Below are 55,506 nucleotides of genomic sequence, written 5' to 3' on the forward strand. Positions count from 1 at the left end.
GTGCGCCGGGCGGCGAGTTCTGCGTGCAGGCGACCGGCGCACAAGGTGTTTTCAGCGGTCACGATCTGCCGCTAAGCCTGCTCGAACCCTTCCTCGACGATCCGACGCTCAAGCCTTTCGGCACCGTCGCGCTCGACGGCCGCTTCGCTTACGCGGGTCGTTGGGGTGGCACGATGAGCCTGCGTTCGGCGCGCGGCGGGCTGCGCCTGGATCCGCAATCGCCGCGCGAGGTCGTCGGTTATTCCGATCTGACCCTCGACGCGCAGCTGCAGGGGGACCGCTATTCGCTGCAGCTCGACGCCGACCTGCCCGATAGCGGCACGATCTCTGGCCAATTGCAGGCGGGACTGAGCCAGGCGTCGGCGATCAGCGGCCGCCTGGATGTGGACATCCATCGTCTCGACTGGCTCGAACTGTTTTCGGTCGATCTGGCCAATCCGCGCGGACGCATCGACGGGCATCTGGCGATCGGCGGTCGCGTCGATGCGCCGGTGCTCACCGGGCAGGCGCGACTGAGCGCGTTCACCGCCGAATTGCCGGCACTCGGCGTCAAATTGCGCGAGGGCAGTCTCGTACTGCAGGGCGATGCCGGCGGCAGCACGCGCATCACCGGTCAGGTCGGTTCGGGTCAGGGCGTCTTGCACGCCGACGGCGTGCTCAACCTCGCCGACGAGGCGCAACCACTGCGCCTCACGCTCAAGGGCGACAACCTCACCGCCGCCGACACGCCAAACTTCGAAGCCGTGATCAGTCCCGATCTCGCCCTGTCGTACGGCAAGAACGTCCTGCAGCTGCGCGGCGCGATCGGCGTGCCGACGGCGCGCGTGGATCTCGAGCGTCTCGACAGCAGCCTGTCGGCGTCGCCCGACGTAGTCGTGCTCGATCCGCGCGATCCGCCGGAAGTCGGCAACTTCCTCGTCGACACCGACGTCGTCGTCCGCCTCGGGGCGCAGGTGCGCCTGAAAGGCTACGGTCTCGATGGTCGCCTCGGCGGCGATCTGCGCTTGCGCGATCAGCCCGGCCGCGCACCGATGGCCAATGGCACGCTGGAGGTGCGTGGCACGTACCGGGCCTACGGCCAGTCGCTGACGATCCGCCAGGGTCGACTCAGTTACGCCAATGCGGCCTACGACAATCCGGTGCTCGACATCCGCGCCGAGCGCGTGATCGAGGACATCACCGTCGGCGTGCGCGTGCGCGGCAGCGCGCTCGCGCCGGAGACGTCGGTGTATTCCAGTCCCGCGATGGAAACCAGCGAGGCCCTGTCCTGGCTGATGCTCGGTCGGCCGCTGAGCACGGCCTCGGGCGACGAGGCGCAGAGCCTGAGCGCGAGTGCGCTGGCGCTGGGCGCGGGCAGTAACCTGCTCGCGCAGCGCCTGGGTACGCGCTTGGGCCTGGATCAGGCCGGCATCACCGAATCACGCGCGCTCGGCGGCTCAGTGCTGTCGGTCGGCAAGCGCATCTCGCCGAAACTATTTCTGAGCTACGGTATTTCCCTGGTCGGCACCGGTCAGGTCATCACGCTCAAGTACCTGATCCGGCGCGGCTTTAACCTGTCGCTCGAATCGGGCACGGAATCGGCCGCGTCGCTGAACTGGCGCAAGGAAAAATAGCTCGCATTGTCTCCACGCGGTACGGGCGACAATGCACGGCGTCCCGGAGACCTAGCCATGCTGCGTCCAATTCTTTCCGCCGTATTGTTGTTCGCCGCGCTGCCTGCGCTCGCGCAAACGTCCTCGCCGACCCTGGCCTGTCGGCAGGGCGATGCCGATGCCACGCGCCCGCGCGTCGGTCTGGCCTTGGGCGGCGGCGGCGCGCGCGGCATCGCGCATGTCGCGGTGATCAAGGAGCTCGAACGCCGTCACGTGCCGATCGACTGCATCGCCGGCACCTCGATGGGCGCCCTGGTCGGCGGCCTGTACGCCTCGGGCATGCCGATCGACGAGATCGAGACCCTGGTGCTGACCCTGGACTGGGCCGCGACCTTCGACGATTCGCTGACGCGTCCCGAGCGTTCGTTCCGGCGCAAGCGCGACGACGATCTGAGTCTGATTTCCGCCAAGCCCGGTTTCGGTCGCCAGGGCATCAAGCTCGCGCCGGGCGTGCTCTCGGGCGAGAGCGTGCTGTTGCTGCTGCAGCGCCTGACCGCGCCGGTCGCGCGCGTGGGCAGCTTCGACCGCCTGCCGATTCCGTATCGCGCCGTCGCCACCGACATCAACACCGGCCAAGCAGTCGTGCTCGCCGATGGCAATCTCGCCGAGGCGATGCGCGCGAGCATGTCGATTCCCGGATTGTTCCGGCCGATGAAGATCGGCGAGGCGATACTCGTCGACGGCGGCATCGCCGATCAGGTGCCGGTCGATGTCGTGCGCGCGATGGGCGCGGACATCGTCATCGCGGTCGACGTCGGCACGCCGCTGAGCAAGCTCGACGAAAACGCGTCGGTGCTCACCTATGCCGACCAGCTGTCGAACTTCCTGACTTTCGGCAATACCAAGCGCTCGCTCGACAGCCTCGGCGCGCGCGATCTGCTGATCCAGCCGCCGCTCGGCGACCAGGTGCGCACTGCCGATTTCGACAAGGCCAAGGAGGCGCTCGCGATCGGCGAACAGGCGATGATCGATGCCGGCCCGCGCCTGGCGGCGCTGTCGCGCCCCAGCGCCGCCGTCGAAGGTGCGACGCTGACGGCGACACCGCAACGCAATCGCGACCTGCCCGTCATCGCCTTCCTCGAGATCGACAACCAGACCGGCTATGCCGATGCCGTGCTGCGCGCGCTGCTCGATGTGCGGACCGGCCAGAGGCTGGACCTCGACCGGCTCGAACGCGGCGTGCAGCGCGTGTACGGATTGAACACGCTCGACACGGTCACCTACGACATCGTCGACAAGGACGGTCGTACCGGCCTGATCGTGCATGTGCGCGCACACACCTACGGTCCGACGTACCTGGAAACCGGCCTGAGCCTGTATTCGGATTTCAGCGGCGATTTCCAGCTCAATCTGCGCGCGGGCCTGTTGCGCACGCCGATCAATCCGTTCGGCGGCGAAGTGCGCGTGCTTGCGCAGATCGGCAGCGAACCGGCCCTGGTCGGCGAGATCTACCAACCGCTCGACGTGCGCGGCCGCTATTTCACCGGACTCAAGGGCGGTTACGAGAATCCGCAGCTGAATCTGTTCGACGGCAATGGTCGCCGCCTGGCCGAGTACGCGCTGCCCTCGTTCGGTGCCGAAGCCTATGTCGGACGCGAGTTCGGCGACTACGGCGCGATCGCGCTCGCGCTGCGCCGCCGGCACGGCGAGGCCAACCTGTTGGTGGGCTCGCGTGAATTGCCCACGCCGGATTTCGACATCGGCGAAGCGGCGTGGACGCTGACCTTCGATCGCCTCGATAGCTTCCAGCTGCCGCGCGACGGCAGTTTCTTCGCGCTCGGCCAGGTCTATTCGCGCCGCAGTCTGGGCGCCGACGCGGATTTCGTGCAGTTCAATGCCGACCTCATCCATGCCCGCGCGATCGGCGTGCATTCGGGGTATTTCGGTTTGCGCTATCACGAGACCCTCTCGGGCCAGGCGCCATACCAGAGCCTGTACCGCCTCGGTGGCGTGACGCGTCTGCCCGGCTACCGGCCGAACGAAGTCGCGACGGAAAACTACGCGCTGCTGTTCGGCGGCTACACCTACGAACTGGGGCGCGTGCTCAACCGGCCGGCGATTCTCGGCGGCACGATCGAAGTCGCCGATCTGTGGAATGACAACCAAGGCGTCGACGCGCACCGGCGCGAAACGCACGGCAGCGTGTACTTCGGTTTCGATTCCTGGCTCGGCCGCCTGCTGTTCGGCTATGGCCTGCGCCAGGGCGGCGAAGGCACGTTCTTCCTGGAACTGGGCCGCTTGCGCTAAAAAAAGACGCCGCCCGAAGGCGGCGTCCGTGGTGCGTGATGCCGATGACTCAGAAGCTCATGCGCAGACCGAAGTTCAGCGAATTGCGATCCATGTTGTCGTCGTTGAAGTGACCGCGATAGCCGAACGAGGCCTGGGTCTTGTCGCTGATGTCGATCGTCAGGCCGAGGTCGGCTTCGATCCACGAATCCGACGGCTCGTAGCCGGAGATCGTGAAGTGGCCGTTCATCGTCTGCGAACCGGCCTGCACGTGCGCGGCGTCGTCCTGGGTTTCGACCGCGTAGGCGATGCGGCCGTAGGGGCGCCACTTGCTGTCGGAGGTCGTTTCGAACTGGTAGCCGAGGCGGCCGACCAGCGATTCGCGATTGAAGTCGCGGAACCACATCGCGGTGCTGTCAGCGCTTTCTTCCGAATAGCCCTTCACGTCGATCTTCTGCCAGGCGACGCTGGCGAACGGACCGTGGTGCATCGCACCGGAGCCGAAGTCGTAACCGCCGCCGATTTCCAGGCCCAGGTGGGTCGCGTGGGTGTTGCCCTCTTCGGTGCGCAGGCTCGGACCCATCGGAATCTGGCGCGAGATGTCGAGGTTGTTGCTACCGGCCGACAGGATCACGTCGAGGTAGCCCTTGCCCAGACCGACCACGCCGTAACCGGAGGCGAGGAATTCGGTGCCATCCACGCCGCCCAGGCCGGTATCGCCGTTGGACACGCCGAGGCTGACCGCGGCGCCGACGCGCAGGCTGTCGCTCTTGTTGTAGTCGACGCCGCCGGTGAGCGTGGCCAGATTGCTGTCCATGCCCGGGCTGAAGCGACCCATTTCGTAGCTCTGGTCACCGAACTGCAGGTTCGCGTAGCCGTTGACGTCGCCTTCCGGACGATCGCCGCCGCGCAGGCCGAAGATGCGGTTGTTGATCACGCCGACGTGGTCGTCGTAAACCTGCAGCGGCACTTCGCCCGCGAGCGAGACCTGGCCCGGCGCGGTGATCGTGGCGATCACGACATTGGCCAGCATCGCGTGCGCGGCGCCCGAGGGATGCACGCCGTCGGCGAACAGGTAGGTCTGGTTCGCGCCCGGTGCGACCATCGTGCCGGTCGTGCAGACCAGCGAGCTGGGCACGGCGCAGGCCGGGTTGGTGATATTGGTGAAGCCGTAGCGGCCCGGATTGGCCATGACTTCATTGATCAGGCCGAAGGTATTGATCGGGATGATGCCGTCGCCAAGCGAGGCGAGGCCGGCGTTGAGCGTGTCGTTGTAGAAATACGACAGCGCCGAGATGCTGGCCTGGCTGCCGGTGCCGCGGAACTGCGGCGTCAGGCCGATGTCGGGCAGGTTCATGACCACGATGTAGTGCGCACCGGCGGTCTGCAGCGAGCTGATCAGGGACACGGCGATGTTGGCCGAGGTGATCGTCGTCGCCTGCGCGGTCGCCGGATTGGCGGCGGCGTTGAAGATGTTGTTGGCACCGATCCACACGCCATACAGCGCATTCGGATCGGCACGGCCGCCGCGCGGCGTCAGATAATCGCTGAGCTGCTGCTGCAGATTGCGGCAGGGCAAGGACACCGGCACGCAGACGAACGGCGCGCTGGTCGGTGCACCGCCCCAGGCGTAGTTGCTGCCGCCCAGACGCGAGGGCGTGGAGGTGAAGCCGAAACGCGCGGAAACGATTTCCGCCCAGACCGGATCGGGATTGGTCGTGAAGCTGCCCTGCGCGCCCGGCACGAGGCCGGCGTACTGGCCGCCATCGGTGAGGCTGTCGCCAAAATTGATGACGCCAGTGAATTCCTGGGCTTGCGCGACGCTGGCGCCGGCGAGGGCGAGCGCGAGCGCGCCAGCCAAGTGGGTGATACGGGGCATGACAGACTCCTGAGGGCGGGTTGGGCGATCAGACCGCACGGCACAGGTGACTGACACGACGCAGGGCATGACTTCCCCCCGACGCCGCATCCCCTCCCCGGGACATTCGCGGCCCACTCCGTCGATACAAAGCCGACGGATGTAAAGAACACATTAATACAAAGCCCCGGGCCATACCACAGGGAATGGATGCATGGACTGCCGGCCCCGGGTCGGGCCGGTCGGCACGGCTCAGGCGACCCGGCGGCGTTTGCTCAGGTGCACCAGCAGCAGGGAGATCGCCGCCGGCGTCATGCCGGGGATGCGCTGGGCCTGGCCGATGGTCTCGGGCTGCACGTGGGTGAGCTTGCCTTGTAGTTCCGCCGACAGCCCGGGAATGCCCGCAAAGCTGAAACCGGCGGGGAAACGGGTGTCCTCGTGCCGGCGCTGGCGGTCGATTTCCTCGCGCTGGCGTTCCAGGTAGCCCGAATACTTCACGCCGATCTCGACCTGCTCGGCGACCTTCGCGTCGCTCACGCCCGGACCCAGGGCCGGTACCGCCATTAGTTTGGCGTAGTCGAGTTCGGGCCGGCGCATCAGGTCGAGCACCGTGGTTTCGCGGCTGAGCGCGACGCCGGTGTGCTGTTCGATCTCGCGGCCCAGGCCATTGTTCGGGGTCGCCCACAGCTCGCCCAGGCGGGTCTGCTCGCGGGCGACGGCATCGGTCTTGGCCGAAAACGCTGCCCAGCGTGTCTCGTCGACGAGGCCGAGCGCGTGGCCGGTCGGCGTGAGTCGCGCATCGGCATTGTCCTCGCGCAACTGCAGCCGGTATTCGGCGCGCGAGGTGAACATGCGGTAGGGCTCGGTGGTGCCGTGCGTGATCAGGTCGTCGATGAGCACGCCGATGTAGGCCTCGTCGCGGCGCGGCGACCACGCGTCTTTTTCCTGCACCGCGCGCGCGGCGTTGAGGCCGGCGATCAGGCCCTGCGCGGCGGCTTCTTCGTAGCCGGTCGTGCCATTGATCTGACCGGCGAAAAACAGGCCGGCCACGCCCTTGGTTTCCAGCGAGGCCTTGAGTCCGCGCGGATCGAAATAGTCGTATTCGATCGCATAGCCGGGGCGGGTGATATGCGCGTTCTCGAAGCCCTTGATCGACTGCACCAGCGCCTGCTGCACGTCGAACGGCAGCGAGGTGGAAATGCCGTTGGGATAGATCTCGTAGGTCTCCAGGCCCTCGGGCTCGATGAAGATCTGGTGCGAGTCCTTGTCGGCGAAGCGCACGACCTTGTCTTCGATCGAGGGGCAGTAGCGCGGGCCGATGCCTTCGATCACGCCCGAATACATCGGCGAGCGATCGAGCCCGGCGCGGATGATCTCGTGCGTGCGCTCGGAGGTGTGCGTGATCCAGCACGACACCTGGCGCGGATGTTCGCGGCCGGTGCCCATGAAGCTGAAGGTCGGGATCGGCGCGTCGCCCGGTTGTTCGGCCAGGCCGGTGAAATCGATCGTGCGCGCGTCGATGCGCGGCGGCGTGCCTGTCTTGAGGCGATCGACGACGAACGGACCCTCACGCAGGCGCTGGGCGAGCGTGGTCGACGGCGGATCGCCGGCACGCCCGCCGGCGTAGTTCGTCAGGCCGACATGGATCTTGCCGGCGAGGAAGGTGCCGGCCGTCAGCACGACCGCGCGCGCGTCGAAGCGCAGGCCCGACTGCGTGATCACGCCCTGCACGCGGCCGTTCTCGATGACGATGTCGTCGACGGCCTGCTGGAAAAGCGAGAGGTTCGGCTGCCGTTCGACGAGCTGGCGGATGGCGGCCTTGTACAGCACGCGGTCGGCCTGCGCGCGCGTCGCGCGCACGGCCGGTCCCTTGGAGGCATTGAGCGTGCGCCACTGGATGCCGGCGCGGTCCGCCGCCTGCGCCATGGCACCGCCGAGCGCGTCGATCTCCTTGACCAGGTGGCCTTTGCCGATGCCGCCGATCGCCGGATTGCAGCTCATCTGCCCGACGGTTTCGATGCTGTGCGTGAGCAACAGGGTGCGCGCACCGGCCCGTGCCGCGGCGAGCGCGGCTTCGGTGCCGGCGTGGCCGCCGCCGATCACGATGACATCGAAGGTTTGCATGAGTGGATCCTGGAGAGCGAAAGCGGACGGAGCGCCGAAGCGGTGGTTCCGGCGGCCCGTACGGCGCGCATTATCCTGCCGGGGTGGGGCGGCGACCAGGGCCGCGCTCGGCGGGTAGCGGAGACACTTGGCACGAATTCTGCTTTACACCCCCTGCACCCAACGCGGCCAACGCCGGGGGGCGTCGACTCGACTGAACAGGGGCGAGTCAGGCGCGCGGGGGGGATGCCAAGGTCGGAAGCTCCGGGGGGAGCTTCCGGCCTTTTTTTTGCGCGTGTTTTGCGCTTGAAAGCCTGGAAAACGCTTGCGGGGCAGAGGAGATGCCGGCGCCCGGAGGGGTTGTTGGAACAGGGGGGATCCAGGGAACCCCCACCGGGCGCCGAGCAAGCGGTGGACCCGCGTCAGAAATCGACGCTCTGGGTCAGATGTGGTTGCCAAGCATGCGACGACCGACCCGCGCCCGCAAGCCGCAGCGCGACATCAGCCACCCTGGTCAAGCGCCGGCTCCGGGGCTTCGCGCTCGGGCTCGGCGCGGTTGCGCGTCCGGGTCGGCTCGCGGCTGCGTTCGGGTGCCGGTGCCGGCGGCGGTCGCGAGGGCATCGGGGCGAAAGCGCGCGGCGGGGCCTCGTCGCGGGTTTCTTCGCGCCGCTCGATCGGCTGGATACGGCGTTCGACCGGACGGGCGGGCGGCAGGTCGTCGCGGCGCACTTCCCGGCGCGGCTCGATCGGCTGGATGCTGCGGTCCGGCTGCGGGGGTGCGATGCGTCGATCCGGTTGCCAGGGCCGCGTGACCACGGGCGTATTCCGGTCCGGCAACCCGCCCATACCCGGCGGCTGATCGGGAATGCGCGGCTGCTCCATCGGCGGCCCCTCGCCCGGCTCGGGTCGCGGCTGGCGCGGTCCCGGCGGACGCGGATAGCCCGCGCTTGGCGCGGGTGCCGGCGTTCCGGTTAGCGGCGGGCGGCCATAGCCGGGCGGCGCGACTCGCCGGCCGCGATCATCATGGCGGCGATCGCGCCGGTCGTAGTAACGATCCCGGCGATCGTAGCGGTCGTAGTAATCGCGGTCGGCCCAGGGATCGGCGTAGTAGGCCCAGGGACCGGGACGCACGAGGTAGAAAACAAACCCCCAATGCGTTGAATACCCCGGACCGTAGCTGCCGTACCAGGACGGACCGCAGTGGCGGAAGCGCGCAGAGCAGGAGCTGTCGTAACCCCACAGGCCGATCGGGCCGAGGAAGTAGCGATAGTCCGGATAGCCGTAGCCATAGCCGTAGTAGCTGTCGTCGTAATCCGGCGTCGGCGCGTAGTAGTAGTCGCCCTGGCCCTCGTTGGCCGGCGAGTAGTAGCTGCCGTCGCGATAGACGACCTCGCTCTCGCGATACGAGGACGTGCTCACGCAGCCGGCGAGCCCCCCGACCGTGGCGAGTGCGGCAAGAATGAAACGACACTGCATGGCCATGGCCAACCCCCGTTGCGAGATTGCAGTCTCGGCGCGCGGCGGTGAATTACCCCTTAATCCTTTCTGACGCGGTGCGCGTGAAAAAACCGCTGCGCTGCGCGCGGCTATCGGCATGCCGGGCCCGGTGCTAAGGTGCCGCGGGCGTTGCGGGAACCGATCATGACGATGCACCAGGCCTCGGGCCGTTGGCAGTTGGGCCTGATGTTGGCACTGGTCACCGCCGCCTGCTGGGCGACCTTGCCGGTGGCGTTGAAGATCGCGCTGGAATCGCTCGACCCGATCACCCTGACCTGGTTCCGCTTTCTCGTCGCTGCGCTGGTGATGAGTGCTTGGCTGGGCCTGCGCGGCGGCCTGACGCAATTCGCCGGACTCGGCCGGCGGCGCTGGGGCTGGCTGACGATCGCGGCCCTGATGCTCATCGGCAACTACGTGTTCTATCTGCTGGGCGTGCAATACACCACGCCGGCCAATGCGCAATTGCTCATCCAGCTCGCGCCCCTGCTCATGGCGATCGGCGGCATCGTCATCTTTCGCGAGTCGTACCGGCCCGGCCAATGGCTGGGTCTGGCGATCATCGCCGGCGGACTGGCGCTGTTCTTCCGCGATCAATGGACCGGCGCGGCGGCGACGCCGGTCGCCTCGTCGAGTTATGTGCTTGGCTCGGCCTTCGTGCTGATCGCGGCGATCGTGTGGGCGGCGTACGCCTTGCTGCAGAAGCAGCTGTTGCTGCGCCTGAGCTCGCCGGCGATCCTGCTGTTCATCTATGTCACGGCCGCTGTTGTGCTGTTGCCGTTCGCGCATCCGGCCCAACTGCTCACGCTCGACGGACGCCATGCCGCGATGCTGGCGTACTGCGCGCTCAATACGCTGGTGGCGTACGGCGCGTTCGCCGAAGCCTTGGCGCATTGGCAGGCCTCGCGCGTGTCGGCGATCCTGGCGACCACGCCCTTGCTGTGCCTGGCCACGGTCGCTGGCGTGCATGCGCTCGCGCCGTCGCTGGTCGCGCCCGAACACGTGACGCTGCTCGGCTATGCCGGCGCCGTACTCGTCGTGGTCGGTTCGGCGATGAGCAGTCTGTTGGGACAGCGCACATCCCGCTAAAATCGGCCGGCGCGTCACGCGCCGCGTTCGCGTCGCGATTTCCTTCCGCTTTCCTCGGGATCACCGTCATGCGTGTTCGGGTGTTTTACCGGTTCCTGCTGGCGCTGCTGCTGCTGGCCGGTCCGGCACTCGCCTGCGCGAGCGCGCCCGCCGCGATCCCGGTGCCGCTGGATCCCGAGGTGCGCCAGGGCATGCTCAACAACGGCCTGCGCTATTACCTGCGACGCAACGACGAACCGCGCGGCCGGGCCGAGCTGCGCCTGGTGGTACGCGTCGGTTCGGCGCTCGAAGACGATCATCAACGCGGACTGGCACATTTCCTCGAGCACATGGCGTTCAACGGGACGCAGCGGTTTCCGAAAAACGAGCTGGTGAACACCCTGCAATCGGCCGGCGTGAAGTTCGGTGGCGATCTCAATGCGTACACCGGCTTCGACAAGACCGTGTACCAACTGCAGGTGCCGACGCGCGCGAAGGCTTACGACAACGGTCTGGTCGTGCTGCGCGAATGGGCCGGCAACATGAGTCTCACCGATGCCGACATCGAGGCCGAACGCGGCGTGGTGCTGGCCGAGTTACGCAGTGCCAGTGGCCCGTCCGAACGTGTCCTGCGCGCCAGCCTGCCGCGCGTGTTCAACGGTAGCCGCTACGCCGACCGGCTGCCGATCGGCAATGAAGCCAGCCTGCGCGGATTTTCCGCCGCCGACCTGCGCCGGTTCCATCGCGACTGGTATCGGCCCGGACTGATGGCGGTGATCGTGGTCGGCGACATCGATCTGGATCTCACCGAACGGCGCATCCACGGTCTGTTCGGCGATCTCGAAGAACCGGTCGCCGCACCGACGCGGCCGGGCCGCTTCACGATTCCCGCGCGCAGCTGGGCCGAAACGATGGTGCTCAGCGAACCCGAGCTGCCGATGACCAGCGTGCGCGCCACGCTCTGGGTGCGGCCCAGCGGCGGCGTATCCACCGTCGACAGTTTCCGCCGCACGCTGCAGCAGCGGTTGATCAACCGCATGCTGTCCCTGCGCCTGCTGGAGCTGACCGATCGTCCCGAGCGGCCGTTCCTGACCGCGAGCGCCGGCAGTTCGCGCCTGGTCGCCGGCTATTCCCAGTTCGCGATCAGCGCGACGCTCGCCGGCGATTCGCCGCTGGTCGCGGCGCGGCAGATCCTGCTCGAAGTCGAACGCGCGCGGCGGTTCGGCTTTACCGCTGGCGAGCTCGAACGCGCGCGCCGGGAGATGCAGGAGAACTACGCGCGCGCTTATGCCGAACGCAAGAAAACGCGCTCGGCCGCGTTCGCCGACGAACTCGTCGATCTCGCCGCCTACGGCGACGCGGCGCCCGGCATCGACTGGGAATACCGGCAGGTGTCGACCTGGTTGCCGACGCTGACCCTGACCGAGATCAACGAGGCCCGCGGCCGTGGACTGCAGGGCGATGGCCAGGCGCCCTTCCTGCTCGTCGCCGGTCCGCCCGGCGAAGGCCGCGGCATGCTGCCGACCGACGCCCAACTCGCGACGATGATCGCCACGCTCGCCAACGAGAAAATCGTCGCTTACGAAGATCGCGGTAACGACGCGCCCTTGCTCGCGCAGCGACCCGTCGCCGGCAAGCGCCTGGCGACGCAACGCGACGCGGCGACCGGGCAATGGCATCTGCGTTACGGCAACGGCCTGCGCGTGACCTTGATTCCGACCGACTACCGCGACGACGAGATCCTGCTCTCGGGCCTGCGGCCGGGTGGCCATCTGCGCTATCCGGACGCCGACGCGCGCAGTGCGCAATATGCCGCACCGGTCGCGAGCTCGATGGGCTATGGCGTGTTCACACCCTTGCAGCTGCAGCGCAAGTTGCAGGGCAGCCAGGTCGACGTGCGCACGAGCATCGACGACTACGCCGAGCGCATCGAGGGCCGCGCGCGCCCCGCCGAGCTGCGCACCCTGCTCGAGCTCCTGACCCTGAAGATGACCCAGCCGCGTCGCGATCCGACCCGCTACGAACAATTCCGCCAGCAACTGGGCGGCGTGTTCGCCGGGTTCCGCAATTCGCCGCAGGCCCTGTTCGAGGATCGCCTGTATGCGCGCTATTACGACGCGCATCCGCGCGCGATGCGCTTGGGCCAACCCGAGGACGTCGCGCAGATCGATCTCGATCGTGCGCTGGCGATCTATCGCGAGCGCCTGGGCAATGCCGACGGCTTCGAATTCGTGCTCGTCGGCAAGTTCGATCCGAAAACCGTGCTGCCCCTGCTCGACACTTATCTCGGCGGCCTGCCCGGACAACGCGGCGGGGCCGGCTTCGTCGATCGCGGCGTGCGTCCGTATCGCGAAGGCGGCTCGGAAACCCAGCGTCTGGGCAACGACGCCAAAGCCAGCCTGATCGTCACCTATGCCGGTGACACCGCCGCCGGTGCCGACGCCGCGTTGCGCAAAACCGCCCTGGTCGACATCCTGCAGCAGCGTCTGCTCGAAGAAATCCGCGAGGACATGGGCAGTGCCTATGCGCCGCGCGTGAGCGGAAATGTCTGGACCGTGCCCAACGAGGGGTACGACATCCGCTTCGTGCTCGAGCTCGCGCCGACCGATGCCGCCGCCGTCGAGCAGCGCCTGCAAAAGCTCATTGACGATCTGGTCGCGCAGGGACCACGGCCAGGCGAACTCGCGCGCTTCCAGCAGGTCACGCGCACCCAGTATCCGGTACGCCGGCGCAGCAACGGCTTCTGGATCGGCGATTTCGCGCGGCGTGTGCTGACGCCGACGCTGGAGATCGCGCCCGATCGCTATCTCGCGCGCGTCGCCGCGCTCACCGACGCCCAGGTGCAGGCGACCGCGCGCGACTGGCTGCGCCCCGAGCGGCGCCTGCGACTGCTGCAGCTGCCGGCCGGCCCTGCCGGCGCGGCCGCCGACGCGGCCGGCACGCGCTGAGCCGCAGCCACCTCGCCGTGTTTGTTAGGCTGCACCCTCCGCTCACCACGACCGACGCATGACCCACTCCACGCCCGTCTTCGCCGACCTGCTCGCCGCCGCCGCGCGCATCGCACCGCATGCTCACGTCACCCCGGTGCTGCGCTCGCAGTCGCTCGATGCGCTCACTGGCGCGTCTTTGTATTTCAAGGCGGAGAATCTCCAGCGCGCGGGTGCGTTCAAGTTCCGCGGTGCCTGCAATGCGGTCTGGTCGCTCAGCGACGCCGAGGCAGCGCGCGGCGTGCTCACGCATTCCTCGGGCAATCACGGCGCCGCGCTGGCCTTGGCCGCGCGCACGCGTGGCATTCCCGCGCATGTCGTCGTACCCGAAGGCGCGGTCGCGACCAAGGTCGCGGCGATTCGTGCCTATGGCGCGACCGTGCACGTGTGCGCACCGACGCTGGCCGCGCGCGAAGCGATGACGGCGCAGTTGCAGGCGTCCACCGGCGCCGAACTCGTGCATCCGTTCACCGATGCGCGGGTGATCGCCGGCCAGGGCACGGCCGCGCTGGAATTGCTCAAACAGGCCGGCGATCTCGACGCGGTGTTCGCGCCGATCGGCGGCGGCGGTCTCATCGGGGGTACAGCGATCGCGGTCGCCGGCCTGACGACGGGTACGCGCGTGGTCGCGGCCGAGCCCGTCGGTGCGAGCGATGCCTACGACTCCTTGCAGCGTGGCGCGCGCGTCGCCGAGCTGGTACCCGACACGATCTGCGACGGCCTGCGCGCGCTGATCGGTGCGGTGAATTTCGAGTTGCTGCGCGCGCACCGGGTCGAGGTACTACTGGTCAGCGATGCGCAGACGCAGGCGGCCATGCGCCTGCTCTGGGAACGGCTGAAACTCGTGGTCGAACCCTCCAGCGCCACGGTGTTCGCCGCCTTGCTCGCGCATCGCGAGCGCTTCGCCGGACAGCGGCTGGGCCTGATCCTGTCCGGCGGCAACGTCGATCTGGACGCGCTGCGCGGGTGACGCCGCGCCGGCTTACTCCGCCGCTTGCATCATCTTGCGGCCTTCGGCGCTGAACATCGTGCGGATCACGCCGGCACGTTCGTGTTCGGGCAAGGCCATGATCGCTTCCATCATCCAACCCATCGCTTCGCAACGGCGCATCGCCGGGATCGACGGGTCCGAGAGTTTGTCCATCAGCGCCAGCGATTCCGGGCCGTGCTTCTCGATCATGGCGGTGACGAACTTCAGCAGCGAATCCTGCAGCGGCAGTTTTTCCGGCAGCTGCAGCGGGCCATCGCGACCGGTGCGCAGCACGCCGAGGAAAGCGGCCATCATGTCGCGGGTGAAGCTCGGGCCGGCCGCTTCTTCGAGCGCAGCTTCCTCGGCGTCGGTCAGCGTGGCGCCGCTGGTCGAGGAGGTCACGGCCTTGCACATGATCTCGTCGCGCGTGCCCAGCTGCATCAGCTTGGCGAGCATCGCACCAAAGGCATTGGCGCCGGCGTCGTCGGTGCGCGCGAGGTAGGGATCGGCGAGTTCGAAGGCGAGATTGCCCGCGACGCTGGCGACGAAATCCTCGGTGCCGGCGAGCTTGGGTTTGACCACCGTGGCGATGCGCAAGGCCGATTCCCAGCGGCTGCGGAAGGTCGGATCCTCGCGCGTGAGGATGCGCAGCGCCTCGTACTTGGCCAAGGCCTGCTCCATGCGCGCCTTCAGCTCGGGCGACAGGCCCGGGGCCGGTGCGGTCGTCGGGTTCGGCACCGCGACGGCGGTGGCGGCGGCGAACGCGGCCGGCGTCGTCAGCAGGCTCAGGGTCAGGGCGAGAAGCAGTGGGCGCATGGCGGTCATCGATCGGGGAAACAGGCGGTCATTAAACCACGCCCGTCCCGCGTCCGAGGCGGCCGCGATTGTGCCGTTCGCCCCCGCGTGCTTGACTAGACCGGTACGCGAATCCGCGCGATCCGGGAGCCGGGCATGAGTGAAGAACGCATCGAGTGGACGGGCCATCCGTCGCAATGGCAGAACGCCTGGTGGTTCCTCGCCTGCGTGCTGCTGCTGCCGATCCCCGTCGCGATCTGGAAATGGCTGGTCACGCGCAGCACGGTCTACACGCTGACCGATCAGCGACTGAAATTCACCCGCGGCGTGCTCAGCAAGACCACCGAAGACCTGGAGCTGTATCGCGTTCGCGACACCAAGTTCCAGCAGAACTTCTTCGAGCGTCTGTTCGACCTGGGCGAGATCCAGCTCTACACCACCGACGCGAGCACGCCGGTGATTTCCCTGCCTTTCATTCCCGATGCCGACGGCGTGCGGGAACGCATCCGCGCCCTGGTCGAAGCCCGTCGCGACGCCAAACGCGTGCGCTCGCTCGACATCGGCGGTGAGGACGCGGCGCTGCACTGATCGTCGGTGCCGTCGCGCACGCGCGCGTCAGCGCCGACGAACCGGAATGCGGTCGGCGGGAAAACTCGCGATATCGGCGCTGCCCTCGCGACGTGGCGCGCCGGCGTCGGGTGCCCAGGCGGTCGCGGTGATGACTTCCCAACTGCTGGGCAGCACGCCGTCGCGCCGCTGGCCTTCGTAGGCCTGCACCATGCCGGCATGCCGGGCCTTGCCGCCGAGCCCGCGCGGGCGTTGCACGCGGGCATCGCCGGCACCGATGGCGCGCAGTTCCTGCAACAGGCCGCGCACGTCGGCATAGGTCAGCGTGAACAGATCGCGCTCGAGCACGGGATTGCGAAAGCCGGCCGCGATCAGCGCATCGCCAACCTGCTGGATCGCCGCGAACGGCGACAGTGGCGGCTGCCGTTCGCCCGCTGCGAGATACGCTTCGCGCAATTCCAGCAGCGTGTCCGGCCCGAAGGTCGAAAACAGCAGCAGCCCCTGCGGCCTGAGCACGCGCCGGAATTCCGCCAGCGCCACCGGCAGGTCCGGTACCCATTGCAGGCACAGGCTGGAAAAAATCACGTCGATGCTGGCATCGGCGAATGGCAGTTGCGAAGCCTCGGCGCAGACGCGTTTGACCGGTCGCCAGAAGCGCGTCTGCCGCGGCACTTCGCGCAGCATCGGCAAGGCCAGGTCGAGGGCGATGACGTCCGCGCCCGGCCAGCGTTTTTTCATCGCCGCGCTCGCGCGTCCCGGGCCGCTGCCGATGTCGAGGATGCGCGCCGGTTTCTTTTCTTCCAGCACGGCGAGTTGTTCGAGCAGCCGGCTTTCGACTTCCCGTTGCAGCACCGCGACTTCGGCATAGCCCGACGCGGCGCGGCCGAAACTGCGCTTGAGCCGCGCGAGATCGAACAGCCGCGGACGCAGGGGCGTGCTCACGCCGGCAGGCCGCTCGCGAACGCGTCGAGGGCGTCGGCAACCTCGTCGGCATGGCTGAGGAAGGGCGCGTGGCCGCCGTGTTCGATCTGCACGAAGCTCGCCTGCGGCGCCAGCGCCGTGGCCGCGCGCATCGATGCGGGCGAGACCAGGCGATCGCGGCGACCGGCGATCCACAGGCTCGGCATCGACAACGTCGGCAGCTCCGCGCACAGGTCGCTGTCCTGCAAGCGCGCCAGGCCTTCGCGCAGCACCTGCTGCGGCGGTTCGCCGTAGGCGTAGACGATCTCGCGCAGCTGGCGCAATTCATCGCGCACATGGTCGGAGCCCTGCGCCTCGAGCATCAGAAAGCGATCCAGCGTGGCCCGATAATCGTCCTCGAGATGACGCGCGAAGCCGTCGAACAACGCCGGATCCATGCCGCCGGGCCAGGCATCGCCGCGTACGAAACGCGGCGTTGACGCGAGCATGACCAGACCGCGCACCGCCTCGGGCGATTGCAGCGCGCCGCGCAACGCGACCAGTCCGCCGAGCGACCAACCCAGCCACAGTGCCGGCGGCGTTTCCCGCGCGATCTGCGCGGCCATGATCGGCAACTGCAGGGGCAGCACGCTGTCGCGGCTGCGACCGTGTCCGGGCATGTCGACCAGGTGCAGGGTGTAACGCTCGCGCAGTCGCGCGACCAGCGGCGCGAATACGCCGCCGTGCATGGCCCAGCCATGGATCAGCACCAGCGCAGGGCCGGTGCCGATGGTTTCGATGAACATGTCAGTCGGACGCCGCGGGGGATCGGAGGTCCGCGATTATCGCATCGAGCTGTGACCATCGTCTGCGCATGTCCGCGCGCCGCAGCCACCACGCGGGCTGCAGGCGCGCCCGCCAGCCCCGTGGCTGGCGACGAATTTCCGCGCACAGCCAGTCGCGATCGAAGCCGTCCCAGACGCCGGCCGGTGCCAGCAGGTTGTAGGACAGCACGGGATGCACCTCGTCGAGCCAGATCTGCGCCAGTTCGTCGCGGCTAAACGGCGACTGCGCCAATACGCGAGCGCATGGCGCGATGAAGCCGTCGGTCTCGGTGTCGAGGTACAGCTCCGAGAGCGCCATCCAGACCCGCTCGCGCGCGGTCTCGGTCACGGCGGCGCTCAGGCTTCGGCGGTCTGCGGGTTGCTGCAGATGATCGTCAGCGCCGAGACCAGGGCATCGATCTCGTGTTCGCTGTGCGCGGCGGTGATGGTGATGCGCAGGCGCGACTGGCCTTCGGGCACCGTCGGCGGACGGATCGCGCCGACCAGGAAGCCCTGCGCCTCGAGCCGGCGCGCGACCGCGAGCGTGCGCGCGTTGTCGCCCAGCACCAGCGGCTGGATCGGCGTGTACGACTCGGCCAGCGGCAGGCCGGCGCGCAAGGCGCCGCGACGGAAGCGGGCGATCAGTGATGCGACCTTGGCGCGACGCCAGGGCTCGCCGCGAATCAGGCGCAGCGAAGCGCGCATCGCGGCGGCCATGCCGGGCGCCGGCGCGGTGGTGAACAAATACGGACGCGCAGTTTCGGCAATGTGGCCGATCAAGGCCTCGCTGCCGAGCAGCATCGCGCCCTGGCCACCGAAGGCCTTGCCGAACGGCAGCACGAGCAGGGGCACTTCCCGCGCATTGAGGTTGGCGACCGCAGTGCTGCCGCGACCGTCCGGTCCGATCACGCCGATGCCGTGGGCGTCGTCGACGTAGAAGGTCGCGTCTTCGGCGCGCGCGAGCAGGGCCAGGTCGCGCAGCGGCGCGAGGTCGCCGTCCATGCTGAACACGCCATCGGTCGCGAGCATCGCCGCGCCGTCCTTGTGACTGGCCAGCTGCCGCATCGCCGCTTCGACATCGCGATGCGGATAGCGCTTGAGTTCGCAGAACGACAGGCGGGCGCCATCGAGCAGGCAGGCATGGTTGAGCTTGTCCTGCACGCAGACATCGCCCGGTTCGAGCAGGGACTGCATCACCGCCAGATTGGCTAGGTAGCCGCTGCCGAACAGCAGGCCGCGCGGGTAGCCCATCCATTCGGCGCATTCGTTTTCCAGCGCGGCGTGTTCGCTGCCATGGCCGCTGACCAGGGCCGAGGCACTGCTGCCGACGCCATGCCAGGCCGCGCCTTCCTGCAGCGCCGCGATCACTTCAAGATTCTGCGACAGGCCCAGATAGTCGTTGCTGCAGAAATTCAGCAGGTCCTGGCCGTCGACTTTGACGCGCATGCCTTCGCGCGCTTGCACCACGCGCCGCGTGCGCACCGAGTCGCTGGCCACGCGCGCGCTGCGGGCGGCAAGAACACGATCGGTCAGGCGCTGGCGGCTCATCGCGCGATCAAGCGGCGCAGGCGCGCGCGCCGTCGCCATCGGCGCACAGCACGTCGGCGTGGACGGTACGCGCACCGTGGTCGTGCGGTGCCTGCGTGACCTGCATCGGCACCAGGCCCAGGCGCACGAACAGCGCCTGGTCGGCTTCGACGTCGGGGTTGCCGGTGGTCAGCAGTTTTTCGCCGTAGAAAATCGAGTTCGCGCCGGCGAGGAAACACATCGCCTGCAGCTCTTCGCTCATTTCCGCGCGACCGGCGGACAGGCGCACGACCGACTGCGGCATGATCAGGCGTGCGACCGCGATCGTGCGCACGAATTCGAACGGATCGAGCAGGGCCGTGCCGTGCAAGGGCGTGCCTTCGACCTGCACCAGGCGGTTGATCGGCACCGAGCCGGGATGCTCGGGCAGATTGGCGAGCGTCTGCAGCAGGCCGGCGCGCTGTTCGCGCGATTCGCCCATGCCGACGATGCCGCCGCAGCAGGTTTTCAGGCCGACGTTGCGCACATGTTCGAGCGTGTCCAGACGGTCCTGGTATTCGCGCGTCTTGATCACGTCGCCGTAGAACTCCGGCGCGGTATCGAGATTATGGTTGTAGTAGTCCAGGCCGGCGTTCTTGAGCGTGTTCGCCTGCTCGCCGTTGAGCATGCCCAGGGTCGCGCACGCTTCCAGGCCCAGCGCCTTGACCGCGCTGACCATCTCGGCGACCTGCGCCACGTCCTTGTCCTTGGGCGAACGCCAGGCGGCGCCCATGCAAAAACGCGAGGCGCCGGCATCTTTCGCCTGCTGCGCCTTGGCCACGACCTCTTCGACCGTAAGCAGCTTGTGCGCTTTCAGGCCGGTGTTGTAACGCGCGCTCTGCGGGCAGTACGCGCAATCCTCGGGGCAGCCGCCGGTCTTGATCGACAGCAGGGTCGAGACCTGGACTTCGCGCGGATCGAAATTTTCACGGTGCGCCGTGGCGGCGCGATGCATGAGGTCGGGGAAGGGCAGCGCGAACAGCGCCAGCACTTCGTCCCGGGACCAGTCATGACGGAGGACAGCAGGCATGGGGGGAGTCCGACAGCGCCAGAAATGGCGAAGGGGCAGTCTGGTGAGCAGCCCCCCTCCTGTCAACCTGAACGCTATGCGCAAACTTGTCGATGGCATCACGTTTTGCGGCTTTGCCCTGCTCGCGGCGCGCTGTCTGGTTTGTCGCGAGCGCGGCGGCGAACGCAGCGACCTGTGCCCCGATTGCCGCGCCTCGCTGCCCTGGAACGATCGCGCCTGTCTGCGCTGCGGCCTGCCGATGGCGACCGCGACGACGATCTGTGGCGCCTGTCTGCGGCATCCGCCACCGTTCGCCGTCACGCAGGCGGTGTTCCGCTACGGTTTTCCGCTCGATCGCCTGTTGCCGCGCTTCAAGTTCCACGCCGACCTCGCGGCGGGCGCCCTGATCGCCGAGCTCGCACTCCCGCGTCTGTCCCGGGCCGAGCGTCCGCAGCTGTTGGTGCCCGTACCCCTGCATCGCCGGCGTCTGCGCGAACGCGGCTACGACCAGGCGCTGGAGCTCGCCAAGGCGCTGTCGCGGCCGCTGCAGCTGCCCCTGGCCGTGGCGCTGCTGCACCGGCGCGCGGCGACGGTCGCGCAATCGCGCCTGGATGCCCCCGGTCGCCGTCGCAACGTGCGCGGCGCCTTCGTCTGTTCTCCGGGACCGTTGCCCGCGCACGTCGCCCTCGTCGACGATGTCATGACCACCGGCGCGACCGTGCGCGAATGCGCGCTGGCCTTACGCCGCGCCGGCGTGGGCCGCGTCGACGTCTGGGTCATCGCCCGCGCGTCCTAGGCAGGCACGCAGGCGGTGCGGCCGAGGTCAGGCAGCGGCGACCGTCGGCCGCGCGAGCAGGTCGAGCACGATACCGGCGAACACCGCCAGGCCGACCCACTGGTTGTTGAGGAAGGCCTCGAAACAATGCTCGCGCCGGCGATCGCGCGCCTTGACGAACTGGTGGACCACGAAGCCCGCCGCGACCGTCAGGCCGACGAAATAATTCATGCCCAGCCCGGCGCGCCGGCCCAGCAGGATCATCGTGACCAGGAAACCGCCGTAGATCACCGCCTGCGCGATGAGGTCGGCATCGCCGAACAGGATCGCGGTCGATTTCGCGCCCGCACGGATGTCGTCGCGGCGATCGACCATCGCGTACCAGGTGTCGTAACCGGTGGTCCACAACAGATTGCCCAGGAACAGCAGCCAGGCCAGCGGCGGCACCGTGTTCTGCACGGCGGCGAAGGCCATCGGGATACCCCAGCCGAAGGCCAGGCCGAGATAGACCTGCGGCAGGTAGGTGTAGCGCTTGAGGAAGGGATAGCTCGCGGCGAGAAACGCACCGACCACGCTCAGAGAGATGGTCAGGCGATTGGTCAGGCAGACCAGGCCGAACGCGACCGCCATCATCACCACGAACACCGCCAGGGCTTCGCGCGGCGAGACGGCGCCGCTGGCGATCGGTCGACCGCGCGTGCGTTCGACTTGCGGGTCCAGCCAGCGATCGGCGTAGTCGTTGATCACGCAGCCGGCCGACCGCGTCAGCCACACGCCCAGGCTGAAAATCAGCCAGGTCGACCAGGGCGGCACGCCGTCCGCGGCCAGCCACAGGGCCCACCAGGTCGGCCATAGCAACAGCAAGGTGCCGACCGGGCGATCACCGCGGATCAGCTGCCAGTAATGCGGCAGGCGTTCGCGCCAGACGGGCAGTGGGCGGGGCGGGGTGGCGGGCTCGGACATGCCGCCTAGCCTAACAAAGGCACCCTCACCTTCCGCACTTGCTTCGCGTGTGGACGGGCCGCATCGTGATCCCGTCATCGACAGGAGACCGCCCCATGACAGCGAGTGGACAGGGTTCGACCGGCAATGTGATCGCCGCGCTATGCAGTTTTTTCATTCCCGGCCTCGGCCAGCTGGTGCAGGGACGCTGGATCCGCGCGGCCGTCATGTTCGTGCTCGCCGGCCTGCTGTGGCTGGTCCTGATGGGCTGGGTGGTCCACCTGTGGTCGATCATCGACGCGGCCATGTACCGCGCACCGTGAGCCGGCGCGCGCAGGCCCTGATGTACAATGCGCCTGCGCCGTGCGGTTTCCGGCGCCTCGCCAGACAACGCGCCCGTAGCTCAGCCGGATAGAGTAGTGGCTTCCGAAGCCATTGGTCGGGGGTTCGAATCCCTCCGGGCGCGCCAACTTTGTGCCACGCCACAGGACGCGGGAAACCGCTCAGGACGGGGAGTGCCGAGATGGTCAGCAAGAACACGATTTGCCTCTGGTACAACGGCACCGCGCTCGATGCCGCGATGTTCTACGCCGAAACCTTCCCCGATAGTGCGGTCAAGGCCGTCCATCACGCGCCCGGCGACTATCCCTCGGGCAAGCAGGGCGACGTCATCACCGTCGAGTTCACCGTCATGGGCATTCCCTGCCTGGGTTTGAACGGCGGACCGGCGTTCACGCACGACGAGGCGTTTTCGTTTCAGGTCGCGACTGACGATCAGGCCGAAACCGACCGGCTGTGGAACGCGATCGTCGGCAACGGCGGGCAGGAAAGCGCCTGCGGCTGGTGCAAGGATCGCTGGGGCATTTCCTGGCAGATCACCCCGCGCGTGCTCACCGACGCGATCAGCGACCCGGATCGCGCGGCGGCCAAGCGCGCGTTCGACGCGATGATGAGCATGCGCAAGATCGATATCGCGACGATCGAGGCGGCGCGGCGCGGTTAAAGCGAACCGCCGCCCGCCGTGCGCTCAGTGGGAAAAGAGCACCGGCGTGATGGCGTTTTCGAGCACCGACCGGGTCGCACCGCCCAACACCAGCTCGCGCCAGCGGGCATGACCGTAGCCGCCCATGACCAGCAGGTCGGCGCCCACCTCCTGCACGTGGCGCAGCAAGGCCGGTCCGTCCTGCAGCCCCAGCCGCGGCAGCGAGGTCACCGTGACCGACAGGCCATGACGGGCCAGGTGGGCGGCGATATCGGCGCCGGGTTCTTCGCCATGGCGGCCCTCGGCCACCTGCGGGTCGATCATGACGATCTCGACGGCGGTGGTCAGACGGAGCAGCGGCAAGAGATCGTGCAAGGCGCGCGTCGCTTCGCGCGTCGGCTTCCAGGCCATCACCACGCGCCGCAGCGGCACCGGCAGGATCGCGCCCTCGGGCAGGAACAGCACCGGTCGCCCCGAGTGCAGCAGCAGGCGCTTGAAGGTCAGATCGACGCGCGGCGAATCCTGACGCGACAGGGCCCCGCCGAGCAGGGACAGATCCGCGTGCATCGCCTGCAACGCCGCGGTCTCCTCACTCCAGAGCAAGAGCGAGTCGGTCAGCCGCACCTCGCTGGAGACGAGTTCGCGGGCGAGCTGCCGGCGTGCCTGCGTCGCCTGGTTCTCGGCATGGGCGCGGGCGGCTTCGTACTGGTCCTGACCCACCTCCAGGGGCAGGTAACCGAACTCGGTTACCAGCGGAATCGGATTGGCCACCGTCACCAGGGCCGCGATATGCGCCTCGTGCGCCAGGGCAAGCGCGAGGGCCGCGTCCAGGGCCGTTTGGTCGGCGGGCGAATCGAGCAAGGGAACGAAGATTTCGCGGATCATGAGTCGGCTCCTGCGCGGGATATGCCACCACGCTAGTCCTCGCCCTGCCGGCGGGCGTTGACCGGGATCAAGTGACCGGAATTCTCCGGTCGGCGACGCTCGCGCCGGCGACGCGAGGTTCCGCCGCAACCCTAGAGCCAGAGGCTGTGCACGACCTGCGAGCTGTCCTGCGTGTCGCTCTGGCGATTGAAGCCCAGAAAGCGCGCGAGATCGGCCATCGCCAGATTCTCGGCCGAGTCGACCGAGTACAGATAGCGAATGCCACGCGCCCGCGCGACGTCGATCAGATGGCGCACCAGCACTGTCCCCAGGCCCTTGTGCTGCCAGTCGTCGAGCACGGTCACCGCGAATTCGCAGGTCATGCCGGTCGGGTCGGTGTTGTAGCGGGCGACGCCCACGAATTCTTCGCGGGAATCGTGTTTCACGACCGCGGCGAAGGCGACATCGTGCTGGTAGTCGATGTCGGTGAGCTGCGTGATCAGCGCTTCACTGGGATGACGGACCTGGCCGAGAAAACGATAGCGGCACGATTGCGGCGACAGGGCCTCGATGAAGCTGCGTTCTTCGGCGGCATCCTGCGCGGTGACCGGACGCACCACGACCTGCGACAGGTCCCGAAGGGTTTCGGTCCAGCGCGGGTAGTTCTTGTCCAGGGCCCAGGGCAACACGGGTTCGATGGGTGTCATGGCCGGCTCCGACTCGGGCATTGACGCCATGATCCGCCGATGCCGGCAGACGGCGTTGATCTGGATCAAGTCCGGACGCGAGGGCCCCGGCGGCCTAGTCGGCGACCGTGGTCTGGGTGATGCGCGCGGCCAGATAGTCGAAGAATGGATTGCAGTTCATGCGCAGGATCTGGTCGGCACCGACGGTGAGTGCGCCGCGTTCGCCGTGCAGGGCGATCGTGCCCAGGCGGATGCCGAAGTCCTCGTCCTGGCGCGGCTCGAGTCCGTACAGCGCATCGTCCATCGGAAACGGCAGCGCGACATGCGACAGCGAATACACTGTCGGCGGAAACGCCAGGTCCAGCGGACGCGATTGCGTCGCCCGGCTGTCGGCCGCGACGCTGCGTTCGACCACGGCCAGGCGGTGATCGTCGGCATTGGTGATCAGGCTCAGGCGGAAATGCCGTGGCGCATCCGATTGCAGTGTCGCCGCGAAGCCGCTGGCTTCGCGCGTGAGCATCGGCGCGATGATGCTTTCACGGTTGACGTCGAACAGCACGAGCTCGCTGCCATTGGCCGGCAGTTGCTCGAACAGCGCATGCACGACGTCGCCCGTGCTTACCGTGCCGTCGAGCACTGACTGGAACCCCAGGATCGGCGGCAGGCGCGCGCTGTCGCCGCTGAGGCGCAGTGCGCGTACCTGCGCCTTCACCGTCGTGGTCAGCAGATAGGACTGGATCGCGCCGTTGACCGGAAAGGAGTTGTATTTGAACGGATTGAACTCCGGCTGCACGTCCAGCCACAGCGACTTCTCGAAATACGGCAGGCTGCCCAGCGCCGGCAGCATGCGCGAGAACGCCGCGGCGCGGCCGACGCCGATCATCGGCGAGATCAGCACGAGACGATCGGGTCGCGGCAGGTCGCTGTCCGGATCCTCGGCGACATCCATCGCGTATTTCAGTGCGAGCGCGCCGCCGTTGGAATAACCGACGATGTGGAACGGGCGATCCGGGCCGGTGCGCGCACGCACTTCGCGCGCTGCCACGCGCACGGCGGCGAGCCAGTCCTGCCATTGCACATCGAGCAGGCCGGCAGGAATCGTGCCGTGGCCGGGCAGGCGCGGCATCACCACGACATAGCCTTGGGCTTCGTACAGCGCGGCGACGTGACGCAGGCTGTAGGGCGAATCGCTGAGGCCATGCAGCAACAGTACGCCGCCGCGTACCGTCGTCGGCGTGCTCTCGTAGGAGCGGTTCCAGTCGGTCGTGCCGGCGCGCGCGCCGAGAGGATGACCGGCGGCATAGCGGTAGCCGCCACTGGCGGGCGTGGCGGCGATCTTGCGTTGCAGCTCGGCGAACAGCCGCGCCTCGCGTTGCCGGTAGGCCGACCAGGTCATGTCCGCGCCCAGATCTTCGGCACGCATCTCTTCGACCAGGTCCAGGCGATGCCAAGGTTCCAGATCGGGCAGCGAGCGCGCCTCGAACGCGCGCACCAGCACTACCAGCGCGAGCGCACCGAGCAGCAGCAACAGCAGATTGCGCAGAAAACGCCACACTTTCGACGGCATCGTTCGCTCCCGGGGCGAGCTGCATCCTAGCCGTGCGCTGCGGCGAACGGGAAGCGGCGGCGGTCATAACGCCGGCGTAACGATCGTGCAGGAACTAAATCGTCTCTCGAAAGGTTTAGGCTGCACCCAAACCACGAGTGCCGCCCATGCGTCGTCCCATCACCTGTCTGCTCCTGACCTTCGCCCTTCTGCCGCCGGCCTTCGCGCAGGATGCCGGCACCGACGTAGACGCCGTCCGTCCCTTGCCTGCCGGTCCAATCACCGATCTGCACGAAGTGCAGGTGACTGGCGAGACCGCCGGACCGGGTCTGTGGATGGTGTCCAAGGGCACGAATGTGATGTGGGTGCTGGGCACGCAGTCGCCGATGCCCGAGAAGATGAGCTGGCGCTCGACCCAGGTGAATGCGGTCATCGCACAATCGCAGGAAGTGATCCGCGCGCCGTCGGTCTCGATGACCTCTGATATCGGCTTCTTCGGCAAGCTCGCCCTGCTGCCGTCCCTGGTCGGCGTGCGCAACAATCCCGGCGGCGCCACGCTCGACACGATACTCGCGCCGCCGCTGTACGCGCGCTGGCAGGTGCTCAAGGGCAAGTACATCGGTCGCGATGGCAGCGTGGAGAAGTGGCGGCCGATCTTCGCCGCACAAAAGCTCTACGACGAGGCGATCCACGACGTCGGCCTGAGCACACGCGACATCGTCTGGCCAGTCATCGACACGATCATCGCCGAGCACAAGGTGCCGATGACCCGTCCGGTGGTGGAAATGGCGGTCGAATCGCCCAAGCGCATGGTCGCCGAGTTCAAGAAATCACCGATGGACGACCTCGAATGCTTCACGCGCACGCTCGACCGGCTCGAGACCGATCTGGAAAGCATGAAACTGCGCGCCAACGCCTGGGCGACCGGCGATCTGGAAGCGATGCGCGCCCTGCCCTATACCGACCAGCGCATGGCCTGCGACAACGCGATCATGAATGCCAGCGTCGTGCAGAAGAGCGGCATGAAGGACCTGCGCACGCGCGCAAGCGAGGCCTGGATGGTCGCCGTCGAAGCGGCGCTGGCGAAAAACCGCACGACCTTCGCGGTGCTGCCGATGTCGGAACTGCTCGCGCCCGACGGCTACCTCGCGCAACTGCGTGCGCGCGGCTACCAGGTCATCGAACCCTGAGGTCCGGTGCGGTCACAGCTGCGAGGAGAACAGCGTCGCCAGATGTTCGAGCACGCGCTCGCGCCGCGGGCGCGCCTGCCACTTGGCGAGCGTGACCGACTGGCTCCGACTTAGGTCGGCTTCAAAGACCGCGGTCATCCTTCGGGCGAAGTCCGCGTCGTAGACATTGAGGTTGGCCTCGTCGTTGAGCCGGAAACTGCGGTTGTCGAAGTTGGTCGAGCCGACTGACACCAGCTGGCCATCGACGATGAGCATCTTGCAGTGGAACATCGTCGGCAGATATTCATGGATGACGGCGCCTGCGGCCAGCAGCTCGCCCCAGTTTGCGCGCGACGCCCGCCGGACGATCGCCGTGTCGATGTGATCGCCCGGCACAAGGATGCGCACACGCACGCCGCGTCCCAGCGCTTCTCGCAAGGCCAGGCGCGTCATCGCATCGGGAACGAAATACGCTGCCGACAGATCGATGCTCACCTTGGCCGCGGTGATGGACAGCAGGTACATCAGCTGCATGCTGTCCGCGCCGCCGCTGGGCGAACTGGTGAACATCTGCGCGCTCGTCCGACCCACCGGAGGCAGCGGCGGAAAATAGTCCTCGCCGCGCAGCACCTCGCCCGTGGTCTTGATCCAGTTGTCCATGAAGGCCGCCTGCATCTGGCCGACAGCGGGGCCCTCGACGCGGAAATGCGAGTCCCGCCATTGCGTCGGATTCTGCGCGTTGCCCGCCCACTGGTCGGCGATGCCGACGCCGCCGGTGAAGCCCACCCGGCCGTCGATCATGAGCAGCTTGCGGTGGGTGCGGTTGTTCATGCGCGCCAGGTGATACCAGCGCAAGGGGTGGTAACGGCGCAGCTCGACGCCGGCGACGCGCATGCGCTCGAGCATGCGCTCGTCCATGCGCTGGCTGCCGACCCAGTCGATCAGCATGTGCACTTTCACGCCGGCACGCGCGCGCTCGGCCAGGGCATCGGCGAAATCCTCGCCGACCGCTCCCGACCAGTAGATGTAGGTCTCGAAGGTGATGCTGCGCTTGGCCGCGCGCACGGCTGCGAGCATGGACGGGAAAATCTCCCGTCCGTTCTCCAGGTTGATGATGGCGCTGTCGCTGATGATCGGCGGCCCGAGCAGGGTGCCCAGTTCGCGGCGGAACTGCTCGTCGGAAATACCGTGGCCGTGTCGAACTTTTTTCTCGATGTGCTTTTCCGGCTCGACGAAATTGAGCACAAGCAGGGTGGAGACCAGGGCGAGAAGCGCGCCAAGGATGCCGGCGATGATCATGGACTTGCGACTCCGGTGGGGCATGTCGGACGCGACGCGGCGCCCGGACAGGCTGGCAGGTCGTGGTGCGCTTGGATAGGAGAAGAGAAAAAAGTCCGGACCAGTCCCTGAGTGCTGGTCCGGCAAGCCAGACGGCAGGCCAGAAGCGCGCTGCCGATAGGAGCTAAACAATCCGTGGCGGGTGGCTCGGTCCGTGAGCCTTCGGGCGAGGTTCCGCGCCCGACCCGCCGCGTGAATCCATCCTCAGGAATCAGCTGGCGGGAAGTTCCGACAGCGAGTGGTGCGTAAGCGCGGAAATCTCGTCGTGCATGCGTTGCACGTCGGGCAGGTACAGCTTGGCCAGCTCACGCACGCGATCGGACGGGTCCGAGGCGCTGGCCAGACGGAACGCATCGAGGATGCGATCTTCCTGCGACTCGATCTGGTCGAGCCAGGCCTGGTTGGTGTCGTTGGCGAGCTTGGATTGCAGTTCGGCGTAGCCGTGACGCAGCGCGCCGATCCAGCTGCCGTCCAGGTGCGGGGCTTCGCCCTCGATGGCAATCTCGGCATTGAGATCGGCGGCGATGGCGCTCTTGATGTGGCGCATCCGGAAGAACACGTCCGCGTGATGCGGATTCTCCGATTTGCGCGAGGCCTGATCGTAAAACGCGATGCCGTCGTTGAGGGCATGCACGAGGTCGATGAGCGAGTGCGAGATTCGGGTCATGTCAGGGCTCCGGGAAGGTGTCGGGGGCGCCGCACGATAGACGAGTGTAGATCGTCCGACGCCCCCGACCATCGACCGGCCGCCATCCTGGCAGCGCGATCGAAAGGGGGGCATTACTTCTTCATGGCGTCGGCGTTGTGCTCGGTGGCATCACGTTCGGCCTGGGCGGCGGCCTTGGCGCCGTCGTAGGCAGCTTCGGCCATCTTGTTGCAAGCCGACTGCTGGTCGCCCGGCAACGCATCGCATTTTTCCTTGGCGATTTTGCGCTCGCCATCGGCCTTGGTGACGGCCACGTCATAGGCGGCCGCTGCGTTGTCGGAAATGGCATCGGCCGTCGCATCGGTCACTTCGGCATTGCCTTCGCTGCTGGCGGCGGCGATGTCCTGATTGCCTTCGGCAGCCGTCTGAGCGGCATCGCTGGCGGCGGCATTGACGTCGGCCTGGGCATCGGCGGCGGCTTCGGCGACATCGGCGCGGGTTTCCGCCGGGTCTTCCTGCTTGTTGCAGGCCGACAAGGCGAGAGCGCAGGAAAGAGCGAGCAGGGCGGGGGCGAACTTGTTCATGGGAACTCCAGGGTCAGGGAATGACGGAGCGTCGGACGCTCAGGAAGAGCCTCATCAAGTTCCGTGCCATGCCTGCGAGCCTTGTATTTCGCGGGTTTCAGCGCCGGCGCCGCGTGGCCGTCTTGGCGATATGCACGAGGGGGTCGTCGCCATCGTGCGACCTGCATGAGCGCGGTGTGTCGCGCGTAGAAAAACGACACATGCCCCGCGTCGGGTGATTTGCCCGAAGCGACGGAGCGATCGGGCAAAACAACGCACGTGTTCGCCGCGCACAGAAGGCACATCGCCCTGAAAGCCGCGTCCAGCGGGCTTGTGCGCACGCGACGAGGCTTGGCATGGAACTTGGTATCCCTTACTCAGGCCCGTTGCCTTTGGCCTGTCCCCCACCACGGAGAGATCCCATGCTGCATTACGCCGTCGTCTTTTTCGTCATCGCGGTCATCGCCGCCGTCCTGGGTTTCGGCGGTCTGGCCGGTGCGGCAGTCGGTATCGCGAAGATCCTGTTCTTCGTCTTCCTGATCCTGTTCGTGCTGTCGCTGATCTTCGGTCGCCGCAAGGTCTGACCCCGCTCCCGCCGCAGCAAAAAGAGCGCCGCTTTCGCGGCGCTCTTTTTTTTAGCCTTTGTTCTCAGGCCAGCGGCAGTTCCAGCGTGAACATCGATCCGCCGCCATCGCGATCGTCGTACCAAAGATCGCCGCCCATCGTGCGCGCGCGCTGCTTGGCCAGCGCCAGGCCCAGGCCCGTGGAGGATTCGCCCTGCGTGGGCTGCGGGCTCAGGCGCACATAACGCTGGAACAGGCGCTCGCGGTCGCGCGGCGAGATGCCGGGGCCGCGATCGAGCACCGACAGGCGGCCATGCGGGCCGCGGTGCGTCGCCTGCAGGCTCACCTCGCTGCCCGCCGGCGAATATTTTAAGGCATTCGAGACCATGTTCTGCAGCACGTGGATGGTGCCGGCGCGATGGCCGCACACGCGGATGTCCTCGCTGGCCGGCGCAATGCGCAGCATGATCTGCTTGACCTGCGCCTGTCGCTGCAGCAGCTCGATGATGTGCTCGAACAGTTCACCCGCGCGCAGCGGCTGCACCGCCGTGCCCTGTGCCTGCTGGCCCTGCTGATCGAGGAACGCCTGCAGGAACAGCACGCCCGAATCGGCCGAGGTGCGGATCGATTCGGCCAGGCGCAGCCGCGTCTCCACCGGCAGGTCGGGGTCACGCAGCATGTCGGCGGCGAACAGCACGTTGGCGAAATAATTGCGCAGGTCGTGGCTGACGATGTCGGCGACCTGCTGGCGTTCGTCGGCGACGCGCGCGAGGCGGTCGCGTGACTGCTTGAGTTCGAGATGGGTGCGCACGCGCGCGAGCAGTTCTTCGGACACGAAAGGCTTGGTGATGTAGTCGACCGCGCCCGCGGCAAAGGCACGGGTCAGGCTATCGCGCTCGTTGTCGGCCGTGAGGAAAACCACCGGGATGTCGCGCGTCGCCGGATTGTCGCGCAATTGTTCGAGCACCTCGAAACCGGTCATGCCCGGCATGCGCATGTCCAACAGCACGAGGTCCGGCGCGGACGCCACGGCCAGCTCCAGTCCTTCGCGACCGCTCATGGCCGGCACCACCTCGTAATTGGCGCGCGACAGCAACTGACCGACCAGGCGCACGTTGGCGTCCTGATCATCGATCACCAGCACCACCGGCAGGGGTGCGCCTACACCGGGTTTATCCGCCACGGATCCTGTCCTCGGGCCAGTCGGCCAGTTCGTCCAGCAAGAGTTTGACGGCGACGACATCGAAAAGATCGACCGCCTTGGCCAGGGCCTGCGCGCGCGTCGCGAGCACCGGATAGTCGAGCTCGACCGCCAGCGTCGCCAGCGTGCTCGCATAGCGGGCGATTTCGCGCATGCGCATGCCGCGCCGCAAGGCCTGCAGGGGCTCGCCGCGCAGAGCCCGCCAGCGCGCCAGGGCCGCCGCATCCAGGTGTGCCGGCAACGAAAACTCCTCGGCTTCCGGGGCCGCGGCCGTTGCCGGCGTCGCGGCATCGCGGGCGCCGAAGATCGCCTGCAGCGCCGAGAACAGCTCGGCCGGCACATAGGGTTTGCGCACGTAGCCGTCGAAACTCGCGCGCAGGGCCGCTTCCTCGCCCCCCAGGCTCGAGGCGGTGATGGCGATGATCGCCGTGCGCGCCAGCGTGGCATCGGCGCGAATGGCGTCGCGCGCTTCGTAGCCGCTCATGCGTGGCATGCGCAGGTCCATCAGCACGACATCCGGCTGCAGCGCTTTCGCGGCGTTCACGCCTTCGAGCCCGTCGGAGGCGACGAACACGTCATGGTGGCTGTCGCGCAGGTAACCCTTGGCCACTTCGGCATTCCAGGCGACGTCGTCGACGATCAGCACCTTCAGTGGCGGCAGGCGATTGAAGTCCACCGTCCGGGAGTCCGCGGCCGGACTGGTGGCCGGCGGCGCCTCCGCCAGCGCGGGGATCTCCACGAGGAAGGTCGAGCCCTTGCCCAGGTGGCTGTCGACATGGATGCGACCTTTCATGACGTCGACCAGGCGGCGGGTGATGCTCAGACCCAGCCCCGTGCCGGGGCGCACCTTGCCGTCAGGACTGTCGGCCTGGTGAAACGGTTCGAAGATCTTCGCCTGCTGGTCGGGGTCGATGCCGACGCCGCTGTCGCTGACGATCAGCCGCAGGTCGCGACCTTCGGTCATCACCGACGGCGTCGTCGATACGCGCACGACCACGCCGCCCGATTCGGTGTACTTGACCGCATTGCTGACCAGGTTCATGAGCACCTGGCGCAGGCGTTGCGCGTCGACGACGACGGGAACGAGGTTCTCGCGGTCGATTTCGCGGCTGAGGAAAAGGCCCTTCTCCGCGGCGAGCGGCGCGAACAGGTCCAGGGTTTCGCCGACGAGTTCGGCGATGTCGGTGCCGACGAGGTTGAGTTGCAGCTTGCCGGCCTCGATCTTCGACAGATCGAGGACATCGTTGATCAGCCCGAGCAGGACATCGCCGCTCTTCTTGATCGATTGAACCCAATCGCGCTGCACCGGCTCGGTGACGCTGTCGGACAGCAGTTGCGTGAAGCCGAAGATCGCGTTCATCGGCGTGCGGATCTCGTGGCTCATGTTGGCCAGGAAGGCGCTCTTTTCCTCGCTCGCGCGCCGCGCCTGCGCCGCGCGCAGCTCGACCAGCAGGTTGTTTTCCGATTCCCGCTGCGCGCGCCGCAGGGCGACGAAGCCGAGCACGCCGGCGACCAGGGCCAGGCTGTTGGCAATCAGCACCGTCGCATTGGTCTGCTTGACCAGGGCATCGCGCTCGCGGGTGCGGACGAGCAGGAGTGAATCCTCTTCCTGGGTCATGACCAGGATCTGGTCCAGGACCGCGTTCGCGATCGGCACGCCCGCGCCGTCGCGCAGCCGGCTCAGCGGCGCGCGTTCGTCGTGCGCCTCGATCGCCTGCAGCTTGAGCTTGAGGGAATCGCGGCTACGCTCGACCAGCGCGTCGAAGGCGATGATGAGTTTCGACAGGTTTTCCTGCTGGCGCGGATTGTCCGCGGTGGCGTCGCCGAGTTGCTTGATCAGGTCGTCGATGCGGCGCAGGTGCGCGCGGTGTTCCATCATGTAGTCGCCCTGGCCGCTGATCATGTAGCGCATGCCGGTGCTCTGCGCGGCGAACAGCGCCACCTGCATTTCCAGGAGCATGTCCTTGACCGAACGGGTGTGCGCGACGCGCGCCATGGATTCGCCGAGCGCGCTGGTCGAGCTGACCGACACGAACGAGGTCAGCATGATCAGCACGAAGGCCATCGCGAGCAGTCCGATGTTGACGCGGCGCCGGAACTTGCGCGTGGCTGGCATACGAGGATTCCCCAGTGCAAGTCGGTGGTCGCGTCCCGTCGCGACCGATGGCCGCCCAACGGGCCGGTATCAGGCGTTCATCAGCCAGATGGTGCCGTTGAGGATCAGAGCGAACGACACCCAGAGCGCGTACGGTACCAGCAGATAACCGGCCAGCGCGCGGATGCGACCGAAGCTCGTCGCCGTGGCCAGCACCGCGATCCAGAGCACGCAGATCTCGATGAAGGCCAGGCGCGGCGAGTGCAGGCCGAAAAACAGCGGCGTCCAGGCCAGGTTGAGCGCGAACTGCAGCGCGAACAGCGCCTGGGCCTGCCGGCGCAGGCGCGGTTCCACCGCCGGCTCACGCCGCACCAGCCACAGCGCGACGGCCATCAGCACGTATAGCGTGGTCCACACCGGCGCAAACACCCAGCCCGGCGGATTCCACGTCGGCTTGAACAGGGTCGCGAACCAGTCGTCGGGGCCAAACAGCACCCCCATGCCCGTGCCCAATCCGAGCAGCAATCCGATCCATCCGGCGAGCGCCAGCCAGCGTGCGATGGCGGGGGGAGCGGCGTACTGCCGGGGAGATTGAACGCTCATGACAGGATTGTTTTCTTCTTGAGGTGAAGCCCGCGTCGGCGGGATGTCGCGGACGTGCTTACAGGCCGTAGAGCTTGCGCTTGCGGTACAACGTGGACGTGTCGATGCCGAGCGTGCGCGCGGCCGATTCGAGATTGTCGCTGACTGCAAGGATGCGTTCGATATGCAAACGTTCCAGGGCTTCGAGCGACATCAGCGCGCCCGCTTGCACCTCGTTGCGTGCGCCGCCGGTCACGGCCAGCAGGTCCGGACCAATGTCCTCGCCGCGCGCCAGGATCACTGCGCGTTCCATCATGTTCTGCAATTCACGCACATTGCCCGGCCACGCGTAACTGTGCAGCAGCGACAGCGCCGCCGGCGTGAGCCGGCGCGCCGGCAGGCCGTAGCTCGCGGCATAGCGGCGTACGAAGCCGGTGGCGAGATCGTCCAGATCCTCCAGGCGTTCGCGCAGTGGCGGCAAGGTGATCGAAATGACGTTGAGGCGATACAGCAGGTCGAGGCGGAACTGGCCGTCGCGCACCAGCGCGTCGAGATCGTGGTTGGTCGCGGCGATGATGCGGGCATCGGCCTTGCGCGTGACCGGATCGCCGACGCGTTCGTAGTCTTTGTCCTGGATGAAACGCAGCAGCTTGGGCTGCAGCGCGACCGGGAAGTCGCCGATCTCGTCGAAGAACAGGGTGCCGCCATCGGCATGGCTCACGCGACCGACGGTGTTCTGCACCGCGCCGGTGAACGAGCCTTTGGAGTGGCCGAACAACTCGCTCTCCATCAGCTCGGCCGACAGCGAGGGGCAGTTGATCGTGACCAGGGCGCCGGCGGCGCGCGCGCTGTGGGCGTGGATCGCCTTGGCGAGCACGCCCTTGCCGGTGCCGCTTTCGCCGAGCACGAGCAGGTTCGCGTCGGTACGCGCGACCTGCAGGGCCAGATTGATCGCGGCCTGCATCGCGGCGTTCTTGCTGCTCAGTTCGGGCGTGTCCGAACCGGCCTGGCGTTCAAGCGAATCCAGACGATCGAGCAGGCGACGCGTATCGACCTGACGCGCGACCGCGATGCGCAGCTGTTCGGGCAGGCAAGGTTTGACCAGGTAGTCGCTGGCGCCGCGGTCCATCGCAGCCACGGCATCGGCGACGCCGGCGCTGGCGGTGACCATGATCACGCGCATCAGCGGCGCGAGTTCGCGCAGGCGCGGCAAGGCCTCGAGGCCCGAATCGTGGCCGATGTTGCGATCGAGCAGGCAGGCATGGAACGGCTGCGTCGCGGCCAGGCGCAGGCCGTCGGCGAGCGTCTCGGCGGTCACGACCTTGTAGCCGTCCTGCGACAGGGCCAGAGCGAAGTTCTCCAGCAGACCGCGATCGTCGTCGATCGCGAGAATGCGGCCGGCCACGGGTTTGTCCTGGCTCGTCACGAGGTGCGGCTCCGGCAGCAGGGGGGACGCGGCCATCATAGCCGCGTCCTTGTGCTTGCCCTGTGTGCGCGCGGACATCAGGCGCCTCGACCCGTGCCGCGGAACTGGTAGGCCTCGAGGAAATACAGGGCCTTGTCGAGCGTCGCAGTCACCTCGATGAGCAGGTCCGACGATACTTTGTCGCCCGCGTCCTCGGTGCTGTCGATGCGCGCACGCACGTGCTTGGCGCACTGCGCGACGCGATCGGCGATGTCGCCGACGATATCTTCCTGCAGGAATTCCGCCGGCAGTTCCTTGAGCTTGCTGGCTGCGGCGGCTTGGCGCACGGTGCCTTTGGCGAAACCGCCCAGGGACAGGATGCGTTCGGCGATCGTGTCGACCGGCTCGGTCAGCGTGCCGGCGATCTCGTCGAAGAGTTTGTGCAGGCCGAAAAAGCTAGGGCCCTTGACGTTCCAATGCGCCTGCTTGACCTGGCTTTGCAGGTCGAACACTTCCGCCAGCGTCAGATTGAGCGCGTCGGTCACCCGGCCGCGGGTCTTGGCGTCGAGGTCGTGGCGGGTCTTGAACGGGAGTTTGCTGTCGACCAGTTGGTGGGCTTTGCGCGGGGGGGTGGCCATGGGGAGCTCCTGAGCGGCGGGGGGATGCCGAGAACAGGAAGGCGATTGCAAAGCCCATGCCACGCCGAAAAGCCCCGTCCGGGCAAGGGTTTAGCGCCGACGCGCCGGTCGCGGCCGGGCAAAATGCAAAAAGACCCCGCGCGACACCGTGCGTTTTGCACGGTGCCGGCGGGGTCGGGGCGCGAGGCCCCGGACCGGCCCAGACCTACAGCAGACGCTCGAAGTCGCGGATCTGTTCTTCCGCGGCGTCCTTGGCGATGCCGTAACGCTCCTGAATCTTGCCCGACAGGTAGTCGCGGGTGCCTTCGGCGATCTTCATGTCATCGTCGGTGAGCCGGCCCCACTTCTGCTGGACCTTGCCCGAGATCTGCTTCCACTTGCCTTTGATGATGTCGTTGTTCATGACGTGCTCCTGGACGGGGTTACTTGGCCGGCTTGACGGTCAGGGTCTTGCTGTCGACCGCGGTCACGCCCTTGATCGCTTTCGCGATCGCGATGGCCTTGTCGACCTGGGCCTGGTTGTCGAGACGGCCGGACAGGGTGACCACGCCATTGGTCGTGGTGACATTGATATCCAGGCCCTTCACTTCTTCGGTGATCAGCAGGTCGGCCTTGACCTTGGTGGTGATCCAGCTGTCGGTGCCGGGCTGTTCGGACGCCTCGTAAGCCGTCGTCTTGGTGTCAGTGGCCGTGTCGGTTTGCGCGAACGCGGCCGGCAGGCCGCTCATCGAAAGGGCGAAGGCGAAAAGCGCCGCAAGGGGGGAAGCAATGCGCATGGGGGTCTCCTGAAATCGTGACGGGGGAACGACGGTGTTGCACTGTCGTGATCAGGCACTCCACGTCCCGTGCCAATCGCCAAGCCGCTACAGATCAAGCACTTGCTGCCTGCCGCGCGGGCTTTCGCCGGGCAAAACGCGGCGTGGCCGCGCGCGATGCAATGCCCTCGTTCGTCATCCGACGCTGCGCGCGCTGAGGGACAATGCCGCTCTGTTCCCGCATATGGAGTCGACGATGAATACCCCGGATCTGGCGGCCCTGAGCAAACGCTGGCTAGGCGAACGCGCGGCGACGGCGCGCGAGCGCGCGGTGTTCGAGCGCATCGCAGCGCGACAACTGGTCAGCCGGCATCCAAGCGGCGGGGAAGACGCGCCGGCGAGTTTCGGCGATCGCATCGCCGATCGCGTGGCGAGTTTCGGCGGCTCGTGGACCTTCATCGGGTTGTTCGTCGGCTTCCTGATCGCGTGGACGCTGTTGAACGCGCACTGGTTGACGCATCAGGCGTTGGATCCGTTCCCGTACATCTTCTTGAACCTGCTGCTGTCGATGGTCGCGGCGCTGCAGGCGCCGGTGATCATGATGAGTCAGAACCGGCAGGGCGCGCGCGACCGCGCCGCCGCCGAGCACGACTACGAAGTCAATCTCAAGGCGGAAATCGAGATCATGGCCCTGCACGAAAAATTCGAGGCGCTGCGCGCGGAGCAATTGCAGGCGATCGAGCGCAGCCAGCAGGTCCAGCTCGAACGCATCGCGGCGATGCTGGAAGCGAAGCGGCCTTCCGCCTGACGCGTCGTGGTGCTTCTTGTCGCGAAGAGCCCCCTTGCCTTCGCGCCCCGAGTCGCCGCATGTGACCGGCTTGGTCGGGTCGCGAAGACAAGGAGGCTTCAGCCGGCGAGGTACGCCCGCGAAAAGTCTCGCGTTGGTGATCGGGCTATTTGGAATTGGATGAAAGAATGCCGACGAAAGCGCGCGCGAACGCATGCACATCGCCGGGCCAGCGCGCGGAGACGTAGTGGCCGTCGCGGACGATGAAAGCGGCGCGATCGTCTGCTTCGGAATCGCGGAACAGGCCGCTGGCCTGCCGGAAATGCTGCGGCGCGTCCGCGGGCACATCGCAGAAATCGTCCGGCCGTGCGAGCGCGCGGGCGACTTCGGCTTGCACGCTCATATAGCCGGCCGGTTGCGCCGCCGTTTCGCGATACGTCCGATAGTAGTCGCCGTCCCAGAAGCGCGCGAAAAAACGGGTCAGGTCCCAGGCCTTCTTTTCCAGGGTCCAGGTCAGGGCCGTCGTGCGGCGGCCGTGCAGAACCGAGCGGCCGGTCGCGGGCGAGCGCGTGCGGGCCAGCACGAGGACGCCGTGGCAGATCGCGGCCACCGGTTTGTCCTGGTCGAAAAAGGCAGCAGCGATTTGCTGCACCGTCGGGCTTTCCAGGTAGTCGCGCATGCCGCGGGCGCGATGGCCACCGGGCAGCAGCAGACCGGCGAACGCACCGGGGCCGAGCGCGAGCGCGTCGGCGTGCGAGATCGGCTGGAGGAATTCCGGCGCGCTCTGCATCTGCGCATAGGCGCGGCGCGCGGCCCGGTTGGCGCGCAGGCTCAGGCCGATCAGACGCAGTTTTTTCAGGCCCGGGATCCAGCCCCAGGGATCGAGGCCTTCGCCGCTGAGCATCAGATCGTCGGCCTGTGCGACGCGCGCGTCGGGCGTGGCGAACACCAGACGACGACCGGCGGCGCCGAGCACGCGCCACGGCACCGCCACTTCGCTGGGATCGAAATCCCGCGATGGCAGCAGCACCAGGACCGGCGCGTCAGCGGTAGCTGGCACTCTCGACCCGCCAGCTGCCGTCGTCGTTGCGCACGAAACGGAAGTCGCCCTGGTAGGAGTCCTTGTCGCCGATCTTCACCGATTCGAAGCGCTGTTCGGTGTCGTGGCTTTGCAGGGCATTGGTCGCAGCGAGTGCGATCTTCTCCAGCACGGTGTCGGCGCGGCGTTTGTCTTTTTCCTGCGCCGCGCGCGCGTCTTCCTTCAGCGCAGCGACGATTTCGGGGCCGTTGGCGGTGTAGATGAAATCGAAATCGGCGTGCACGCTGTAAATCGTGCGGTCGTCGTCGGGCACGCGCTGCAGATCGCGGAAGCGGAAGTTGTCTGCCTTCATGAAGCGCATCGGATAGTCCTCCGCGGCGGCGACATGCGTGCTGATCGCCTGGCGCATCGACAGTTCGCTCGGACGGATCGCACAGGCGCTCAACCACAGCATGCACAGACACAGCAGGGCGGGGATCAGACGACGCATCGGGGGCTCCTCGCAGGGGTGGGTGAAACCCTACACCATCGGACGTGAGCGGTCGGGCTCAGCCGCGACGGGCATCCAGGATGAGTTTGGCCAGGTAGGCATCGCCCTGCTCGATGAGCTCCACGGGCGTGTACTGGAAACCGCTGGTGACCATGGCCTCGCCGATGCACCACTCGCGCTGGTCGCGGGTCAGCGGCCGCGCGCCGGCGGACACCTGCTCGAGCAATTGCTGGGTCGGCACGTGACTCTCGGCTTCAACGACCTGGGCGACGCCGGCGGCGACGGCTTTCGTGCTTTGCGACTTGAGCAACTCCAGACGCGCGAGTGCGACCGCGATCGGATCGCCGCCGTCATTGAGTTGCGGCACCGCCGTCGCGAGCGCGCCGAGCAGGGTGTCGCGCTGGGCGACGATCGCCTGCTTGGCTCCTGCCAGGGTCTCGAATTGCTCTTTCTGCGCCGCGAGAGATTGTTCGAGCTCGCGCAATTCGGTGGTCTGGTCGAGCACGGTCTTGGTACCGAGCTTGGTCATGACCTTCTTGCTCAGCGCTTCGTACAGCGGCAGATCGGTGAACTTGAGGTCGCGTGCGGCGGCCTGCCAGGCGAGCGCGACCTGGTTGGCGGTCTGGGCTTTTTCGCCGGTCGGCAGGGCCTCGTGAAACGACTCGACGGCGGCAGCGGCAGTCGCCTCGGGGGTCTTTTCCGCGACCTTGGGCGCGGCCGGATCCGGCGCGCGGACGCCGGCCAGATCCTGGATGGCGACGTCCAGGCGATCGCACAGCTCGGTCTTGTGGAAGTCGCGCTGCGCCTTGCGCAGTTCGATCCGGCAGTCGATGAGCAGGTTGCGCAGGTCCTTCATGGCGCCATTCTACGGCGAAGCCCTACATCCGGCCATGCGGATGGGGTTTTCGCTGAGCCAGCGACCCCCAGGCGTAGGCGTTTCGAGTCGCCGATTCCCACCGCAGCAGAGCCAGCAACTCCTCGGCTTGGGCGTTTCGACCAAGCCGGTAACGTGCGGCGACTCGAAACGCCCAAGCCGAGGGGTTGCTGGTGGCGAAACGCGAACGCCTCAGCGACTGAGCAGGAAGTACAGCAGGTTGTTCTGGAAGTAGGTGTTGTTGGTGAGCTGGTCGTGGGCTTCGCACAGGAAGAAGGTCTGTGCGACCGGCAAGGCGGCAGCGTCCGAACGGGTCTGGCCCGGCTGCAGCGGCAGACGTCCAACTTGCGAGGAACGCGTGACCAGACCATCGCCCGGATCGGCGAGCAGGCGCTCGTAGTCGATGCGGTCGGCTTTGCTGGGTTTCTTGCCCGGCTCGGTGATCCGGCTCGGTCCGTTTTCGGCGGGACGGAAAATCACCCGCGATCCGCTCGCGTCCTGCACCAGCAGACCGCGCGCCGAGGTCAGGCGGCAGTCACCGCCGAACACGGCGATCTCGACCGCACTGCGCCGGAAGCGCGCGGTCAGGGCGAGTTCGAAACGCTGCGCGCGATGCAGGTGCTGCACGAACAGGCTCTGCAGACGCGCGACCGCGGCATCGCCGGCGGCGATCGTATCGCCCGACGAACGCACGCGCGTCATCACCTCCGGCGAATACACCGACCAATGCCGCGCCTTCCACATCTCCGGGTCGTAGATGTCGAGCGCGACAGGATTGCCATTGACGTCGACGATCGACTGCACGGCCGGATGCGGCAGCGACTGGAACGGTGTCGCGAGCGAAGCCATGACTTCGACCGGAATCGTACGCAGGCCGATGCGCATGCCGTAGAGCAGGCGTTCGACGCTGCGCACCGAGCCCAGACTCGGCGTGCCGAGCATGACCAGGCGACGGATGCGCTGGTCGCCTTCGTCCCAAGGCGTGAACTCGGGCTGCTCGAGCACGTCGGTGGGGCCGTAGCGCAGGTAGTAGTTCGCGATCAGGCCGCCATTGCTGTGCGCGATGATGTCCACGCGCAGCTTGGGGTCGTTGTAGTCGATGCGGATCTGCTCGATCAGCGCATGCAGCTGGCGCACCGCTTCGATGTTGTCTTTGCGCCAGTCGTACAGGAAGACGTAGTAGTGGCGGCGTGCATCGCCGGTGCCGGCGGGCTGGCCGGGCACGCCGCGATGGAAGTTGCCGACTTTTTCGAGGCTGTCGACGAGCGCGGAATAAAAGTCGACGCCGGCGATGCCGTAGACCAGATCGCCGGGCACGAGGTTGTCGTTGCCGTCCTCGGCATCGGCCATCTGCACGAGGCTGCGGTAGTCACTGAACGCGAGCGCGCCCAGACCGCCGGGCCAGTATTCCTTGCGCGTGGTCGCGTCGACGAGGGTCGAGCCCATGAGGCCGTGGATGAGAATGACCGGCGGCTGGTTGGGATCGTGCGCGGAATTTTCGTACAGGCGCGCGAGATCGGGTTTGTCCATCGCCAGCACGGGCGCGGCGAAAAACAGCACCAACAGGCACAGCGAAAAAACACGCCAGGGGGTCGGCAGCGGCGCGCGGGGGGCGCTCATGGGCAGTCTCGAATCAGCGAATGCGTGCAGTTTGCCGATGCCGGGGCCTTCGCGACAATGCCGTTAGTCAGGAAACACTGTCCCGCGAGGCCATACCGCACAGTCTGGTACAACGCGCCACCTCTCGTAAGGTGGCCGCGAAGGCGATGGGCGTAGACGGACATGGCTTCGATGCCCTTGCGACATCGCTTTGATCATTGTTCATTGGCGAATCTCGCTTCCGCAGCCGCATCCCCGACCCACCCGGAATGACGGTGCCGGTTCGGGTCGGGCATCCTGCCCTTCACGAACCGTCGCAGGCCATCCCTGGCCTGCTCACATCATTCCAGATGGGTCGGGGATGCTCTGCGATGTTTTCAAAACATGCGAGAGACGCTTTGGATCTTCGCAACACGGCATCGCGATGTCAGAGCGCTCCCAGTGACGGTGGGATACCTGTGTGAGTCGGCCAGGGATGGCCGACGACGGTGAGTGGGTACAGGATGTACCCCCGAACCGGCACGCAGGTACCCGCCGGCGCTGGGGGCGCGGGTGCGACGGTGAGATTCATGGTCCCACCACAATCGTCACTTAGGCGGCAACGGCTTCCGACAGGGTTGGATAGTCGGAATAGCCCGCGGCGCCCGGCGTGTAGAGGGTCGCTGGATCGAAAGCGGTGAGTTCGGCGTCGTCGAGCAGGCGTTGCGGCAGGTCCGGGTTGGCGATGAACGGGCGGCCGAAGGCGATGATGTCCGCCAGGCCCGAGGCGAGATCGGCTTCGGCGCGTGCCCGGTTGTAGTCGCCGGCGAGGATCAGCGCGCCGTCGAAGGCCTGGCGCACCTTGCGCACGACGGCGGGCGGCACCGCGCCCGGCGTCGCGATCAGATGCAGGTAGCCGAGCTTGCGCGTCGACAGGGCCTGTACGAGCGCGAGGAATTCTTCTTCCTCGCCGTCGAAGTTCGCTGCGAGATCGTTGAACGGATTGAACGGCGACAGACGGATACCGACGCGATCGGCACCGATCGCTGCGACGACCGCATCGACGACCTCGAGCACGAAGCGGTGACGGTTCTCCGCCGAGCCGCCGTACGCGTCGGTGCGCACATTGCTGCGCGGATTGAGGAACTGGCCCAGCAGATAGCCATTGGCGGCATGCAATTCGACGCCGTCCAGACCCGCGGCGATCGCCAACTGCGCAGCCTGCACGAAATCGCCGCGCACGCGCGCCAGATCGTCGGCGTCCATCGCCTTGGGCACGGGATGATTCTGCATGCCGGCGCTGTCGGTCCACATCTGGCCTGCGGCCGCGACCGCCGACGGGGCGATCAATTCGGCGCCTTCGGGCAGGTTCAGCGCGTGGCCGATGCGGCCGGTGTGCATGAGCTGCACGACAAGCTTGGCGCCGCCGGCGTGCGCGGCGGTGGCGACATCGCGCCAGCCGTCGGCCTGCGCCTGGGTGTAGAGGCCGGGAATGCGGGCATAGCCCAGGCCGTCGGCCGACGGCGAGGTGCCTTCGGTGATGACCAGGCCGGCGCCGGCGCGTTGACCGTAATAGGTGCGATGCAATTCGCCGGGCACATTGCCGAGCGCGCGCGAGCGCGTCATCGGGGCCATCGCGATACGGTTGCGCAAGCTCAGGGCGGCGTGGGGCAGGGGCTGGAACAGCGGGCTGTGCGTGGTCATGGCGGTTTCTCCGGAAACGGTGTCTCCCTCTTGGGTCCGTTTCCGATCCACCCCAAGCGCCACCACCGTGATTCAGTGTTGCGCTGGTGACGCCTCGCTTACTCGCGTATGTCGCCATCCAGGTAGTACCAGCGGCCGTCTTCGCGCAGGAAGCGACTGATTTCGTGCAGCCGTTGCGCGGACGCACCGCCGACGCGATAGCGCGCAACAAACTCCACGACGGCGTGGTCCAGGTCCTGCGTATGCCCGCCGCGAATTTCCAGGCCCAGCCAGCGCGTCGCCGCGATATCGGTCAAGGTGAGCTGGGCTGGTCGCGTCGAGATGTGCCAGGTCGCGCTCAGATACTCGGTGAGGCCGCGTACGTAGGCGCTGTAGCGCGAGCGCATCAACGTCGGTGCATCCGGGGCGGCGGCACCGGCATGCCAGCGTCCGCAGCAGTCGGCATAGGACAGTTCGTGGCCACAGGGGCAGGGGTCGGCGAGGACGGCGGGCTTTTTCATCGCGAAAGATTAACGCGATGCGCCGGGCAAGCGCCGATCATGACGCTTCCGTCTCAGCCCGCGCGACCTCGCCCCGCTAGTCTGCGTCCATGACCCGCTCCACCTTCCCTCCGCCGCGCCTCAAGGGTCGCGGTGCCGCGCTCAATCCCGAAGGCCGTTTCGAGACCCAGACGCGCCAGGACTTCGACGACGGCTGGTACCGCGACGGCGAGCCGATTCCGCCGCCGCGCACCGAGGTCACCGAAGAACGCGCGCGTCGCATCATCAGCTCCAACCAGTCGCCGGACGTGCCTTTCGATGCCTCGATCAATGCCTATCGCGGTTGCGAACATGGCTGCGCGTATTGTTACGCGCGCCCGACGCATTCGTATCTGAACCTGTCGCCGGGACTGGATTTCGAAACCAAACTTTTCGCCAAGACCAATGCCGCCGAACAGCTGCGGGTCGAGCTCGCCAAGCCCGGTTACGTCTGCACGCCGATCAATATGGGTGCGAACACCGACCCCTACCAGCCGATCGAGCGGCGCTACCGCATCACGCGCCAGCTGCTGGAAGTGTTTCTCGAGACCGGGCAACCGTGCACGATCATCACCAAGAACGCGCTCGTCGAGCGCGATCTCGATCTGCTCGTCGAGCTCGCCCGGAAAAAGCTCGTGCATGCCTTCGTCTCGGTGACCTCGCTCGACAATCGGTTGTCGAGCCGCCTCGAACCGCGTGCGAGTGCGCCGCACCGGCGCCTGGAAGCCATCGCGGCGCTCAATGCCGCCGGCGTGCCCTGCGGCGTCATGGTGGCGCCGATCATTCCGGCGCTGACCGATGTCTACCTCGAGGAAATTCTCGAGCGCGCGGCGGCGGCGGGGGCGCCCGTCGCTGGTTACACGGTCGTGCGCCTGCCCTACGAGCTCAAGGACCTGTTCGACGACTGGCTGCGCACGCAGGTACCCGACCGCGCCGAGCACGTCATCAGCCTCATCCGGCAGATGCGCAATGGCAAGGACAACGACGCGCGCTTTGGCTCGCGCATGAAAGGCGAGGGCGTGTTCGCCGATCTGATACGCACGCGCTTCCGCGCGGCCTTGCGCCGGCACGGGTACGCCGAACGCCGCGGCATCGAACTCGACACCACGCAATTCCAGCCACCGCGCACGCCCAGCCCGCAAGGCCAGCTGTTCTAGGCGCGGTATGATTCGCGCCACCCTTGGCGAGACGCCCCATGACCCGCAACCGTTGGCTGATCGTCGTGCTCGCGCTGTTCATCGGCTGGAAGCTGATCGTCGCCTGGCAGGGTCAGGCTTTTCATCCCGCACCGACTGCCGCGACGCAGAACGATCCCGCGCCCGTTGCCGCGGCAGACGACGGCCTGCCGCCCGAAGCCCACACGACCTTGCAGCTCATCCAGCGCGGCGGGCCGTTTCCGTACGAGCGCGACGGCATCGTCTTCGGCAATTTCGAACACCGACTGCCGCCGAAAGAACGCGGCTACTACCACGAATACACCGTGCCCACGCCCGGCCTGAATCATCGCGGACCGCGCCGCATCATCACCGGTGGGCAGCCCCCGGACGTCTTCTATTACACCGACGACCACTACGAAACCTTTCGCCCGATCGGAGGCCAGCCATGAGCGTGCTGTGGTTCGACGGCCTGCTCACCCAGGTCCATGACGCCGGCGTGTATTTCCTGCCCGACGACGACATCGACGAATTGCACGAGGCGGCGGCGGTAAATCGCTTTCCTTGTCTGCGGGTGGACTTGGCGGGAGTACGCGACAAACCAGGGCTGCTTACCAAGCTCTCTTCGGTACTTGAGCTTCCGCAATACTTTGGCAACAACTGGGATGCGCTCGCCGACGTGCTCGGCGACCTGCGCATGGCCGACACCAAGGGCCTGGTCCTGCTCATCGAACACAGCGACGACCTGCGCGAGCATGCGCGCGCCGACTTCAAGGCCGCGATGGAAGTGCTGCAGGCCGCGAGCCAGGAATGGGCGCAGCGCGGTGCACCGTTCTGGGCCTTCATCGCGCTGAGCGAGCCGGAGTTCGACGCGCTGGATGCCGGGCCGTGATCTGAGCGTTCACAACGCCCGTCACAGTTCCGCCCCCAACTTCTGTCCTATTTGCCGCTGAAACACCCGTGACACAATCGGGCGCTTCACCGACCCGGGACTGTCCCTGATGTCTATGCTCCGTCGCACGCCGCTTGCCGCCATCATCGCTCTCGCGTTCGCCTCTGCCGCGCACGCCGAAAAGCCCGCCCCGCTCGACACGCCCTATCCGGGCACGATCAAGCTTGCGGTGGATGCGACCGACCTGCACCGCCGCATCATCCGCGTGCACGAAGAAATTCCGGTCAGCGCCGGCGCGCTGAGCCTGCACTATCCCGAATGGCTGCCGGGCAATCATTCGCCGTCGGGCCCCATCGACAAGATCGCCGGTGTGATCGTCACCGCGAACGGCAAGCAGATCGGTTGGAAGCGCGATCCCCTCGATGTCTACACGATCAACCTGACCGTACCCGAGGGCGTGAGCAGCCTGAATGTCGACTTCCAGTTCCTGTCGCCGCTCGACCGCAGCCAGGGCCGCGTGGTCATGACGCCGGAGATCGTCGGCCTGCAGTGGAACGCGGTCGTGCTGTATCCGTCGGGCCACTACGCCACGCGCATCGAGGTCGCGCCGAGCGTGACCTTGCCGACCGGCTGGAAATTCGGCAGCGCCCTGGAAATCGCCTCGCAGTCCGGCGCGACCACGCAGTTCAAGAACACCTCGCTCGAAACCCTGGTCGACTCGCCGCTGTTCGCCGGCAAGTATTTCCAGCGCTGGGATCTGGATCCGGGCGGCAAGGTGCCCGTGCATCTGAACGTCGTCGCCGACACCGCGCAGGCACTGGAGCCGGCGGCCGGCGTCATCGAGAAACACCGCGCGCTGGTGCAGCAGGCCTACAAACTCTACGGCGCGCAGCATTACGCGCATTACGACTTCCTGCTCGCGCTGACCGGCCGCTTCAGCGGCATCGGCCTGGAGCATCACCAGTCGTCGGAAAACAGCGGCGACATCGAATACCTCAGCGATGCCAAGCGCTACCGCGGCAAGGATCTGCTGCCGCACGAATACACGCATTCGTGGAACGGCAAGTTCCGCCGCGGCGCCGACCTGGCCACGCCGCATTTCAACGTGCCCATGCAGGACAGCCTGCTGTGGGTGTACGAAGGCCAGACGCAGTACTGGGGCTACGTGCTCGCTGCGCGCTCGGGCCTGCTGTCGGCCGAGCAGACGCGCGACTACCTCGCGCTGACCGCCGCCTCGTACGATCATCGCGAAGGTCGCGCCTGGCGCGATCTCGAAGACACCACCATGCAGCCGATCATGAGCCAGCGTGCGCCGCAGCCGTGGACGAGCTGGCAGCGGGGCGAGGACTATTACTCCGAAGGCCAGCTGGTCTGGCTCGATGCCGACACGCTGATCCGCGAGCTCAGCGGCGGCAAGAAGTCGCTCGACGATTTCGCGCGCGCGTTCTTCGGCGTCGAAAACGGCCGCGTCGCGCCGCTGACCTACACCTTCGACACCGTCGTGGCCACGCTCAATGGCGTGCAGCCCTACGACTGGGCGACCTTCCTGCGCGAGCGCCTCGACGGTCACGGCCCGGGCGCGCCGCTCAACGGTCTTGCGCGCGGCGGCTGGAGGCTCGTCTACACCGACAAGCCCAACAGCGTCACCGAGGGCGGCGATCGCGGCTCATCCGACTACACCTATTCGCTGGGCCTGAGCGTGTCCAACAAGGACATGAAGATCGGCAGCGTGTTGTGGGACAGCCCGGCATTCAAAGCCGGCCTGGCGTCGTCGATGACACTGGTCGCGGTCAATGGCATGGCGGCCAATGGCGAGGCGCTGACGCAGGCGATCAAGGACAACCAGGCCAAGGGCACGCCGATCACCTTGCTGGTGAACAACCTCGACCATATCGAGACAATCGTCATCGACTATCGCGGCGGTCTGAAGTATCCGCACCTCGAACGCGTCGCCGGCACGCCTGATCGCCTCAACGCGATCTACGCGCCGAAGAAGTAGGCCCGCATCGGAAACGCTCGCCTGTGGGAGAATGGCCAAAACATCCAGGCCTCTCCCATGACCGCTCCCGCCTATCTCAGCGACGCCCAGATCGACCGCCTCGGTGACCTGCTCGACCAGCGCGCCGTGCCGTTCCAGGGCTTCAATCTCGAAGCCCTCGACGGTTATCTGTCCGCGCTCGCCGTGAGTCCGGGTCAGGATATTCCGGCCAGCGAATGGCAGCCCGCCGTCTGGGGCCCGAAGCCGCCGCGCTGGGAATCGCCGGCCGAAGCGACCGAAATCGAGACCTTGCTGCTCGGTCACTGGAATGCCTGCGTCGCGCGTGCGCGCCAGGGCGAAGACCTGCCCGAACACCTGTCGCCGTTGCTGTGGCTGCCCGAAGATCCCGAGGGCGACCAGCCCGATGATCTCGATATCGGCCGCGACTGGGCCTTCGGTTTCTTCCGCGGCGTCGAACTGCGCGGCGATGCCTGGGACGCGTGGCTGGACAAGGCCGATTGGATCGACGAGATCTTCGCCCTGCTCGAACAGCTCGCGACCGGCGAAGTCGTACCGGAAAATGCCGCCGACCCGGTCGGCAAAGTCAGCTACCGCGAGCGCCTGGAAATCGTCGCCAGCCTTCCGGGCATGCTCGCGGACCTGCACGAGTTCCGCATCGCCGAACTCACGCCGCGCGAACCGGTCCGCAAGTCCGACACGCCCGACCGCAACGCGCTGTGCCCCTGCGGCAGCGGCAAAAAATACAAGAAATGCCACGGCCAGAATTGATCGTGTTTTTGCGGGGCGTGGCGATGTCTGGATTGTTGCTGCTTGCTTCTTGCGCAGCCACACCGGAGCCCACGCCCGCCGGTGATGGCTGGCAAACGGAATCGGCAACCGCCGCCGGTTTCGATGCGCCGCGCCTTGACGCCCTGGTCGCCGCGACCCTCAACGACACGACCCATCTGCACGCGATCCTCATCGTGCGCCACGGCAAGCTCGTCGTCGAACGCTACCGCGACGGCAACGACCGCACGGTCTACAGCCCGTTTCCGCATCGGGCGCACTTCGGCCCGACGGTCCGTCACGACACGCGCTCGGTCGGCAAATCGGTGATCGGCTTGCTGGTCGGCATCGCGCAGGCGCGCGGTGCGATCGGCGCGCTGGACACGCCGGTGCTCGACTATTACCCCGAGTACGCCGATCTCGCGACGCCCGATCGTCGTCGCATCACGCTCGCGCACCTGCTGACGATGAGCAACGGCCTGCAGTGGCGCGAAGGCGAGCCGGGGCACGACGACGAGCACTATCTCTACTGGAAATCGCCGCGCACGCGCTACGCGCTCGATCGACCGATTGCGCAGGCGCCCGGCGAGCAGTGGAACTACAACAGCGGCGGCACGACGGTGCTTGCGGACATCGTCGCGCGCACGACGAAAATGCCGTACCCGCAGTTCGCCGATGAGGCGCTGTTCGCGCCGCTCGGCATCCGCGACTGGGAATGGACGAACGATCTGCACGGCGAGCCGATGCCGTTTGCGGGTCTGCGGTTGCGTCCGCGCGACATGGCCAAGCTCGGGCAGTTGCTGCTCAATCGCGGGCAGTGGCGGGGCCGGCAGGTGGTGCCTGCCGACTGGATCGACGCGACCGTGCAGCCGCACATCCACACGCGCGTCGCGGATTTCGACTACAGCTATCAGTGGTGGCTGGGCACGGCCGAGTGGCAGGGCCGCCATGTCCGGTGGATCTCGGCGTTTGGCAACGGCGGCCAGCGCATTTTCGTGGTGCCCGAGCTCGACCTGGTGGTCGTGGTCACCGCCGGCGCTTACGACGATCCGCAGGCCGGCCCGCGCGTGAACGCACTGCTCAAGGCGATCGTCGGCACCGCCCACTGACGCGCGCCTCGTGGGAGCGGGCCTGACCGCGATGTCCTTTGCATCCCACCCTCACCCGTTCCCGCGTACCCTGAGCTGCGCAGAACCTCCCGGCGCGCCCACCCACCGAGGCCCGTCATGTCCGCCACCGCCCCCCGCATCACCACCGACGCCATCGAACTGCGCGACTGGATCGCCGCCCAGGTCATCGCCGCGCTGATCATCGCGCCAAAACAGCCCGGCATCTCGCGCCAGGACATGGACGGCATGTCCCGCTCGGCCTACGACTACGCCGCCGCGATGATCCGCGCCCGCGACGACGCCGAAACCGTCACCGTCGATCCTTTCGCTTCGCGCTGAAAGTCTCCCTCTCCCTCCGAGAGAGGGCCGGGGTGAGGGTCGCGCCATCTCGCCGGCATCCCACTTTCGCCACGTGCTGATAGCGCGCTGCAGTTCTCCCTCTCCCTCCGGGAGAAGGCCGGGGTGAGGGTCGCGCCATCTCGACGGCATCCCACTTTCGCCACGTACTGATAGCGCGCTGCAGTTCTCCCTCTCCCTCCGGGAGAGGGCCGGGGTGAGGGTCGCGCCATCTCGCCGGCATCCCCCTCACGCCCGCGCCCCGAGTCGCCGCATGTGACCGGCTTGGTCGGGTCGCGGACGCGAGGAGGCTGCCTCGGCTGAGGCGTGCTTGTCCGAATTAGTGGGAGCGGGCCTGACCGCGATTCTTTCCATTCGCCAAGTTGCTGCGATGGCACCGGCATCCCCCTCACGCCCGCGCCCCGAGTCGCCGCATGTGACCGGCTTGGTCGGGTCGCGGACGCGAGGAGGCTGCCTCGGCTGAGGCGAAATTTTTCGCTTTGCGCAGATCCTGCTCTGTCTCAATCGCAGAGACGAGGTTGTATTGTCATGAGACTCCACGACATCCCGGAGCCCGCCATGTCTGTCCCACAACGCAGTCAGGCCGATCTGCTCGAAGACATCGCTTGGGTCATGAGTTGTTTCATCCAGGACTACGGCGGCGAGGCGAAAACGGAGATCGGGTCGATCCTGAACCGCCTGCGCGACGGGCAGCCGTCCTATGCGCTGGCCGAGCGCTGGAGCGCGGTGCTCAACCAATGCCTGCGCTGGCACGGCGAAGACCGCCACTACGACCACAGCCGCACGTATCTCGGGCGGGCGCTGTACGAGCTCTACCAATCCGTCCTTCAGCAATCCGAGCAACCGCTGCGCTTGCTGCGCCCGGCTGCCGACGGACGCCTCGCCTACGTTCCCGATACCGGCCCGTAGTTTCCCTGGTAGGAGCGGGCACGACCGCGATTCTCCGCCTTCGCCGAATCGCTGCACGCTCACCGGCCTCCCCCTCACGCCCGCGCCCCGAGTCGCCGCATGTGACCGGCTTGGTCGGGTCGCGGACGCGAGGGGGAGGCCTCTGCTGAAGCGAATTTTCAGGGCTTCAATGCACGCACATAGATTGCTTTTGCCGGAGTATCGGCGGAGCCGCGCTCCTGCAACTCGAACAAAGCGGGGTGCGCCTTCAGCAAGTCCCGAAGTTTCTTGTGCCCGTAGAGCCGCGCGTCGAAATCCGGGCGGATCTTGTTCAAATAGCTGCCGACGGTACCGAGAAACGCCCAACCCTGATCGTCCGAGCCTTCTTCGATCGCTTGCCGGATGAGGCCGGCAGGCAAAGGATGTTTGCCAACGGCGATCGGATTCGCGATTGGCGTTTCGATCTTGTCAGGTGCTTTCGGTTTGCCCGCCACCGCCTTTTTCGCGGGAGCGGGGTTGGGCGTGGGCTTGGCGACTGGAGCAGGCACTGCGGCGACTTCACTGCGCAACACCTCCGTATAGACAAACTTGTCGCAGGCTTGCACAAATGCATCCGGCGTCTTCTGTTCACCAAAGCCATAGACGAGCAGGCCTGCCTCACGCAGACGCTGCGCCAGGCGCGTGAAATCGCTGTCGCTGGAAACCAGGCAGAAGCCGTCGAAACTCCGCGTGTACATCAGATCCATCGCATCGATGATCAGCGAACTGTCGGTCGCGTTCTTGCCGCTGGTGTAGGCGAATTGCTGCACGGGTTGAATCGAGTGCTTGAGCAGGGCCTTCTTCCACTGCGTCTGGTGAGTTGAGGTGAAATCGCCATAGATGCGCTTGACACTGGCGACGCCGAACTTGGCGATCTCCGCCAGCAGGCCTTCAATGACGCTGGGCTGGGCGTTGTCGGCATCGATGAGCACGGCGAGACGGCGATGATCCTGATCGGACGCCGAAGCGGCAGGGCGTGTCTTCATGAGCAAGGCTCCCGGGGGTTTGCCAGTCACGCTATCAGAACCCGGCGCCACGGGTACCAAGAGCTCGGGTATCGTTGCCCCATGTCCGAACCCTTCAAGAACCTCATCAATCCCGCACGCATCCGCGAAGCCGGTCATCACCTCGCGCGCGTCTGGCCGGCGTTCGATCGCCGCCGTTTTGAAAAACTCGCGCTCGCGCAGCTCGACACCCTGGAGTTGAAGGCACGCGCGATGCAGATCGCCGATGCGCTCGAGGCGACGCTGCCCGAAGAGTTCTCGCAAGCCGCGGACATCATCGAAGCCGCGCTCGGTCCGGCGGGCGAGGGCGATGAGCTGGGTTTTGCGACGTCGGACGCGGGGCTGGCCGGCTGGATCTGCTGGTCGTTGGGTGAATTCGTGGCGCGCCAGGGGCACAAGCATCCGAAGCGTGCGTTCGCCGCATTGCATGCGCTGACGCAGCGCTTCAGCGCGGAATTCGCGATCCGTCCGCTGCTGTTGCAGCATCCCGAGCTCGGCTACCAGACGCTGGAGCAATGGACGCGCGATCCCAGTGCGCATGTGCGTCGCCTCGCGAGCGAAGGCAGTCGGCCGCGGCTGCCCTGGGGCTTGCAGCTCAAGCCGCTGATCGCCGATCCGACGCCCAGCCTGCCGCTGCTGCGCGCGCTACAGGACGACGCCAGTGCGTACGTGCGTCGCAGTGTCGCCAATCATCTCAATGACATCGGCAAGGACCATCCCGAGCACGTGGCCGACTGGCTTGATGCGCATCTGCCCGATGCCGGCAAAGAACGCCGTGCGCTGCTGCGCCATGCGAGTCGCAGTCTCATCAAGCAAGGGCATCCGCGCATCCTCGCGGCGTGGGGCCTGGGCGCGCCGTTCAAGGGCGAGGCTGCGCTGACGATCACGCCCAAGCGCGTGCGCATCGGCGGCGAGGTCGTGCTGACACTCAGCCTCACGTCCCGCGCGCGCAACGCGCAGACACTGGCGATCGACTATCTCGTGCACTACATCAAGGCCAATGGCCAGAGCAGTCCGAAAGTATTCAAGGGCTGGCAACTCACGCTCGCGCCCGGCGAAACCCGCGTGCTCACGAAAAAGCATTCGCTGCGGGTGATCACCACGCGGGTTTACTACCCCGGGGTGCAGCGGGTGGAGGTGCAGGTGAATGGGAAGGTGGTCGCAGAGGCGGAGTTCGTGCTGCAGCGTTAGCGGCGTGCGACACCCGCTTTGAGGCAGCAAAAAAACGGCCACCGCGAGGTGGCCGTTCTCGTTCCTGAATCAGCAAAGGCGGATTACCAAATCCGCACCCGCGCCTCCGGCGCCAGATACATCCCGTCGCCCGGCTTCACGTCGAACGCGTCGTACCACGCATCGAAATTGCGCACCGGTCCGTTGAGGCGATACTGCGGCGGCGAATGCGGATTCGACTTGATGAGGTTCACCAGCGCCTCATCGCGGTACTTGCCTTTCCAGATCTGCGCGAACGCCAGGAAGAAGCGCTGATCACCGGTCAATCCGTTGATCACCGGCGCGGGCTTGCCCTTGAGGCTCAGGTGATAGGCGGTATAGGCCATCGAGAGTCCGCCCAGGTCACCAATATTCTCGCCCATCGTCAGTGCGCCGTTGACGCAGGTGCCTTCGAGCGGGCAGAAACCGTTGAACTGCGCGCCGAGGGCTTTGACGCGGGTTTCGAATCGCGCGCGGTCGTCGTCGGTCCACCAGTTGCGCTGGATGCCGGCGAAGTCGGACTTGCTGCCCTGGTCGTCGAAGCCATGGCCGATCTCGTGGCCGATCACCGCACCGATGCCGCCGTAGTTCACGGCCGGATCGGCGTTGAGATCGAAGAACGGCGCCTGCAGGATCGCGGCCGGGAACACGATCTCGTTGAAGGTCGCGTTGTAGTACGCATTCACCGTCTGCGGCGTCATCGACCATTCGTCGCGGTCGGGCTTCGTGCCCAGGCGCGCGTTCTGGTCGTCGGCGTAGTAGCGGCGCATCGCCATCGCGTTCGCGATCAGATCGTTCGGCACGATGGTGACGGCGTCGTAGTTGCGCCACTTCGTCGTGTAGCCGATCTTCGGACGGAAGGTGTCGAGCTTGTGATAGGCCTCGGCCTTGGTCGCGTCGCCCATCCAGTCGATCTTGCCCAGGTTCTGGCGCAGCGCGACGCGCAGGTTCGCGACCAGCTGGTCCATCGCGGCCTTGGCCTCGGGCGTGAAGTACTGCGCGACATAGACCTGGCCGACGACATCGCCCAGACCCTGCGTGCCACCGACGAGAGCGACACCGCGCTTCCAGGTGTCGCGCTGGGTCTTCTGGCCGTTGAGCACGGTGCCATTGAATGCAAACGCGGCGTTGTCGATCTCCTGGCTCAGCAGCGGCGCGTGGTTGCGCACGGCATGGAAGGTCAGGTAGTCGCGCCAGACGCTCAGCGGCGTGTTGTTGACGACCGCGAGAATCGGACCGACGGCACTCGGCGTGCTGACATTCACTTCTTTCGGCGCACCCAGGCCCTGGGCCTTCGCCATTGCCGCCCAGTCGAAGCCCGGGTACAGCGTATTGAGGTCGGCGAACTGCGTGAGGTTGTAGGTCTTTTCGCGATCGCGCATCTGCGCGCGGTCCCAGGTGTTCTTCGCCAGTTCCGTTTCCAGCGCGAGAATCGCCTCGGCACGCGCCTTGGCATCGCCTACGCCGGCAAAACCGAGCATGCGCTGGATGTGCTCGACGTATGCGGCGCGAATCGCGACGAAACGCGGATCGGGATTGAGGTAATAGTCCTTGTCGGGCAGGCCGTAGCCGCCGACGCCGAGACCGACGAGGTAGCGATCCGGATTTTTTCGGTCCAGGCCCACGCCCATGCCAACCGGCGCGCGCGTGCCGTCGACATCGGAGGTGCCGAACGCAGTCACGAGCTCTGCTTTCGTATCGATGGTGGCAATTCGGTCGAGCAGCGGCTTGAGCGGCGTGATGCCGGCGGCATCGCGCGCGGCCAGGTCCATATAGCTCGCGTAGTAGTCGCGGACTTTCTGCTGGTCGCTGCCCGGCGCGAGATTCGTCTTGCGGCTGATGCCTTCGATGATGTCGCGGCTGCGTTCTTCGGCCTCGTCGGTGAGCGCATTGAACGAACCGAAGCGCGTCTCGTAGTCCTTGAGCTCGTAGGTGTCGAGCCAGTGGCCGTTCGCGTAGCGATTGAAGTCATCGCCGGGCTTGACCGAGGTGTCGCGGGCACTCAGGTCGACGCCGAAAGTACCGAAGGTCGGGGCGGGTTTGCCGGCGGGCGGGGCCGCGAAGGCGAGCGGCGAGCACAGGGCCAGGGCGAGACTCAGGGTGAGCGGCGAGAGCTTCATCGGGGACTCCGGGAGCAGGGACGGGACGGCGGAAGCTCCCGACCTTAGCGCAACCGTGGCCGCGTGCAAGGGCGCAAGGTCATGGCCTCCGGACGGTCATGGGAACCCTATACTGGACGTGCAACCCACCGTTCCGGATGCCGTCATGCCCTTCACCAGTTTGATCCTCCTCGGCGCCGTCATCGTCGCCGTCATCGTCTTCGTGATCCTG

The 55,506-nt window shown here is 66.9% G+C and carries 53 protein-coding genes and 1 tRNA gene (2 of these 54 only partly in view); 23 read left to right on the top strand and 31 right to left on the bottom strand.

The features are described 5' to 3' along the window. On the top strand, nt 1-1,613 hold the 3' end of the coding sequence (locus G467_RS0110185) for a translocation/assembly module TamB domain-containing protein (RefSeq protein ID WP_022969638.1). Its footprint begins 2,101 nt before the window's first position; 1,613 of the gene's 3,714 nt are visible here — the last part of the coding sequence; its start codon lies off the left edge, out of view; the stop codon is at nt 1,611-1,613. A 57-nt stretch (nt 1,614-1,670) separates the two neighbouring features. After that, on the top strand, nt 1,671-3,899 hold the full coding sequence (locus G467_RS0110190) for a patatin-like phospholipase family protein (RefSeq protein ID WP_022969639.1): 2,229 nt from the start codon (nt 1,671-1,673) through the stop codon (nt 3,897-3,899). Between the two features lie 49 nt (nt 3,900-3,948). Here G467_RS0110190 and G467_RS0110195 read toward each other — a convergent pair whose 3' ends face one another. The 3 genes from G467_RS0110195 to G467_RS0110205 form a co-directional block, all read right to left on the bottom strand. After that, nucleotides 3,949-5,757, bottom strand: a complete 1,809-nt coding sequence (locus G467_RS0110195; protein ID WP_022969640.1) for an autotransporter domain-containing protein — start codon at nt 5,755-5,757, stop codon at nt 3,949-3,951. Nucleotides 5,758-5,988: 231 nt separating this feature from the next. Continuing rightward, nucleotides 5,989-7,860, bottom strand: coding sequence for a tRNA uridine-5-carboxymethylaminomethyl(34) synthesis enzyme MnmG (gene mnmG / locus G467_RS0110200; RefSeq protein WP_022969641.1), 1,872 nt, complete (start codon nt 7,858-7,860; stop codon nt 5,989-5,991). A gap of 480 nt (nt 7,861-8,340) precedes the next feature. Continuing rightward, nucleotides 8,341-9,321, bottom strand: coding sequence for a hypothetical protein (locus G467_RS0110205; RefSeq protein WP_022969642.1), 981 nt, complete (start codon nt 9,319-9,321; stop codon nt 8,341-8,343). A 159-nt stretch (nt 9,322-9,480) separates the two neighbouring features. Here G467_RS0110205 and G467_RS0110210 point away from each other — a divergent pair, with 159 nt between their 5' ends. From G467_RS0110210 to G467_RS0110220, 3 genes are all read left to right on the top strand, one after another. Then, nucleotides 9,481-10,422, top strand: a complete 942-nt coding sequence (locus tag G467_RS0110210; protein ID WP_022969643.1) for a DMT family transporter — start codon at nt 9,481-9,483, stop codon at nt 10,420-10,422. Nucleotides 10,423-10,490: 68 nt separating this feature from the next. Beyond that, nucleotides 10,491-13,349, top strand: coding sequence for a M16 family metallopeptidase (locus G467_RS0110215; protein ID WP_022969644.1), 2,859 nt, complete (start codon nt 10,491-10,493; stop codon nt 13,347-13,349). A 58-nt stretch (nt 13,350-13,407) separates the two neighbouring features. Next, nucleotides 13,408-14,358 carry a pyridoxal-phosphate dependent enzyme gene (locus G467_RS0110220; protein WP_022969645.1) on the top strand — a complete coding sequence of 317 codons (951 nt, stop codon included), beginning with the start codon at nt 13,408-13,410 and terminating at the stop codon, nt 14,356-14,358. A 12-nt stretch (nt 14,359-14,370) separates the two neighbouring features. Here the strand turns inward: G467_RS0110220 and G467_RS0110225 are convergent, their stop codons facing one another. After that, nucleotides 14,371-15,174: a hypothetical protein gene (locus G467_RS0110225; RefSeq protein WP_155844867.1), complete on the bottom strand. Its 804-nt coding sequence runs from the start codon at nt 15,172-15,174 to the stop codon at nt 14,371-14,373. Between the two features lie 135 nt (nt 15,175-15,309). On the opposite strand from G467_RS0110225, the gene G467_RS0110230 reads away from it, so the two are divergent. Beyond that, nucleotides 15,310-15,741, top strand: a complete 432-nt coding sequence (locus G467_RS0110230) for a PH domain-containing protein (RefSeq protein ID WP_022969647.1) — start codon at nt 15,310-15,312, stop codon at nt 15,739-15,741. 27 nt (nt 15,742-15,768) lie between these two features. Here the strand turns inward: G467_RS0110230 and bioC are convergent, their stop codons facing one another. Genes bioC through bioB form a run of 5 tightly spaced genes read right to left on the bottom strand, consistent with a single transcriptional unit; the run spans nt 15,769 to nt 20,040 of the window. Next, nucleotides 15,769-16,662, bottom strand: a complete 894-nt coding sequence (bioC, locus tag G467_RS0110235) for a malonyl-ACP O-methyltransferase BioC (RefSeq protein ID WP_022969648.1) — start codon at nt 16,660-16,662, stop codon at nt 15,769-15,771. Further along, on the bottom strand, nt 16,659-17,426 hold the full coding sequence (gene bioH / locus G467_RS0110240) for a pimeloyl-ACP methyl ester esterase BioH (protein WP_022969649.1): 768 nt from the start codon (nt 17,424-17,426) through the stop codon (nt 16,659-16,661). The genes bioC and bioH overlap by 4 nt, the downstream gene beginning before the upstream one ends. A gap of 1 nt (nt 17,427) precedes the next feature. Continuing rightward, nucleotides 17,428-17,793 carry a DUF7079 family protein gene (locus G467_RS0110245; RefSeq protein ID WP_022969650.1) on the bottom strand — a complete coding sequence of 122 codons (366 nt, stop codon included), beginning with the start codon at nt 17,791-17,793 and terminating at the stop codon, nt 17,428-17,430. Between the two features lie 8 nt (nt 17,794-17,801). Then, nucleotides 17,802-18,992, bottom strand: a complete 1,191-nt coding sequence (bioF, locus tag G467_RS0110250) for an 8-amino-7-oxononanoate synthase (protein WP_026802570.1) — start codon at nt 18,990-18,992, stop codon at nt 17,802-17,804. Between the two features lie 7 nt (nt 18,993-18,999). Then, nucleotides 19,000-20,040, bottom strand: coding sequence for a biotin synthase BioB (gene bioB / locus G467_RS0110255; RefSeq protein WP_022969652.1), 1,041 nt, complete (start codon nt 20,038-20,040; stop codon nt 19,000-19,002). A gap of 76 nt (nt 20,041-20,116) precedes the next feature. Between bioB and G467_RS0110260 the strand changes: the two genes are divergently transcribed. After that, entirely contained in the window at nt 20,117-20,815 is a 699-nt protein-coding gene (locus tag G467_RS0110260; protein ID WP_022969653.1) for a ComFC family protein, read from the top strand. 27 nt (nt 20,816-20,842) lie between these two features. Here G467_RS0110260 and ubiA read toward each other — a convergent pair whose 3' ends face one another. Beyond that, nucleotides 20,843-21,757: a 4-hydroxybenzoate octaprenyltransferase gene (gene ubiA / locus G467_RS0110265; protein ID WP_022969654.1), complete on the bottom strand. Its 915-nt coding sequence runs from the start codon at nt 21,755-21,757 to the stop codon at nt 20,843-20,845. Nucleotides 21,758-21,852: 95 nt separating this feature from the next. Here ubiA and G467_RS0110270 point away from each other — a divergent pair, with 95 nt between their 5' ends. The 3 genes from G467_RS0110270 (at nt 21,853) to G467_RS0110280 (ending at nt 22,739) form a co-directional block, all read left to right on the top strand. Further along, entirely contained in the window at nt 21,853-22,059 is a 207-nt protein-coding gene (locus G467_RS0110270; RefSeq protein WP_022969655.1) for a hypothetical protein, read from the top strand. A 69-nt stretch (nt 22,060-22,128) separates the two neighbouring features. After that, nucleotides 22,129-22,205, top strand: a tRNA-Arg gene (locus G467_RS0110275). Nucleotides 22,206-22,259: 54 nt separating this feature from the next. Then, complete coding sequence (locus G467_RS0110280) at nt 22,260-22,739, top strand: VOC family protein (protein ID WP_022969656.1); 480 nt, start codon at nt 22,260-22,262, stop codon at nt 22,737-22,739. A 24-nt stretch (nt 22,740-22,763) separates the two neighbouring features. Here the strand turns inward: G467_RS0110280 and G467_RS0110285 are convergent, their stop codons facing one another. From G467_RS0110285 to G467_RS0110295, 3 genes are all read right to left on the bottom strand, one after another. Continuing rightward, complete coding sequence (locus tag G467_RS0110285; protein WP_022969657.1) at nt 22,764-23,603, bottom strand: universal stress protein; 840 nt, start codon at nt 23,601-23,603, stop codon at nt 22,764-22,766. Nucleotides 23,604-23,734: 131 nt separating this feature from the next. Continuing rightward, a complete protein-coding gene (locus G467_RS0110290; protein ID WP_051130452.1) occupies nt 23,735-24,289 on the bottom strand; it encodes a GNAT family N-acetyltransferase in 555 nt (184 codons plus the stop codon). A gap of 94 nt (nt 24,290-24,383) precedes the next feature. Beyond that, nucleotides 24,384-25,835: an alpha/beta hydrolase gene (locus G467_RS0110295; RefSeq protein WP_022969659.1), complete on the bottom strand. Its 1,452-nt coding sequence runs from the start codon at nt 25,833-25,835 to the stop codon at nt 24,384-24,386. 146 nt (nt 25,836-25,981) lie between these two features. On the opposite strand from G467_RS0110295, the gene G467_RS0110300 reads away from it, so the two are divergent. Then, the gene (locus G467_RS0110300; protein ID WP_022969660.1) at nt 25,982-27,004 is read left to right on the top strand and encodes a TraB/GumN family protein; all 1,023 of its coding nucleotides are present in this window, start codon (nt 25,982-25,984) and stop codon (nt 27,002-27,004) included. A 12-nt stretch (nt 27,005-27,016) separates the two neighbouring features. Here the strand turns inward: G467_RS0110300 and G467_RS0110305 are convergent, their stop codons facing one another. The 3 genes from G467_RS0110305 to G467_RS17550 all read right to left on the bottom strand — a co-directional run bounded on the left by G467_RS0110305 (nt 27,017) and on the right by G467_RS17550 (nt 29,551). Continuing rightward, a complete protein-coding gene (locus G467_RS0110305; RefSeq protein ID WP_022969661.1) occupies nt 27,017-28,282 on the bottom strand; it encodes a phospholipase D-like domain-containing protein in 1,266 nt (421 codons plus the stop codon). 250 nt (nt 28,283-28,532) lie between these two features. Next, nucleotides 28,533-28,988 (bottom strand): PA2169 family four-helix-bundle protein, encoded by a 456-nt coding sequence (locus G467_RS0110310; protein ID WP_022969662.1) that lies wholly within the window; start codon nt 28,986-28,988, stop codon nt 28,533-28,535. A 113-nt stretch (nt 28,989-29,101) separates the two neighbouring features. Next, on the bottom strand, nt 29,102-29,551 hold the full coding sequence (locus tag G467_RS17550; protein WP_022969663.1) for a hypothetical protein: 450 nt from the start codon (nt 29,549-29,551) through the stop codon (nt 29,102-29,104). A gap of 401 nt (nt 29,552-29,952) precedes the next feature. Between G467_RS17550 and G467_RS17840 the strand changes: the two genes are divergently transcribed. Then, nucleotides 29,953-30,114, top strand: coding sequence for a DUF1328 domain-containing protein (locus G467_RS17840; protein WP_022969664.1), 162 nt, complete (start codon nt 29,953-29,955; stop codon nt 30,112-30,114). A gap of 64 nt (nt 30,115-30,178) precedes the next feature. On the opposite strand, the gene G467_RS0110325 is transcribed toward G467_RS17840, so the two are convergent. The 7 genes from G467_RS0110325 to G467_RS0110355 all read right to left on the bottom strand — a co-directional run bounded on the left by G467_RS0110325 (nt 30,179) and on the right by G467_RS0110355 (nt 36,790). Continuing rightward, nucleotides 30,179-31,276: a hybrid sensor histidine kinase/response regulator gene (locus G467_RS0110325; RefSeq protein ID WP_162140752.1), complete on the bottom strand. Its 1,098-nt coding sequence runs from the start codon at nt 31,274-31,276 to the stop codon at nt 30,179-30,181. Further along, on the bottom strand, nt 31,266-33,410 hold the full coding sequence (locus G467_RS17555; protein ID WP_022969666.1) for an ATP-binding protein: 2,145 nt from the start codon (nt 33,408-33,410) through the stop codon (nt 31,266-31,268). The genes G467_RS0110325 and G467_RS17555 overlap by 11 nt, the downstream gene beginning before the upstream one ends. 69 nt (nt 33,411-33,479) lie before the next feature. Beyond that, the gene (locus G467_RS0110335; protein WP_022969667.1) at nt 33,480-33,992 is read right to left on the bottom strand and encodes a TspO/MBR family protein; all 513 of its coding nucleotides are present in this window, start codon (nt 33,990-33,992) and stop codon (nt 33,480-33,482) included. Between the two features lie 58 nt (nt 33,993-34,050). Next, complete coding sequence (locus tag G467_RS0110340) at nt 34,051-35,475, bottom strand: sigma-54-dependent transcriptional regulator (RefSeq protein WP_022969668.1); 1,425 nt, start codon at nt 35,473-35,475, stop codon at nt 34,051-34,053. Then, entirely contained in the window at nt 35,475-36,014 is a 540-nt protein-coding gene (gene dps / locus G467_RS0110345) for a DNA starvation/stationary phase protection protein Dps (RefSeq protein WP_022969669.1), read from the bottom strand. The genes G467_RS0110340 and dps overlap by 1 nt, the downstream gene beginning before the upstream one ends. A 205-nt stretch (nt 36,015-36,219) precedes the next feature. Next, nucleotides 36,220-36,417: a CsbD family protein gene (locus G467_RS0110350; RefSeq protein ID WP_022969670.1), complete on the bottom strand. Its 198-nt coding sequence runs from the start codon at nt 36,415-36,417 to the stop codon at nt 36,220-36,222. 19 nt (nt 36,418-36,436) lie between these two features. Then, a complete protein-coding gene (locus tag G467_RS0110355) occupies nt 36,437-36,790 on the bottom strand; it encodes a BON domain-containing protein (RefSeq protein WP_022969671.1) in 354 nt (117 codons plus the stop codon). Between the two features lie 235 nt (nt 36,791-37,025). Here G467_RS0110355 and G467_RS0110360 point away from each other — a divergent pair, with 235 nt between their 5' ends. Next, nucleotides 37,026-37,577 carry a DUF1003 domain-containing protein gene (locus G467_RS0110360; protein WP_026802578.1) on the top strand — a complete coding sequence of 184 codons (552 nt, stop codon included), beginning with the start codon at nt 37,026-37,028 and terminating at the stop codon, nt 37,575-37,577. A gap of 145 nt (nt 37,578-37,722) precedes the next feature. Here the strand turns inward: G467_RS0110360 and G467_RS0110365 are convergent, their stop codons facing one another. The 6 genes from G467_RS0110365 to G467_RS0110390 form a co-directional block, all read right to left on the bottom strand. Then, entirely contained in the window at nt 37,723-38,616 is an 894-nt protein-coding gene (locus G467_RS0110365) for a type 1 glutamine amidotransferase domain-containing protein (protein WP_022969673.1), read from the bottom strand. After that, entirely contained in the window at nt 38,600-39,085 is a 486-nt protein-coding gene (locus G467_RS0110370) for a hypothetical protein (protein WP_022969674.1), read from the bottom strand. Before G467_RS0110370 ends, G467_RS0110365 begins: the two co-directional genes overlap by 17 nt. 58 nt (nt 39,086-39,143) lie before the next feature. Further along, the gene (locus G467_RS0110375) at nt 39,144-39,941 is read right to left on the bottom strand and encodes a hypothetical protein (protein WP_022969675.1); all 798 of its coding nucleotides are present in this window, start codon (nt 39,939-39,941) and stop codon (nt 39,144-39,146) included. Nucleotides 39,942-40,151: 210 nt separating this feature from the next. After that, entirely contained in the window at nt 40,152-41,579 is a 1,428-nt protein-coding gene (locus tag G467_RS0110380; RefSeq protein ID WP_022969676.1) for a lipase/acyltransferase domain-containing protein, read from the bottom strand. 570 nt (nt 41,580-42,149) lie between these two features. After that, the gene (locus G467_RS0110385; RefSeq protein ID WP_022969677.1) at nt 42,150-43,241 is read right to left on the bottom strand and encodes an alkene reductase; all 1,092 of its coding nucleotides are present in this window, start codon (nt 43,239-43,241) and stop codon (nt 42,150-42,152) included. A gap of 98 nt (nt 43,242-43,339) precedes the next feature. Continuing rightward, the gene (locus G467_RS0110390) at nt 43,340-43,741 is read right to left on the bottom strand and encodes a YchJ family protein (protein WP_022969678.1); all 402 of its coding nucleotides are present in this window, start codon (nt 43,739-43,741) and stop codon (nt 43,340-43,342) included. Between the two features lie 89 nt (nt 43,742-43,830). On the opposite strand from G467_RS0110390, the gene G467_RS0110395 reads away from it, so the two are divergent. The 8 genes from G467_RS0110395 (at nt 43,831) to G467_RS0110430 (ending at nt 50,944) form a co-directional block, all read left to right on the top strand. After that, nucleotides 43,831-44,916: a PA0069 family radical SAM protein gene (locus G467_RS0110395; RefSeq protein WP_022969679.1), complete on the top strand. Its 1,086-nt coding sequence runs from the start codon at nt 43,831-43,833 to the stop codon at nt 44,914-44,916. A gap of 38 nt (nt 44,917-44,954) precedes the next feature. Then, nucleotides 44,955-45,365, top strand: a complete 411-nt coding sequence (locus G467_RS0110400) for a guanyl-specific ribonuclease (protein WP_022969680.1) — start codon at nt 44,955-44,957, stop codon at nt 45,363-45,365. Continuing rightward, nucleotides 45,362-45,805 (top strand): barstar family protein, encoded by a 444-nt coding sequence (locus G467_RS0110405; RefSeq protein WP_022969681.1) that lies wholly within the window; start codon nt 45,362-45,364, stop codon nt 45,803-45,805. The genes G467_RS0110400 and G467_RS0110405 overlap by 4 nt, the downstream gene beginning before the upstream one ends. Nucleotides 45,806-45,914: 109 nt before the next feature. Then, a complete protein-coding gene (locus G467_RS0110410; protein ID WP_022969682.1) occupies nt 45,915-47,804 on the top strand; it encodes a M61 family metallopeptidase in 1,890 nt (629 codons plus the stop codon). A gap of 57 nt (nt 47,805-47,861) precedes the next feature. Beyond that, a complete protein-coding gene (locus G467_RS0110415; protein ID WP_022969683.1) occupies nt 47,862-48,572 on the top strand; it encodes a UPF0149 family protein in 711 nt (236 codons plus the stop codon). 23 nt (nt 48,573-48,595) lie between these two features. Next, nucleotides 48,596-49,678 carry a serine hydrolase domain-containing protein gene (locus G467_RS16330; protein ID WP_033397737.1) on the top strand — a complete coding sequence of 361 codons (1,083 nt, stop codon included), beginning with the start codon at nt 48,596-48,598 and terminating at the stop codon, nt 49,676-49,678. A gap of 117 nt (nt 49,679-49,795) precedes the next feature. Continuing rightward, on the top strand, nt 49,796-50,017 hold the full coding sequence (locus G467_RS0110425; RefSeq protein WP_022969685.1) for a hypothetical protein: 222 nt from the start codon (nt 49,796-49,798) through the stop codon (nt 50,015-50,017). A 576-nt stretch (nt 50,018-50,593) separates the two neighbouring features. Beyond that, entirely contained in the window at nt 50,594-50,944 is a 351-nt protein-coding gene (locus tag G467_RS0110430; RefSeq protein WP_022969686.1) for a hypothetical protein, read from the top strand. 158 nt (nt 50,945-51,102) lie between these two features. On the opposite strand, the gene G467_RS0110435 is transcribed toward G467_RS0110430, so the two are convergent. Further along, nucleotides 51,103-51,948 carry an NYN domain-containing protein gene (locus G467_RS0110435; RefSeq protein WP_022969687.1) on the bottom strand — a complete coding sequence of 282 codons (846 nt, stop codon included), beginning with the start codon at nt 51,946-51,948 and terminating at the stop codon, nt 51,103-51,105. Between the two features lie 81 nt (nt 51,949-52,029). Here G467_RS0110435 and G467_RS0110440 point away from each other — a divergent pair, with 81 nt between their 5' ends. Further along, on the top strand, nt 52,030-53,157 hold the full coding sequence (locus tag G467_RS0110440; RefSeq protein WP_022969688.1) for a DNA alkylation repair protein: 1,128 nt from the start codon (nt 52,030-52,032) through the stop codon (nt 53,155-53,157). Nucleotides 53,158-53,240: 83 nt separating this feature from the next. Here G467_RS0110440 and G467_RS0110445 read toward each other — a convergent pair whose 3' ends face one another. After that, nucleotides 53,241-55,295: a M13 family metallopeptidase gene (locus G467_RS0110445; RefSeq protein ID WP_022969689.1), complete on the bottom strand. Its 2,055-nt coding sequence runs from the start codon at nt 55,293-55,295 to the stop codon at nt 53,241-53,243. Nucleotides 55,296-55,440: 145 nt separating this feature from the next. Between G467_RS0110445 and G467_RS0110450 the strand changes: the two genes are divergently transcribed. Further along, nucleotides 55,441-55,506 carry the 5' end (the start) of an SPFH domain-containing protein gene (locus tag G467_RS0110450; protein ID WP_022969690.1) on the top strand. Its footprint extends 1,326 nt past the window's final position, so only the first 66 of its 1,392 coding nucleotides appear in the window; its start codon is at nt 55,441-55,443; its stop codon lies beyond the right edge, outside the window.

The sequence above is a fragment of the Arenimonas oryziterrae DSM 21050 = YC6267 genome (assembly GCF_000420545.1).
GTDB classification, from domain to species: domain Bacteria; phylum Pseudomonadota; class Gammaproteobacteria; order Xanthomonadales; family Xanthomonadaceae; genus Arenimonas; species Arenimonas oryziterrae.

What these genes read in the sequence shown, in the direction of transcription:
- G467_RS0110190 (WP_022969639.1), top strand. Translation starts at nt 1,671, where the DNA reads ATGCTGCGTCCAATTCTTTCCGCCGTATTGTTGTTCGCCGCGCTGCCT.
- G467_RS0110195 (WP_022969640.1), bottom strand. Translation starts at nt 5,757, where the DNA reads ATGCCCCGTATCACCCACTTGGCTGGCGCGCTCGCGCTCGCCCTCGCC.
- mnmG (WP_022969641.1), bottom strand. Translation starts at nt 7,860, where the DNA reads ATGCAAACCTTCGATGTCATCGTGATCGGCGGCGGCCACGCCGGCACC.
- G467_RS0110205 (WP_022969642.1), bottom strand. Translation starts at nt 9,321, where the DNA reads ATGGCCATGCAGTGTCGTTTCATTCTTGCCGCACTCGCCACGGTCGGG.
- G467_RS0110210 (WP_022969643.1), top strand. Translation starts at nt 9,481, where the DNA reads ATGACGATGCACCAGGCCTCGGGCCGTTGGCAGTTGGGCCTGATGTTG.
- G467_RS0110215 (WP_022969644.1), top strand. Translation starts at nt 10,491, where the DNA reads ATGCGTGTTCGGGTGTTTTACCGGTTCCTGCTGGCGCTGCTGCTGCTG.
- G467_RS0110220 (WP_022969645.1), top strand. Translation starts at nt 13,408, where the DNA reads ATGACCCACTCCACGCCCGTCTTCGCCGACCTGCTCGCCGCCGCCGCG.
- G467_RS0110225 (WP_155844867.1), bottom strand. Translation starts at nt 15,174, where the DNA reads ATGCGCCCACTGCTTCTCGCCCTGACCCTGAGCCTGCTGACGACGCCG.
- G467_RS0110230 (WP_022969647.1), top strand. Translation starts at nt 15,310, where the DNA reads ATGAGTGAAGAACGCATCGAGTGGACGGGCCATCCGTCGCAATGGCAG.
- bioH (WP_022969649.1), bottom strand. Translation starts at nt 17,426, where the DNA reads ATGTTCATCGAAACCATCGGCACCGGCCCTGCGCTGGTGCTGATCCAT.
- bioF (WP_026802570.1), bottom strand. Translation starts at nt 18,992, where the DNA reads ATGAGCCGCCAGCGCCTGACCGATCGTGTTCTTGCCGCCCGCAGCGCG.
- bioB (WP_022969652.1), bottom strand. Translation starts at nt 20,040, where the DNA reads ATGCCTGCTGTCCTCCGTCATGACTGGTCCCGGGACGAAGTGCTGGCG.
- G467_RS0110260 (WP_022969653.1), top strand. Translation starts at nt 20,117, where the DNA reads ATGCGCAAACTTGTCGATGGCATCACGTTTTGCGGCTTTGCCCTGCTC.
- ubiA (WP_022969654.1), bottom strand. Translation starts at nt 21,757, where the DNA reads ATGTCCGAGCCCGCCACCCCGCCCCGCCCACTGCCCGTCTGGCGCGAA.
- G467_RS0110270 (WP_022969655.1), top strand. Translation starts at nt 21,853, where the DNA reads ATGACAGCGAGTGGACAGGGTTCGACCGGCAATGTGATCGCCGCGCTA.
- G467_RS0110280 (WP_022969656.1), top strand. Translation starts at nt 22,260, where the DNA reads ATGGTCAGCAAGAACACGATTTGCCTCTGGTACAACGGCACCGCGCTC.
- G467_RS0110285 (WP_022969657.1), bottom strand. Translation starts at nt 23,603, where the DNA reads ATGATCCGCGAAATCTTCGTTCCCTTGCTCGATTCGCCCGCCGACCAA.
- G467_RS0110290 (WP_051130452.1), bottom strand. Translation starts at nt 24,289, where the DNA reads ATGACACCCATCGAACCCGTGTTGCCCTGGGCCCTGGACAAGAACTAC.
- G467_RS0110295 (WP_022969659.1), bottom strand. Translation starts at nt 25,835, where the DNA reads ATGCCGTCGAAAGTGTGGCGTTTTCTGCGCAATCTGCTGTTGCTGCTG.
- G467_RS0110300 (WP_022969660.1), top strand. Translation starts at nt 25,982, where the DNA reads ATGCGTCGTCCCATCACCTGTCTGCTCCTGACCTTCGCCCTTCTGCCG.
- G467_RS0110305 (WP_022969661.1), bottom strand. Translation starts at nt 28,282, where the DNA reads ATGATCATCGCCGGCATCCTTGGCGCGCTTCTCGCCCTGGTCTCCACC.
- G467_RS0110310 (WP_022969662.1), bottom strand. Translation starts at nt 28,988, where the DNA reads ATGACCCGAATCTCGCACTCGCTCATCGACCTCGTGCATGCCCTCAAC.
- G467_RS17550 (WP_022969663.1), bottom strand. Translation starts at nt 29,551, where the DNA reads ATGAACAAGTTCGCCCCCGCCCTGCTCGCTCTTTCCTGCGCTCTCGCC.
- G467_RS17840 (WP_022969664.1), top strand. Translation starts at nt 29,953, where the DNA reads ATGCTGCATTACGCCGTCGTCTTTTTCGTCATCGCGGTCATCGCCGCC.
- G467_RS17555 (WP_022969666.1), bottom strand. Translation starts at nt 33,410, where the DNA reads ATGCCAGCCACGCGCAAGTTCCGGCGCCGCGTCAACATCGGACTGCTC.
- G467_RS0110335 (WP_022969667.1), bottom strand. Translation starts at nt 33,992, where the DNA reads ATGAGCGTTCAATCTCCCCGGCAGTACGCCGCTCCCCCCGCCATCGCA.
- G467_RS0110340 (WP_022969668.1), bottom strand. Translation starts at nt 35,475, where the DNA reads ATGTCCGCGCGCACACAGGGCAAGCACAAGGACGCGGCTATGATGGCC.
- dps (WP_022969669.1), bottom strand. Translation starts at nt 36,014, where the DNA reads ATGGCCACCCCCCCGCGCAAAGCCCACCAACTGGTCGACAGCAAACTC.
- G467_RS0110350 (WP_022969670.1), bottom strand. Translation starts at nt 36,417, where the DNA reads ATGAACAACGACATCATCAAAGGCAAGTGGAAGCAGATCTCGGGCAAG.
- G467_RS0110355 (WP_022969671.1), bottom strand. Translation starts at nt 36,790, where the DNA reads ATGCGCATTGCTTCCCCCCTTGCGGCGCTTTTCGCCTTCGCCCTTTCG.
- G467_RS0110360 (WP_026802578.1), top strand. Translation starts at nt 37,026, where the DNA reads ATGAATACCCCGGATCTGGCGGCCCTGAGCAAACGCTGGCTAGGCGAA.
- G467_RS0110370 (WP_022969674.1), bottom strand. Translation starts at nt 39,085, where the DNA reads ATGCGTCGTCTGATCCCCGCCCTGCTGTGTCTGTGCATGCTGTGGTTG.
- G467_RS0110375 (WP_022969675.1), bottom strand. Translation starts at nt 39,941, where the DNA reads ATGAAGGACCTGCGCAACCTGCTCATCGACTGCCGGATCGAACTGCGC.
- G467_RS0110380 (WP_022969676.1), bottom strand. Translation starts at nt 41,579, where the DNA reads ATGAGCGCCCCCCGCGCGCCGCTGCCGACCCCCTGGCGTGTTTTTTCG.
- G467_RS0110385 (WP_022969677.1), bottom strand. Translation starts at nt 43,241, where the DNA reads ATGACCACGCACAGCCCGCTGTTCCAGCCCCTGCCCCACGCCGCCCTG.
- G467_RS0110390 (WP_022969678.1), bottom strand. Translation starts at nt 43,741, where the DNA reads ATGAAAAAGCCCGCCGTCCTCGCCGACCCCTGCCCCTGTGGCCACGAA.
- G467_RS0110395 (WP_022969679.1), top strand. Translation starts at nt 43,831, where the DNA reads ATGACCCGCTCCACCTTCCCTCCGCCGCGCCTCAAGGGTCGCGGTGCC.
- G467_RS0110400 (WP_022969680.1), top strand. Translation starts at nt 44,955, where the DNA reads ATGACCCGCAACCGTTGGCTGATCGTCGTGCTCGCGCTGTTCATCGGC.
- G467_RS0110405 (WP_022969681.1), top strand. Translation starts at nt 45,362, where the DNA reads ATGAGCGTGCTGTGGTTCGACGGCCTGCTCACCCAGGTCCATGACGCC.
- G467_RS0110410 (WP_022969682.1), top strand. Translation starts at nt 45,915, where the DNA reads ATGTCTATGCTCCGTCGCACGCCGCTTGCCGCCATCATCGCTCTCGCG.
- G467_RS0110415 (WP_022969683.1), top strand. Translation starts at nt 47,862, where the DNA reads ATGACCGCTCCCGCCTATCTCAGCGACGCCCAGATCGACCGCCTCGGT.
- G467_RS16330 (WP_033397737.1), top strand. Translation starts at nt 48,596, where the DNA reads ATGTCTGGATTGTTGCTGCTTGCTTCTTGCGCAGCCACACCGGAGCCC.
- G467_RS0110425 (WP_022969685.1), top strand. Translation starts at nt 49,796, where the DNA reads ATGTCCGCCACCGCCCCCCGCATCACCACCGACGCCATCGAACTGCGC.
- G467_RS0110430 (WP_022969686.1), top strand. Translation starts at nt 50,594, where the DNA reads ATGTCTGTCCCACAACGCAGTCAGGCCGATCTGCTCGAAGACATCGCT.
- G467_RS0110435 (WP_022969687.1), bottom strand. Translation starts at nt 51,948, where the DNA reads ATGAAGACACGCCCTGCCGCTTCGGCGTCCGATCAGGATCATCGCCGT.
- G467_RS0110440 (WP_022969688.1), top strand. Translation starts at nt 52,030, where the DNA reads ATGTCCGAACCCTTCAAGAACCTCATCAATCCCGCACGCATCCGCGAA.
- G467_RS0110445 (WP_022969689.1), bottom strand. Translation starts at nt 55,295, where the DNA reads ATGAAGCTCTCGCCGCTCACCCTGAGTCTCGCCCTGGCCCTGTGCTCG.